We start from the raw sequence: 55,408 nt of genomic DNA on the forward strand, positions 1-55,408 counted from the left end.
CCGGGATACCGGCGGGCAGCCAGTCGAGGATGCCGGAGACGGCGGGCAGCGCGGTCTCGTCGCCGGAGATCAGCACCCAGTCGGTGCCGGACGGCGGCCGGAAGTCGACGCCGCCGTTGTCCTCGACGACCGGGCCCAGCAGGGTCACGCGGTCGCCGCTCTCGGCGCGCGCGGCCCAGCTGGCGGCCGGGCCGCCGTCCTCGTGCAGCGCGAAGTCGACGTCGATCTCGTCGGGTTCGCGGCGCTGCTCGCGCACGGTGTACGAGCGCATGATGCCGCGTACGGCCGGGTCCATCGTCCGCCAGGTGGCGAACCAGCCGTCGCCGTCCTCGACCGGCACGACCGGGGCGGGCTGGCCGGGGTGCGGCAGGAACAGTTTGAAGCGCTGGTCGCGACCGCCGGTGGTGAAGCCCCCGAGGGCGGCGCCGCCGAAGGTGATCCGGGACATGGACGGTCCGAGCGCCCGGGTCCGTACGACGTGTGCGTCGAAGAAGCGGAACGGTACGGCGGTGGAGGCGGGGCGGGTGGTGGTGGCTGCGGTGGTCATGGGAGCGACGTCTTCCCTTCGCTTGCCGTCGGTCAGCGCCGGTGAGTCGGTACCGGTGGGTCAGCACCGTGGCTGACCGGCGCTGGGTGGCTGGTCAGCCCGCGTCAGCTGACCTTCTTCGCGTCCTGGATGGCCTTGGTGAGGGACTCGATGAGCGGGGCCGCACCGGCGTAGGAGAAGCGCGGTTCGCTGCTCCAGGGGGTGATCTGACCCGCCTTGACCGCGGGCAGCTTCGACCAGGTCGGCTTGGACTTCAGGGCGTCCGGCTGGAGGGTCGCGGTGCGGTTGTCCAGGAACAGCACGTCCGCGTCGTACTTGTCGGCGTTCTCCCAGCTCAGGCTCTCGAAGTAGCCGCCCTTGTCGGGCTTCCGCGGCTGTACGAGCTCGACGCCCAGCTCCTGGAAGTAGATCAGGTCGGCGCTGATCTTCGGGTTGGAGACGTAGAAGAGGTCGGCGCTGGCGGAGCAGGCCATGACCCGGATCTTGTGCGACTTGACGGTTTTGCGCAGTTCCTCGGACGCCTTCTCGAAGCGGGCCTTGGCGTCGGTGACCTTCTTGGCCTTGAGGTCGGCGCCGAGCGCCTCGGCCAGCGCGGCGTAGCGCTTGATGGGCTCCAGCATGGAGACGCGGCCGGTGGTGATGGCGCAGCTGGGGGCCAGTTCGAGGATCTTCTTCTTGCTGTCGTCCGGGATGTAGAAGAGCGCGCCCGGGTCGAACATGTTGGTGATCAGCAGATCGGGGCTGAGCGAGGCGTACTTCTCGACGTTGAACTGGCCCCAGGTCTGGCCGAGGCTGGTGAGCCGGTCGACGTCGATGTCCCCGGCCTGCGGGTCGGGCTTGCCGTTCTTCAGCTTGGTCGGGCCGAAGACCCCGGTGATCTGCTTGTCGATGCCGAAGTCGTACAGCGCGGCCGCCGCGGCGACGTAGGCGACGATGTGCTGGGGAGCGCCGTCGTTGGTGATTTTCTTCTTGCGGTCGTCCGTGAACGACCAGGAGCCGCCGCCCTTTCCGTCGCCGGACCCCGAACCGCCCTTGCCGCCGCAGGCGGTGACGAGGGCTCCGAGACCGGTGGCGCCGCCCGCGGCGAGGAGACCGCGACGGGAGAGCGGAAGTTCTCTGACGTGGCGCATGGACCGCATGGTGGTGCCTTTTCTCAAGACGTACGGGGACGGTGCCCAGGGGACGGCACCCCGAAGGCGTACTTAGGTTAGCCTAACCAACCCGTTTGTCCAGTGGGCGGGGGCACCCGATCCCATTATTTGAGAGGCGTAAGCGGTCGTTCAGCGCCGTTTCGCAGGGGCGTTCACAGGTCCAGCACCAGCTTCGGGCCCCGGCAGCGTGAGACGCAGATCATCATCGTCTCGCCCGACGCGCGCTCCTCGTCGGTGAGTACGGAGTCGCGGTGCTCCACCTCGCCCTCGATGACATCCGTCTCGCACGTACCACACGTGCCCTCCTCGCAGGAGTACAAAACCGGCACCCCGCCTTCCTCCAGGGTGCGCAGCACGCTATGTCCGGGTTTGACGGTGAGGGAGCGCCCGGATCGGTCGAGGATCACTTCAAAACTGCCGGAATCCGCGTGCTCCGCACCGCCGTTGGGGTCGTTCTTCTCACTCTCGTCCGCCGGACGAGGCTGGAATCGCTCGATGCGCAGCGCGCCCGCGGGCCAGGCGCGGCACCGCTCCTCGGCGACCCGCAGCAGCGGCTCCGGGCCGCAGCAGTAGACCAGGGCGCCGGGGTCGGGCTCGGCGAGATGCGCGGCGAGGTCGAGCAGCCCCGCCTCGTCCTGCGGCACCAGGCGCACCTTCTCGCCGTACGCGTCGGCGAGTTGGTCCGCGAAGGCCATGGAGGCGCGGGTGCGCCCGCCGTACAGCAGCGTCCAGTCGGCGCCCGCGGCCTCGGCGGCGGCCGTCATCGGGAGGATCGGGGTGATGCCGATGCCGCCCGCGATGAACAGATACCGGGCGGCCGGGCGCAGCGCGAAGTGGTTGCGCGGCCCGCGCACCCGCACCCGCGCGCCCTCGGCGAGCGCGTCGTGGACCCGGGCGGAACCGCCGCGTCCGTCGGGTGCGCGCAGCACCGCGATCCGCCAGGACGTACGGTCCGCCGGGTCCCCGCACAGCGAGTACTGCCGGATCAGCACGTCCCCGAGGACGAGGTCGACATGGGCGCCGGGCTCCCAGCGGGGCAGCTCATGCCCCGCCGGATGACGGAGTGTGAGCGTCACCACGTCCGGCGCCGCGTCGGCTCTGGCGGCCACCAGCAGGGTGTCGTCGTACTCGTGGCCTTCGGTGACGCTGCTCACGCGGCGGTGCCTTTCTGTTCGGGCTGTTCGGGAGCGGGCGGCTGGTGTCCGTCCGGGTGCGCGAGCATCCACTGCCACAGCTCCACCGGGTCCTGCGCGGTGCGCTCCGCGCCGCAGTGGCAGACGCCGTGCAGCACGTCGGTGCCGGGCAGCCAGTCGATCCGGTAGACCTCGGCGCTGGGCGCGCCGCTCATGGCGCGGCCGTGGTCGCCGGGCCGGGCGCCGGGGCGGTGGCGCGCTGCTCGCCCTCGGCGGCGAGGCGGGCGAGGATGCGGCGCGCGGCCAGGCCGCCGGTGTCGATGTTGATGCTCAGCTCCTGATAGCCCTCGCGCTCGGTGTCCAGCGCCTTCTGGAGCAGGTTCAGCGCGTCCACGTCCTGCATCACCACGGTGTGGTTGAAGTCGCGCAGGAAGGAGGTGACTTCGTCGTCGTCCTGGGCGAAGTCCCGTGAGACGGCCCAGAAGTCGTAGACGGTCCCGTCGGTGGAGGGGGTGATGGCGTACGTGATCTCCACATGGAAGGCGTTCGGATCGGAGCCGTCGGCCTCCGGCAGCACCCCCGCCGGGGCGATGCGGCTGTGCAGCAGATACAGGCAGGGCGCGTGGTACTCGATGTCCTGCCAGCGGGTGATGCGGCCCTCGATGCCGGTGGAGCGGGCGTAGAAGGGAGGGCAGGCGGCGTCGTCCATGTGGCGGCTGACCCGCACGATGCCCGCGCCCTCGTCCACCTCGGTGGTGATCGGCGTCTCGGCGACCTCGGGGGTGCCGATGTAGCCGCCGTGGAGATACGTCTCGTGGGAGAGGTCCATCAGGTTGTCCACGAGCAGCCCGTAACCGGCGTTGATCGGCTCCATGTCGCCGACCGTCGTCCAGCGGGGATCGGCGAGCCAGGGGGCGCGCGGGATCGCGGCCGGATCGGCGAGCGCGGGATCGCCGATCCACACCCAGACCAGCGAGTCCTGCTCGACGACGGGGTACGAGGCGACCCGGGCGGTGCGCGGGACGCGCTTCTGGCCGGGCACGAACACGCAGGTGCCGGTGGTGTCGTAGGTGAAGCCGTGGTAGCCGCAGACGACGTTGTCGCCGTCGAGGCGGCTGGCCGAGAGCGGATAGCGGCGGTGCACACAGCGGTCGGCGAGCGCGACGACGGCGTTGTCGGATTCGGTGCGGTAGAAGGCGATGGGCTCGTTCAGGATGGTGCGCCCCAGCAGCTCGCGACCGACTTCCCGGCCGTAGGCGGCGACGTACCACTGGTTCCGTGCGAATGCGGTCATGCACAGCAGCGTGGTGACGGGGGTCACGCACGGGCAACGGCCCTTCCACTCAGTGGAAGGGCCGCTGCTTGAGGCGAGGGCTCCGGATCAGCTGCCGAACTGCCAGAAGACCGAGTGGTCCAGCGTCATCAGGACGACCAGCAGGGTCACGTCCGCGATGCCGAGCGCGATGCCCAGCAGCGCGCGGCCCCGGCGCTTCGTCTCGCGGGCGATCGCGAGCGCGCCGAGGACGATGGCGCAGGGCCCGAAGACCGCGTTGAAGAGAAGGGTGCCGATCAGGCCGAGCACGAAGGAGGCGACGGCCATGCCGTCGGCGTCCCGGCGCGCGCGGACCGGCGAGGTGCGGGTGGGTGCGGTGAGTGCCATGGGTCAGCTCTCCTTGTGTCCGGTGCGTTCACGGATGAAGAAGACGAGCAGCCATGCGCCGATGACGCCGGAAGCGGCGAGGAAGACCGGGAGCGGGGTATGTGCCGCCGCGCCCAGCAGAACCCCCATCAGGGCGAGAGCCGCGACGATGAAGAGCATGTGAGCCTCTCATGGTGGTGTCTCATGGTGGTGGATCCGGGATGCGGATACTCATTAAGTGAACAATTGGATTCACAACTGTTCACTGACATCTAGGCTACCCCCGCGTACGGCTGGCCAAGGTCGGCGAACACCTGTTTACTGGAATGATATGAGTCACACATGCGGGATCCGCGAGGCGCGGAAGCAGAAATCGCGCCGCGCACTGCTCGACGCGGCGCTGGGGCTGCTGGAGGAGCAGAGCCTCAGCAGCCTGGGTCTGCGGGAGCTGACCCGGGTGGTGGGCATGGCCCCGGCCGCCTTCTACCGGCACTTCCGGGACATGGCCGACCTGGGCGTGGCGCTGGTCGAGGAGTCCCTGGGCAGTCTGCAGGGCATGATCCGCGCGATCCTCGCCGAGCGGGACGGGGACGAGGAGCGGATCGACGCCGTGATGGAAGCGGTCGCCGAGCATGTGCGCCGCCACCCCACCCACATCCGCTTCATCGCGCGCGAACGGCACGGCGGCGTGCGGCCGGTGCGGGAGGCGATCGCCGCCGAACTGGGGCGGCTGGTCGACGAGGTCGCCGTGGCCTTCGCGCCCCGGCTCGACGCCGCGGGCTGGCCGCCGGAGGACGTCCGGATGCTGGCCGAGCTGTACGTCGACCGCATGGTGACCACGGCGACCGCGTTCATGGAGGCCCAGGCGGACGAGCGGGAGCACGAGCGGATCGCCGACACCGCCCGTAAGCAGCTGCTGCTGATCAGCCTCGGGCGCCGGCACTGGCGCGACGCGTGACCTCGACGCGGTAGGAGCCGTCCGCGTCCCGGCCGATGACGTGGACGCGTACGCGCATATCGCCCGCGTCCCCCTGGTACGTCTCGCCGGGGCCGAAGGCCGCGTCGCTGAGCCCGGGGTGGACGTTGCGCTCCTGGGTGCAGCCGTGGCCGCCGGGGGAGCTGTCCATGACGGTGACCGGGCCGCCGCCCGAGTCGATGCGGGTGTCCACCCAGGTCACCAGGACGCCGGGCTTGCACACCGCCTCGTCGTTGCCGCCCCCGGCGCGTGCCTCCAGGGCGTATCCGGCGGAGTCCGAGACCGGGACGAAGACGAGCTTGGTGCCCTCCGGCCGGTGCAGCGGGGACAGCGCGTGCACCGTGGTGCCGGGGCGGGCGGCGCAGTGGACCTGGCGGGTGCCGAGCCAGCCGAGCTTCCACTTGTGCCAGGCCAGCAGGTCGTTACCGGCTCCCCAGTCCTCGGACATCACGTCCCAGTGGCCGACGTTGTCGCCGCCGCCGCGGGTGTAGAGGTCGGGCAGGCCGAAGACATGGCCGTTCTCGTGCGGAAGGACTCGGAAGCCGGTCTTCCGGAGCGAACCGGAACCGTCGTCCTGGCGGCTGTAGACAAAGGAGACATTGGCCAGCGGAACCCCGTCCGCGGTCGGGGCGCGCTGGTTGTCGGCGTACGTCACGGAGAGCACCGCATGCGCGGCGGGCGGCCCGGCGTTGGGCGTGACCAGGACGTTCACCAGGTCGTAGCGGCGGAAGTCCACCTTCGGGTCGGCCGTCCTCGCTATGTCAGCGACCAGCTTGCGGTAGCCGGGCTCGAAGGGGCTGCCGCGCTTTATGCCGTACGAGCGGAACGAGTGCGGCATCCGCAGCCAGTGGCCGACCGGCATCGCGGGACGGTAGTCGAGCCGTCCGTAGGAACTGCGGGCGAACCACCGGGAGGTCTGCGGGAAGAACTCCTCGTAGCGTTCGCGGGCCGTGCCCTTGCCGCGCACATCGGGGAAGTCGATCATCAGGTTGAGGGCGTTGACCGTCCCCGTGCTGCGGCTGTAGCCGCGGCTGGTGGGGATGCCCTCGGACATCTGCAGCCCGGGCCCGGAGGCGAGGGAGCACGGTTCCAGCGACCCGGCCGCCGCCGTGGTCACCGGCGCCGGGGCCCGCTCGGCGGCGGCCGGTCTTCCCGGACGTGGCATCGCCGCCGGGGCCACCACCGCGACCGTGAGCACGGCGGCGGTGACGAACGCGCTGCCTCGGCGGAGCCTGCGTATTCGAGGGCGGAGGGCCTCGCGGGTCTGCTTCATTGCCGCCCACGGTGTGCCGGTGGGCGTCCGGGCGCCCGTGGGGTGCGTCCGGGCGGGGGAAGCTGCTGAGCCGGGCGGGGGAAACAGGCGCGAAAAGAGTGTGACGCAGGTCACCCGCGGACTGCGAAATTCCGGGGAGTGGTTCCCCGTTTAACCCGGTGACCGCAGAAACGGGGACTGGCTCCCCGGAAATGTTGAACCTCGAATCGTTCGATTCCAGGACGACCGGACACGGAAGGGGAAGCTGCCATGGCCGGAGCCACCGCCGCACAAGCCGCGGATCGCACACGGCACGCACCGCCCCGGCTGCGTGCCGACGCCCTGCGCAATCGGGAGCGGATCATCAGCGCCGCACGCGAAGTGCTCGTCGAGTACGGGGCCGAGGTCCCGCTCGATGAGATCGCCCGGCGGGCGGGAGTCGGCAATGCCACCCTCTACCGGCACTTCGCGGACCGCCGTGAACTGATCCACCACGTGACCCTGTCGGTGATGTCCCGCGTCGCCGAGCAAGCCGAATCGGCCCTGGCCGAGGAGCCCGACACCTTCCTGGCGCTCGGGCGCTTCGTCCACGCGGCGGCGGACGAGCGGATCGGCGCGCTGTGCCCGCTGCTCTCCGACGGCATCGACAAGGAACACCCTGACCACATCGCCGCCCACAGCCGTCTGGACGCCGGTATCGACGCCCTGATGAGGGCCGCCCGAGCGGCCGGTCGCCTGCGCGCCGACATCGGCGTCGGCGATCTGATGGTCGCGCTCACCCAGCTCACCCGGCCGCTGCCCGGCAGCGGCTGTGTGGACTTCGACGCCTTCGTGCACCGGCATCTACAGCTGTTCCTGGACGGTCTGTCGGCCCCGGCGCGCTCCGAACTTCCCGGCTCCGCCGTCACCTTGGAGGATCTGCAGCACCGGCCGTGACGTAGCTCGCACCCGGCCGTTCACCGCACACCGCTTATTTCTCGCGCGTCCACGGGTCTGCCCTGTGTGTGACGTCGCGCGGCGTCAGTATTCGCCTCTCCTGTCTCTCCTGCTTCTCTCCCCTGCCTCCCTTCTTTCGACCGCTTCACGTCCCTTTTGTCACTCTCCGCACCGCTAGGTAGGCCCACCCATGCCTGAAACGGCCCTGAACAAGGCTCCCTATGTCGATCCTCGGCGCTGGAACGCGCTGATATTCATCGCCCTCGCCCAGCTGATGGTCGTCCTCGACGCGACCATCGTGAACATCGCCCTGCCGTCGGCCCAGGCCGACCTGAACATCTCCGACGGCAACAAGCAGTGGGTCATCACCGCCTACGCCCTCGCCTTCGGTGGCCTGCTGCTGTTCGGCGGGCGGATCGCGGACCTGTGGGGCCGTAAGCAGACCTTCATCATCGGGCTGATCGGCTTCGCCGCGGCCTCGGCGCTCGGCGGTGCCGCGGTGGGCAGCGGCATGCTGCTCGGCGCCCGCGCGTTGCAGGGTCTCTTCGGCGCGCTGCTCGCGCCCTCCGCGCTGTCGCTGCTCGCCGTGATGTTCACCGACCCCAAGGAGCGGGCCAAGGCGTTCGGCGTGTTCGGCGCCATCGCGGGCGGCGGCGGTGCCGTGGGTCTGATCCTCGGCGGTGTCCTCACCGAATACCTGGACTGGCGCTGGACGTTCTTCGTCAACATCCCGTTCGCCATCGTCGCCGCGGTCGGTGCGGTCGCCGTGATCCGCGAGCCCACCGAGAGCCGTAACCCCTCGAAGCTGGACGTTCCCGGTGTGCTGCTGGCCACCTCGGGCCTGGTCGCGCTGGTCTACGCCTTCACCCGCGCCGAGTCCGACGGCTGGACCGCCGGTCCGACCGTCGCGCTGTACATCGCGGCCGCCGTGCTGCTGACCGCCTTCGTGATCGTCGAGTCCCGGGTGAAGGCGCCGCTGCTGCCGCTGCGCGTCGTCACCGACCGCAACCGCGGCGGGGTCTACGCCTCGCTGGGCCTGGCCGTTATCGCGATGTTCGGTCTGTTCCTCTTCCTCACCTACTACATGCAGATCGTGAAGGGGTTCAGCCCGGTCGAGACCGGTCTGGCCTTCCTGCCGATGGTCGCGGGCATGATCACCGGATCGACGCAGATCGGCGCCCGGCTGATGACCCGGGTTCCGCCGCGGCTGCTGATGGGCCCGGGTTTCCTGGTCGCCGCGTCCGGCATGCTGCTGCTGACCCAGATCGACCTCGACAGCTCGTACCCGGCGCTGATCCTGCCCGCGATCACCCTGCTCGGCCTCGGCATGGGTACGGCCTTCATGCCCGCGATGAGCCTGGCCACCCACGGTGTCCAGCCGCGTGACGCGGGCGTCGCCTCCGCGATGGTCAACACTTCGCAGCAGGTCGGCGGCGCGATCGGCACCGCGCTGCTCAACACCATCGCCGCCAGCGCCACCACGGCGTACGCCAAGGGCCACGTGGCCACGGCCTCTTCGCCCCAGCTGCTGAAGCTGCAGTCGATGGTGCACGGCTACACCGCGGCCATCGCCTGGGCGGTCGGCATCCTGCTGCTGTCCGCGGCGATCGCCACCACGATGATCAGCGCCGGGAGGCAGGACGGCGGCGGCGCGGTCGCCGGTTCTTCGGGCGACGGGGCGGTGGAGGACGCCGTTCCGGTCATGGCGCACTGACGACGCGTACGGCCGCGTACGGACGCTTCCGTACGCGTACGGAAGTGAAGGCCCCGCTCCCCGGTGTTCGCCGGTGGAGCGGGGCCTTCACGCGTGGTGCGGCTCAGCGGTAATGGCTCAGCGCAGCCAGGGCAGATCGGCGCCCTCGGGCTGGAGTCCGTCGGCGATGATCCGGCAGACGTCGCCGAACTGGGCCATCTGCTCCGGGGTGAGCAGGTCGAAGACGGCCGAGCGGACGGCGTCGACATGGCCGGGCGCGGTCTGTTGAAGGACGCCGAACCCCTTCTCGGTGAGGACGGCGTTCTGCCCGCGCTTGTCGGAGGGGCAGTCCTCGCGCCGTACCCAGCCGCTCTTCTCCATGCGGGCGATGGCGTGCGAGAGCCGGGAACGGGTGATCTTGGCGGCCTCGGCCAGTTCGGTCATGCGCATGCTGTGGCGGGGCGCCCAGGAAAGCTTCACCAGCAGTCCGTAGTAGACGTGCGGCATGCCCGCGTCGCGTTGCAGCTGGCGGTCGAGATGGTCGTCGAGCAACATGCTGGCCTGGATGTACGCCAGCCAGGTCCGCTGCTCGTCCTCGTTCAGCCAGCGGGGCGCGTCGGCGGCTGTCTCCGTGTCCGTGTCCGAGTCCGCGGCTGTGTGTGGGGCTGTGTCTGCGGGGGAGTTCATGGCGTCCACATCGTTCATTGTAAGTCTACTTCTTGAATTTTAAACAAGTGTGCGATACCTTTACTTGAAGCCACTGCTTGAGACTTCAAGTTTTATTGCGTTCGTCTGGTCGAGGAGCCGCCGCCGTGTCGCGCATGCCCGCCCTCTATCTGAGCCATGGTGCTCCGCCGCTCGCCGATGATCCGGTCTGGCCCGGACAGCTCGCCGCCTGGGCGGCCGACCTGCCCCGTCCCACTGCCATTCTGATGATCTCCGCGCACTGGGAGGAAGCCCCCCTCGCCCTCGGGGCCACCGAAACGGCGCCGCTGGTCTACGACTTCTGGGGATTTCCCCAGCATTACTACGAGGTCCGCTACGCCGCGCCCGGCGCCCCCGGACTGGCCGAGCGCGTCCGCAAGACGCTGCGCGCCGCGGGCACGCCGGTCCAGGACATCCCCGACCGGGGGCTCGATCACGGCGCCTACGTACCGCTCGTCGAGATGTACCCGGACGCCGATGTTCCGGTCCTCCAGGTCTCGATGCCGACCCTGGACCCGCGGAAGCTGATGGACATCGGCCGCAAGCTCGCCCCGCTGCGCGACGAGGGAGTGCTGATCGTCGGCAGCGGCTTCTTCACCCACAACCTGGCCGCGCTGCGCCACAGCGGCCCGACGCCGCCCGGCTGGTCGACCGAGTTCGACGACTGGGGGCAACGCGCGCTCGCCGGGCAGGACATCGACGCCCTGCTCGACTTCGAGCACGCCTCTCCGAGCGGCTCACTCGCCCATCCGCGCACCGAGCACTTCGCCCCGCTGTTCGTCACGATGGGCGCGGCGGAGTCGGAGCTGGGCAGCCAGCGGAGCGTGATCGACGGCTTCTGGATGGGGCTGGCGAAGCGGTCGGTGCAGTTCGGCTGAGGCGGTGCGCTTCGGCTGAGACGGTGCGGTTCGGCTGAGGCGGTACGGGGGAGGGGCTGCCGGGCTCAGTCCGACCGGGCGTGGAAGACGTAGAACGACACCGCTGCCATCGACAGCGCCACCCCCAGGCCCACGCCGGACGCCCGCCCCACCGCGGCCCCGCTCACGCAGTACAGGAAGCCGATCACGCAGCCGAGGAGCGCTCCGTACAGCCCCGCCCGGACCTCCGGCAGCAGCCGCCCCTGGATCCGCCCGACCAGATAGCAGGCCGCGCCGACGACGACCGCCGTCGCCAGGCCGAGGAGCGTGGCGGAGGGCAGCGTCGCGCCCTGGTTGTGGCCGATGAACATCGCGTAGCCGCCGGTGAGGACGCCCAGCACGACGGGGACCACCCAGGAGGCGGCGGCGTGGAGCGGCACGGCGGGGAGATGCGGCCGGTGGCGCCTGCGCGCCGGGGCCGAGACGGAACTGTTCATGGCAGAACCTCCTCCCTCCAGCGCACACCCGCTCCGGACCTCCGGCAAGCCCGGCCTGCGGTAACCGGTCCGTGGCCGGTGGCGATCCCTGCCAGTGGCAAGCCCTGCTCGGGCAACCAGAAGCCCATGGGATCCGTCTTGTGGAGTGGGAGGCGAGGTGGAAAGCGGGGGGGAAGGCGGCCGGTCCGGTGCGCAATGGAGCGCCGACTGACCTGCACTTTCTCGCTGCTGGCGCGCTGCGCTGAACCCCCTGTGGCGGCACAGGGTACTGCATGATCGTAAAAAGGTGGGCGCGGCTTGGGAATTCTGTCCGGATTCCAGTCGTTGTTTCCATCGGACGGGGCACCCGCCCAGGGAAGGTCCGTTCATAGTCCGCGCCCGATCCATCAGTAAGGGAGCACGCATGGCAACCCGTGCCGTCGCCCGCAATCAGGCCACCACAGGTGGCGCTGATGGGGCCAACAGTGTTCGCGCCACAGGCGGGGAGATCGCCGATCGCGACCTGGTCGGCATGTATCTCGACGAGATCGCTCGCACCCCGTTGCTGGACGCGGCGAAGGAGGTCGAGCTGTCCCAGGCTGTCGAGGCGGGTGTGTATGCCCAGCAGATCCTGGACGGGGAGGCCGAGGACACCGGAGTCGCGGGTGCGAGCCGAGAGGAGCTCGAGGCCATCGCCGCCGAGGGCGCCCGCGCCAAGGATGTCTTCATCCGCTCCAACCTTCGCCTGGTCGTGGCCGTGGCGCGCCGTTATCCGCGCAGTGGCCTGCCCTTGCTCGACCTGATCCAGGAGGGCAACGCGGGCTTGGTGCGCGCCGTGGAGAAGTTCGACTACACCAAGGGCTTCAAGTTTTCGACCTATGCCACGTGGTGGATCCGTCAGGCCATCACGCGCTCGATCGCGGACCAGTCCCGTACGATCCGGCTGCCCGTCCACCTGGTCGAGGAGCTGGGCCGGATCCGTCGGGTGCAGCGCGAGTTCAACCGTGAGTTCGGCCGCGAGCCGGAGCACGCGGAGATCGCCGAGGAGCTGAGCTCCACGCCGGAGCGGGTCTCGGACGTGCTGGACTGGGCGCGCGACCCGGTGAGCCTCAACATGTCGGTGGACGACGAGGGCGAAACCCAGTTCGGCGACCTGCTGGAGGACACCTCGGCCGTCTCGCCCGAGCAGTCGGTGATGACGCTGCTGCGCAGTGAGGAGCTGGAAGACCTCATCGGCCGCCTCGACGACCGGACCGCCTCCATCATCAAGGCGCGGTACGGCATCGATGACGGGCGGGAGCGCACGCTCACCGAGGTCGGCAAGCAGCACGGGCTCACGCGTGAGCGCATCCGTCAGATCGAGAAGCACGCGCTGCTGGAGCTGAAGAAGATGGCCCGCCAGACCGGCTTCGACGCCGCGGCCTGAGCCGCCGCGCCCGCATGGACCGACCGCACGCCACAGACCCCATAGACCGAGCCCCGGCGCACTCCCCCGAGCGCCGGGGCTCTTCCTCGGTGAGGGCCTCATGAGGGGGCGGGCGCCTCAGGCGGCTTCAGACGGCTTCAGGCGGTGTCAGGCGGTGTCAGGCGGGCTCAGGCGGCTTCAGGCGGCGAAGCCGCCGTCCACGGCGATCGACGCCCCGCTGATGTAGCGGCCGCTCTCGCCCGCGAGGTGGGCGACGGTCGCGGCCACCTCCGACGGCAGTCCGTAGCGGCCGAGCGCGGTGAAGCCGCTCTGCATGGCGGCGCTCTCGCCGTCGGCGGGGTTCATGTCGGTGTCGATCGGGCCGGGGTGGATCAGGTTGACGGTGATCCCGCGCGGGCCCAGCTCACGGGCGAGCGCCTTGGTCAGGCCGGTCAGCGCGGTCTTGCTGGTCGCGTAGAGGCTGCCGCCCGCGAAGGCGACGCGCTCGGCCATGCAGCTGCCGATGTTGATGATCCGCCCGCCGTCGGCCAGCCGCTCGACCGCTGCCTGGGCGGTCAGGAACGGCGCCCGGACGTTGATGTCCAGGCAGCGGTCGACGTCCTCCAGCGACAGCTCGGTGACCGGTCCGTGGGCCGCCACGCCCGCGTTGTTGACCACGATGTCCAGGCGCCCGAACTCGGCGGCGGCCCCGTCCACGGCCGCCCGCACCGCCTCCGGGTCCGCGCTGTCGGCCCGTACCGCCAGGGCCCGGCGGCCCAGCGCCTTGATCCGTTCGACGAGGTCCGCCGCACGGTCGGCCCGGTGGTGGTAGGTCAGGGCGATGTCGGCGCCGTCCTCGGCGAGCCGGGTGGCGATGGCCTCGCCGATGCCGCGACTGCCGCCGGTGATCAGGGCTGCCTTGCCGTCGAGTGTCATGTCCGCTCCCGGTTGCGAAGAATGCGATGAAGGTGAGGGATGCTCAGATGTGCTGTGATTCCCTCGGACATCACTGATTCTGTCGGGATGGTCCAGTTATGTCTGGCGGCATTCGGACATCGCTTTGAAGGTACTGCTCTGCCGCGTCTGTGGGGGCGAGCCGTTCTTAAGCTTTCGAAGAAGGCCCGGGTCTGCCCGGTCGAGTTTGTTTAGTGCCCGAGTCTGTTTACTTTCCGGAAGCAGCGACGTAATCTGGCCGCGAAATCACAGGTTCGGGCATGGAAGGGACGTAAACCCACATGTACGCACCGGAGCGTCAGCAGGAGATCCTCCGGCTCGCCCGCGACAGCGGACGGGTGGATGTCCTCTCCCTCGCCGAGGAGTTCCAGGTCACCGCCGAGACCGTGCGGCGCGATCTGCGGGCCCTCGACCGGGCCGGTCTGGTGCGCCGCGTGCACGGGGGCGCCATCCCGGCCGGACGGCTCGACTTCGAGCCCGACCTCGCCGAGCGCGAGGGCACCGCCGCCGATGAGAAGGACCGCATCGCACGCGCCGCCCTCGCCGAACTGCCCGCCGACGGCAGCGTGATCATCGACGCCGGGTCGACGGCGGCCCGGTTCGCCGCCGCCATCCCCCTGGAAGCCGGGCTCACCGTGGTCACCCACGCGCTGCCGATCGCCGCCCGCCTCGCCGACCACCCCGGCATCGCCCTGCACCTGGTCGGCGGCCGGGTCCGGCACCGCACCCGGGCCGCCGTCGACGCCTGGGCGCTGCGCGGCTACGGCGAGGTCAAGGCCGATGTGGTCTTCCTCGCCACCAACGGCTTCTCCCCGGACAGCGGGCTGACCACCCCCGACCTCGCGGAGGCCGCCGTCAAGCGCGCCATGATCAGCGCCGCCCGCCGGGTCGTGCTGCTCGCCGACTCCGGCAAGTTCGGCCAGGAGCACTTCGCCCGCTTCGGCGGCCTCGACCATGTCGACCTGCTCATCACGGACACCGGCCTCAGCCCACAGGACGCCCTCGCCATCGAAAAGCAGGGCACGGAAGTAGCACGCGCATGATCCTCACCGTCACCCCCAATCCCAGCCTGGACCGTACGTACGAGATTCCGGCGCTGGAGCGCGGCGCCGTGCTGCGGGCCACCACCGACCGGGTCGACCCCGGCGGCAAGGGCGTCAACGTCTCGCGTGCCGTGGCCGCTGCCGGGCACCGCACCGTGGCGGCGCTGCCGCTCGGCGGCCCCGAGGGCGCGCTGCTGGCACGGCTGCTCGAAGAGCTGGGCATCGAGGCGGCGGGCGTGCCGGTGCGTGGCTCGACCCGGGTCAACATCTCCGTCGCCGAGCCGGACGGCACCCTCACCAAGCTCAACGCGAGCGGCCCCGAGCTCAGCGACAGCGAGGCCGAGGCCCTGCTGGAGGCGGTACGGACCCGCGTCGCAGGCGCCGACTGGATCGCCTGCTGCGGCAGCCTCCCGCGCGGGCTCGCCCCCGAGTGGTACGCCGAGCTGGTCGCCCGGGCCCACTCCGCGGGGGCCAGGATCGCCCTGGACACCTCCGGCCCCTCCCTGACCGCGGCCCTGCGCGAGCGCCCTGATGTGGTGAAGCCCAACGCGGAGGAGCTCGCCCAGGCCGTCGGCCGCCCGATCGCCACGGTGGGCGAGGCGGTCAAGGCCGCCGAGGAGCTGCGCGGGCTGGGTGCCCGCGCCGTCCTGGCCAGCCTCGGCGCCGACGGCCAGCTGCTGGTCGACGGGACCGGTGCCTACTTCGGCACGGCCAAGGTCACGGCCGTCCGCAGTAATGTCGGTGCGGGCGATGCCTCGCTCGCCGGATTCCTGGCGGCGGGCGGCACCGGAGCCGCCGCGCTCGCCTCGGCCGTGGCCCACGGCGCGGCCGCCGTACAACTGCCGGGCAGCGCGATGCCGACCCCGGCCGACCTGAAGCCGTCCGCCGTCACCACGACGTCGGATGTCCCGCTGGATCGCGTGCTCAAGGAGCCCGCGTGACCGGCCCGACCCACTCCCACCCCCTAGTCCCCACCCCCTCCGACCGCCTGCCCCAGGGCGGTATCGCACCTAAGGGAGCCGCGAGATGAGTGAGCTGATCACCGCGGATCTGGTCGACCTTGACCTGTCCGCCGACACCAAGGAAGCCGCCGCCCGGTCGCTTGCCGAGCGCATGGTCGCGGTCGGCCGGGTCACCGATCTCGACGGCTTCCTCGCCGACGTGGCGGCCCGCGAGGAGCAGATGCCGACCGGCCTGGACGGCGGCATCGGCATACCCCACTGCCGCAGCGAGCACGTCACCGAGCCGACGCTGGCCTTCGGGCGCAGCACGGCCCGGATCGACTTCGGCGCGCCGGACGGACCGGCCGACCTGATCTTCCTGATCGCGGCCCCCGCGGGCGCGGACAGCGATCACCTGACGATTCTGTCCAGCCTCGCCCGGTCTCTGATGAACGCCGAGTTCACCGGCGCCCTGCGGGCCGCCGACGATCCGGCCCGGGCGGCCGCCCTGATCCGCGGTGACGAGGAACCGTCCGCCGCGACGGACGCCGCCACGGACAGCGCCGCGGAGGAGCCCGCTGCCGGGGAGCCCGCGACCGAGGAGCCGAAGGACGCGGCGAGCGGCCCGGCAGAGCCCGCCGGGACCTCCGAGCCCGCCGGAACCGCGCCCGCACCGGCGGCCGCGGCGGCGCCCTTCCGGATCGTCGCCGTCACCTCGTGTCCCACCGGCATCGCGCACACCTACATGGCCGCCGAGTCGCTGGAGAACGCCGCCCGTGAGGCCGGTGTCGAGCTGGTGGTGGAGACCCAGGGCTCGGCCGGGTTCGAGAAGCTGCCCGCCGCCACCATCGCCGCTGCCGACGCGGTGATCTTCGCGCATGACGTGGAGGTCCGTGACAAGGAGCGGTTCGCAGGGAAGCCGACGGTGGACGTCGGGGTCAAGGCGGGCATCAACCGCCCGGCCGAGCTGGTGGCCGAGGCGCGCGACAAGGCGGCGCGCGGCGAGACCAGCGCCCCGGCGGCGGCCGCCGACTCGGACGGCTCCGCCCCGATGGACGCGGGCGGCGACGGCTTCGGCACCCGGCTGCGCAAGTGGCTGATGACGGGCGTCAGCTACATGGTCCCGTTCGTCGCCGCGGGCGGTCTGCTCATCGCTCTCGCCTTCGCGATCGGCGGCTACGAGATCGCCAACGCCAAGTCCGTCGCGGACCACTTCGCGTGGGCCGAGAGCGCCAGCTGGGCTGCGCTGCTCTTCCAGATCGGCAGCGCGGCGTTCACCTTCCTGGTGCCCGTCCTGGCCGGGTACATCGCCTACGGCATGGCCGACCGGCCCGGGCTCGTGCCCGGCTTCGTCGGCGGCTTCATCGCGACCACGATCAAGGCCGGATTCCTCGGTGGTCTGGTCGCGGGCCTGATCGCGGGCGCGGTCGTCATGGGCATCCAGCGATTCAAGGTCCCGGCGGCACTGCGGGGCATCATGCCGGTCGTGGTGATCCCGCTGATCTCCTCGGTGATCGTCGGCTTCCTGATGTTCGTGGTGATCGGCAAGCCCATCGCCTCCGCCCAGGAGGCGATGACCGACTGGCTCAACGGGCTCTCCGGCGCCAACGCCATCGGCCTCGGCGTGATCCTCGGCCTGATGATGTGCTTCGACCTCGGCGGCCCGGTCAACAAGGTCGCGTACGCCTTCGCGACCGGCGGCATCGCGGTGTCCGACCCGAGCGACGGCAGCCTCAAGATCATGGCCACGGTGATGGCGGCCGGTATGGTCCCGCCGCTGGCGATGGCGCTGGCCACCACCGTGCGCGGGAAGCTGTTCACCAAGACCGAGCGGGAGAACGGCAAGGCCGCCTGGGTGCTGGGTGCCTCCTTCATCAGCGAGGGCGCCATTCCGTTCGCGGCCGCGGACCCGCTGCGGGTGATCCCCTCCTCGATGGTGGGCGGCGCGATCACCGGTGCGCTGTCGATGGCCTTCGGCTGCACGCTGCGCGCCCCGCACGGCGGCATCTTCGTGGTCCCGCTGATCGGCCAGCCGTTCCTCTACCTGCTGGCCATCCTGGCGGGCACGGTGGTGTCGGCCGGGCTGGTGATCTTCCTCAAGGGGATGCGGAAGAAGGCGGAGTCCGGCGCCACGGCCCCGGCCGGTGGCGACGCCTCCGCGAAGGGCGCCGCCGGCGACGAGGAGAAGGTGGCGGTCGCGGTCTGACCCCATCTCAGCCACCCCCCAACCCGTCCGTGGCGAGGCCGCGCGCAGCGTAGTAGGCGCTGAGCGCGGCCTCGCCGCCTGAGCCCATCGCGGTCGCGATCCGCTGGAAGCGGGCGGAGCGCAGATCACCGGCGGTACGGATCCTCGGATGCTGGCGGCCGGGCGGACAGTAACCGGACCCGCCGGTGACGACGGCCCCGCCGGGCGGCGCCGGGGCGCTGCCCAGATTCAGGAACGCCTGGTCGGCCGTGAGTTCACGCCGCTCGCCCGCGACGGTCAGCGCCTCGGCCCGCAGCGGCTCCGACGGCGGCCCCAACTCCAGCCGCTCCACGGCCACCAGCTCCACCCGGGCGTCCTGCCCGATCTCCTCGGTCTTGTACACGTCGCCGGGCGGATGGGCGACCAGGAGCCGGGCCCGTAGCCCCGGATGGGCGCGGAGGAGGGTGCCCAGGGGGCGGTCCGCACCGAGGACCAGAAGCGTGCGGTCGGTGATCGCCGCGGCATCCGCCTCCCACAGCTGGGGCAGCTCCCGGCCCTCCGCTCCCGCAAGCCACCCGGCGGTCGCGGGCGCCAGCGGCCCAACCCCCGTGGCGACGACGGCATACGGCGCGGTCAGGCGCGCACCGGAGGCCCTCGGCCCGTCGACCGTCACCTCCACCCGGTCCTCGAACGCGTCGATCCGCGTGGCCTGCCGCCCCAGTTCGACCCGGCAGAGGTCACACCTCGCCACGTCGGCCTCGACCGCCGCCGCCAGCCCGGGACCGGTGGCGAAGCCCAGGACATTGCTCACCACCGGGATGCGCCGCAGCGCACCGCACAGCACGTCGTCCGACTCGACGAGGACGGACCGCAGCCCGACGCTCGCCGCCATCACGGCGGCCGAACAGCCCGCCGGACCGCCGCCGACAACCAGCAGATCCGCATCCATGGTGATCCCCCTCGCTCTGGTCCCTCTCGGTCCCTCTGGGCCCCTGCGGGCCCATGCGGAGCCGTCCGCTCAGAACGGTCCGCCGTACAGATCCCGGTACGCGGGGAAGACCCCGCCCGGGCCGTCCACGCCCTCCGCCGCCAGCACCGCCTTGACCACGGCCCGGGTCAGCGCGTCCGCCCCCGCCGCCAGCACCTCGTTCAGCACCCCGGCCTCCCGGTGCACCCCGAACGCCGGATCCTCCGCACCGTCCCCGCTCTCCTCCGGTACCAGCGGGCGATCACCGGTGGCCAGGGCGAAGACCGTGTCGCCGTCGGACATCAGATGCACCGGCCGGATCGCCCGGGCCAGACCGTCGTGCGCGGTGCCCGCGAGCTTGTGCGCCTGGGCCCGGGTGAGCGCGGCGTCGGTGGCGACAACGGCCAGGGTCGTGTTCAGCGGAGGCCGCACCGACGCGGCCTGGCGCCGCTCCGACTCGGCCCGCGCCGCGGCCAGGCGGCGCACCGCCTCCGCATGCTCCTCCTCACCGGGGCGGTAGGGCCCGCCATCGCCGGACGGCTCGTACGACTGCCCGTACAGCGCGCCGGTCCGCGGGTCGGTGACCGATCCGAGCGCGTTGACCGCCACCAGTGCGGCCACCGTGATGCCGGACGGCAGCACCAGCGACGCCGAGCCCACGCCGCCCTTCAGCCCACCGGCCACCGCGCCCGTGCCCGCCCCCGCATTGCCCTGTCCGACCGGCGCGCCCGGCTCCGCACCGGCCGCCGCCTCGGCGGCCTCCCGGCCCAGGGCCGCGCCCGGCCGGGCCCGCCAGTCGCCGCCCCGGCCGAGGTCGAAGAGGGCGGCCGTCGGGACGACCGGGACGACCTGCGCCGGATCGGGGCCGACCCGGAAGCCGCGGCCGTGCTCCTCCAGCCAGGCGGCCACCCCAGAGGCGCTGTCCAGGCCGAACGCGCTGCCGCCGGTCAGCACGACGGCGTCCACGCGCTGGACGAGATTGCGCGGATCGAGGGCGTCGGTCTCCCGGGTGCCCGGGCCACCGCCGCGCACATCGACGGCGGCGACCGCGCCGCCCTCGGGAGCCAGCACGACGGTTGTCCCGGTCTGCCATCCGCCTCCGGTGCGCTGCGCATGGCCGACTCGCAGCCCGGGGACGTCCGTCAGCGCGTCGGCCCGGCCGGTTCGCGGGGAGTCATGGGTGGTTCGTTCGGTATCCATGAGTGCTATGCGTAGCACGGCGACTCGTGTCATGGTCGTACGACGAGGCATGCCCGGCCCCGGTGCGAGGGTCCTCGCGAACACCTCCGGACGGCGCGCGCCGGGCCATCGACGCCTCATATAGCGGACGTTCATCAGACGTTGATGACGTGACAGCAGGCTGTGCGGTATGCCGTTCGTCGCCGTCCCAAGGAAAACCGCCGTGCCCCGTACCTCCCGCATGGAGGAGCTCCCGACGCTGGCCGCCGCCACGCGGCAGACCTCCCGGGTGGCCCTCCGGTGGATCAGCGAACCCGACTGCACCGAGGAGCTGACCCACGCCGAACTGCTCGACCAGGCCGCCAGGACCGCCGCCGCCCTCACCCGGCTCGGGGTCCGGGCCGGTGACCGCGTGGCCGTCCATCTGCCGCTGGTGCCCGAATCCGTGATCGCCACGCTCGCCTGCGGCCGACTCGACGTCGTACGCGGCAGCCTGCCGGTGGGACTGCGCCCGCATGAACTCCGTGACCGGATCAGGGAGATGGACGCCAAGATCGTCATCACCGCGGACGGGGAACAGCGCTGCGGGGAGCAGCACCCGCTCAAGCAGCTCGTCGACCGGGCGCTCACCGGCTGCCCCGGTGTGCGGAACGTGCTGGTCGTGCACCGCCTCGGCCGCCCGGTGTCCTGGAAGCCCGGCCGGGACCTGTGGTGGCACGACGAGCTGGGCCGGTACACCGAACCGCTGCCGCGGTCGTACTCTTGAGCCATGAGCACCGCCCCCACCCCTGGACCGCGCGATCCGGCCGCCGCGCTGATCTTCGACGATCCTCTGGCGCGGCCGTCCTCGGACGATACGGACCGCGGGTGGGGTGAGCGGGCCCCCGGCGGCCACGGCACCGAGGGCGCCGACAGCGCCGCGGACCTGGCCAGGTTCCTCGACGAGAAGCCGCCCCACCACCTCTGATGGCGAAGGGCCCCACGCCGGAAGCCCTGACGGCGCGCGATGCCGAGCAGGCGCTCGACTAGGTGCTGGGGCCGCCTTCGCGCCGGGCCACCAGCTCGTCCCGGATCTCGCGGAGCAGCCTGATCTCCTCGGCCTCCGTCTCGGCCAGCTCCTCCTCGGCCAGCTGCTCCTTGGCGGCCTTGCGCGCCAGATAGCGCGACATCGGCAGCACCATCAGGAAGTACACCACCGCCGCGGTGATGAGGAACGTCAGCACGGCGGACAGCACGCTTCCCCAGAGGATCGGGATGCCCTTCACCACCTCGCCCGCCGCGTTCGTCTCGCAGGGCGCCTCGAGGCAGGAGCGGTACTTTTCCAGATCCTTCGTGCCGAAGGCGCCGACTATCGGATTGATGAGGCCCTTCACTATGGAGTTCACGACGGCGGTGAAGGCGGCCCCGATGACGACCGCGACCGCGAGGTCGATCACATTGCCGCGCATCAGGAAGGCCTTGAAGCCTTCCAGGACGCTCTGCTTCTCCTCGGGCACCTTCTCTGTGCTCAACCCACTGCCTTTCTCTCGCCGCCACGGTGCAGGAGCGGACGGTTCCGCAACCTACACCGGCGTCGATCCTGGCCAGGAGGCGAGGCATGCCTGTCAGGAACGGCACAGTGTCACCGCCAGACGTGAGGTGACCCCGGCCCCGGCGAGTGCGGCGGCGGCCGCGCGCGGCACCCTGAGCACCACCAGCGCCCCGCCGTTCGCCGGGCCGCCGCCGTCGAGCGCCCCGGCGTCCGGCTCGCCCGCCCCCGGAGAGCCTCCGGCCCCCGGCGGCCCGTCGTCCCCGAGGCCGGGGACGGAGGCCACCCGGACCCCGCGCGCGACCACCCGCGCCGGGTCACCGGACCCGCGGCGCCGGACGGCGTCGGGCGAGGGCGTGGCCAGCACGTCCACCCGGTCGCCGGGGTGCAGCAGCCGCACCGCCGCGGCGTCGGCGATCCGGACCGGTGCGGACACCATGACGGCTCGCGGCGGCTCGTACGGGCCGTCGGCCGCGGTGGCGGGGGAGGGGCCCGGGCGCGCGGATCCCTGACCGGACGGTGCCGCGGCGACGAGCGCGGCAGCCGTCAGCGCCAGCCCGGCCGCCATCGAGCGCCGTCGTCGCCGCACGGACGCCGCGCCGGGTGAACGCCGCAGCCGGTATCTGCCCTCGCGCGCCACCCGTACCGGACCGAAGCGAGGCACCGCGCGGGCCGGGGGAGTGGCGCGGGCGGACGGAGAAGGCGCGGGGGAGGGGGATGCGGGGAACGGGGCCGCGGAGAACGGATGGGACATGGCACAACACCGCCTGCCGTGAGGAGCCGAGGAGCTTCTGGCCCCATCACCATGCCCGGCTCCGCCCGATCCCGCCGGGGCCTGTGGACGGCCGACGTCTTGTGGACAACTTGGTCCCCCACAGGAGTGCACACCCGTACCGCCGCCGCCCACACAGGCGGCCCCACACCGGCGCCGCCCAGGCCCGCGGCCCGCCGGCGCGCCCGCTACGGCAGCTCTATCCCCAGGTCCCAGCCGTCGTGCCCGTGCGCGCACAGGCAGTCCCGGTCGGCGTTGTCGGGAAGGCCGCTCACCGCGTCGAAGAGCACCTCGCGCAGCCGCCCGACGTTCTCGCCGAACACCTTCAGCACCTCGGCGTGCGAGACGCCCTCACCGGTCTCCACTCCCGCGTCCAGATCGGTGACCAGCGTCAACGACGTGTAGCACAGCTCCAGTTCACGGGCGAGCACCGCTTCCGGATGTCCCGTCATCCCGACCACCGACCAGCCCTGCGCGGCGTGCCAGCGCGATTCCGCCCGGGTGGAGAAGCGCGGCCCTTCGACCACGCACACCGTTCCGCCGTCGACCGGTTCCCAGTCGCGCCCGCGTGCCGCCGTCACCGCTGCCTGCCGCCCCACCGGGCAGTACGGGTCCGCGAAGGTCGTGTGCACCACGTTCGGCACCCGCCCGTCCGGGAGCGGCTCACCGTCGAAGTAGGTCTGCGTACGTCCCTTGGTGCGGTCCACCAGCTGGTCCGGCACCAGCAGCGTCCCCGGTCCGTATTCCGGCCGCAGTCCGCCCACCGCGCACGGCCCGAACACCTGGCGCACCCCGACCGCGCGCAGGGCCCACAGATTGGCGCGGTAGTTGATCCGGTGCGGCGGCAGATGGTGCTTGCGGCCGTGCCGGGGCAGGAAGGCGACTCGCCGTCCCGCGATGTCGCCGAGGAAGAGCGAATCGCTCGGAGGCCCGTAGGGAGTCTCCACGGTGATCTCGGTCACATCGTCGAGGAAGGCGTAGAGCCCCGACCCTCCGATGACCCCTATGTCTGCTTGGGTGCTGCTCGTCTCGGCCATGTGATCACCCTAGCCAGCCCCGCCCGGCAGTGCCCGGACACCGGCCACGCCCGACGGCGCCCGGACGCAGCGCGCCCCCGCGGCTTCCCGGGAGGAAGCGGCGGGGGCGCGCTGCGTACGGGGTCAGGCGGCCGAGCTGGTGCTGCTCGACGACGACGTGGTCGACGAGGAAGACGTCGACGACGAAGATGACGAGGACGACCCCGAGGAGGTGTCCGAGGAGGAGGACGACGAAGACGACGAGGTCTTGTCCGCCGACTTGTCCGACGACGAGCCGCTGTCGCTCTTCGCCGCGGACTTCGAGCCGCTGCCCGAGCTGCTGGACGAGGAGCGGCTGTCGTTCCGGTAGAAGCCGGAGCCCTTGAAGACGATGCCGACCGCGGAGAACACCTTCTTCAGGCGTCCCTGGCACTGGGGGCATTCGGTGAGCGCGTCGTCGGTGAACTTCTGCACCGCCTCGAGGCCCTCGCCGCACTCGGTGCACTGGTACTGGTAGGTCGGCACGTACTTCCTCCTGGCACTCTCACTCGTTGAGTGCTAACGACGCTCCATAGTGCAGCATTCCAGCCTGCCAGTCCACCGCAGTACGGCACACGGTGACCTACGCCACGCTGTCAGCCGCCGCCGGTGCCCAGCCAGCCCGCCAGCTTGCCGCCCCGGCCGACCGCCCGCAGCCGCTGTTCGGCCGCGTCCCGCACCGGGTCGGTGGCCACCACCAGGAGTTCGTCGCCCCGCCGCAGCACGGTCGAGGGCAGGGGGACGAAGCTGGAGCCGCCCCGGACGACGAGGGTGACCGCGGCGCCGGGCGGCAGCCGCAGCTCGGCGACCTCCACCCCGTGCATCCGGGAGTCCTTGGGGATCGAAACCGACAGCAGATGGCCGCGCAGCCGTTCCAGCGGCGCCGATTCGATGCCCAGGTCCGCGGTGCCCTCCGTTTCCTCCAGCCGCAGCCGGGTGGCGAGCCACGGCAGTGTCGGTCCCTGGACCAGGGTGTAGATGATCACGAGGACGAAGACGATGTTGAAGATCCGGCGGCTGTCGGGCACCTCCCCGACCATGGGGATCGTCGCGAGCACAATCGGCACCGCGCCGCGCAGCCCGGCCCAGGACAGCAGGATCTTCTCCCGCCAGGCCACCCGGAACGGCGTCGTGCTCACCAGCACCGACACGGGCCGGGCAACCATGGTCAGCACCAGCCCGACGACGACGGCCGGCAAGATGTCGTCGGCCAGTTCGTGCGGCGTCACCAGCAGCCCGAGCAGGACGAACATGCCGATCTGGGCGAGCCAGCCGAGCCCCTCGGCGAAACCGCGGGTGGCCGGCCAGTGGGGCAGCTTCGCGTTGCCCATGACGAGCGAGGCGAGGTAGACGGCGAGGAAGCCGGAGCCGTGTGCCAGCGCGCCGCCCGCGTACGCGACGACCGCGATGGCCATCACCGCGATCGGGTACAGACCCGAGGCGGGCAGGGCCACCCGGCGCAGGCCGTACGAGCCGAGCCAGCCGATCGCGAGACCGATGGCGGCGCCGATCGCCAGCTCCAGCGCGATCTCGCCGATCATGAGGTACCAGGAGTCGATCGGGCCCTGGCTGGAGAAGGCGACGACCAGGATCACCACCGGGGCGTCGTTGAAGCCCGATTCGGCCTCCAGGGTGCCGGTGAGCCGCTTGGGCAGCGGCACCTTGCGCAGCACGGAGAAGACCGCCGCCGCGTCCGTGGACGACACCACCGCGCCGATGATCAGTGCCTGCCGCCAGTCCAGCCCCACCACATAGTGCGCCGCCGCCGCGGTGACTCCCACGCTCACCGCGACGCCCACGGTCGACAGCGCGGCGGCCGTCGGCAGCGCGGGTTTGATTTCGCGCCACTTGGTGCCCAGGCCGCCCTCGGCAAGGATCACGACCAGCGCGGCGTAGCCGATGACCTGCGTCAGTTCGGCGTTGTTGAAGGTGACGCCGAGCCCGTCCGTGCCCAGGGCGACGCCCATCCCGAGGTACAGAAGCAGGGTGGGCAGCCCGCTGCGGGAGGAGATCCTTACGGCCGCCACCGCGACGAGCAGGACGAGGGAGCAGACCAGCAGCAGTTCATTGAGGTGGTGGACAGTCAGGGGCCGAACCTTTCTCACGTGAGCGGCGGGATCTTCGGGGACGATGTGAACGGATCCCAGCCGACCGGAACTTCATTGCCTTACCTAACATTTTACGGGTTCTTGACGCGGGCCTTCCACACGGGCCGCACACGGGCCGCCCGCGGAGGTGTGGGAGAGGGTCGGCGGACCCGGTCCGATGGCCGGTGGACGGCGTCAGTCATGACTCCGCGTAGGGGCGGCGACAGCGCTGCGCCTATGGTTGCTCCAGCACTCCAGGATCACCCTGCCCCTCGAAGGACAGCGATGCCCGCCAACAAAACCGGCTCTTCTCCCAAGAAGAAGAGCCGACGTCTCCGCCTGCTCGTGATCGCAGTCGTGCTGCTGCTCGTGGGGGGTCTCGGCTTCGGCACGTACTGGAGTATCAGTACCGTGCGGGCCTCCTTCCCGGAGACCACGGGGTCGCTCCAGGTCAAGGGGCTTTCCGATCCCGTACAGGTCAAGCGCGACGGCAACGGCATACCCCAGATCTACGGCAATTCGCCGGAGGACCTCTTCCGCGCCCAGGGCTTCGTCCAGGCCCAGGACCGCTTCTGGGAGATGGACGTCCGCCGTCATATGACGGCCGGTCGGCTCTCGGAGATGTTCGGTCCCGGCCAGGTGGAGACCGACGCGTTCCTGCGCACCATGGGCTGGCGCCGGGTGGCGCAGCAGGAATACGACACCAAGCTGTCGCCGTCGACCAAGAGGTATCTGCGGGCCTACTCCGACGGGGTCAACGCCTACCTCAAGGACCACGAGGGCAAGGCGCTGTCGGTCGAATACGCGGCACTGGGCTTCGAGAACGACGGCTACAAGCCCGAGAAGTGGACCCCGGTCGACTCGGTCGCCTGGCTCAAGGCCATGGCCTGGGACCTGCGCGGCAACATGCAGGACGAGGTGGACCGCGCCCTGGCGTCGAGCCGGCTGAGCGCCAAGCAGATAGAAGAGCTGTACCCGTCGTATCCGTACAGCCGGAACAAGCCGATCGTCCAGGGCGGCGCGCTCAACGAGGCTACCGACGAGTTCGACCCCAAGGCGACGTCGACGGGCGCCACGGGCAGTGCGGGGTCCACCGACGCCGCGAGCGGGGTGGGCGGAGCCACCCAGGGCCTGCAGGGCCGTCTCGACTCCCTGTCCAAGACCCTGGAGAAGGTCCCGTCGCTGCTCGGCCCCAACGGAAGCGGCATCGGCTCCAACTCGTGGGTCGTCTCCGGCAAGTACACGACCACCGGCAAGCCACTGCTCGCCAACGACCCGCATCTGGCGCCCCAGCTGCCGTCCGTCTGGTACCAGATGGGCCTGCACTGCAACCAGGTCAGCAGCAAGTGCCCGTTCGACACGGCGGGCTACACCTTCTCCGGGATGCCCGGCGTGGTCATAGGTCACAACCAGGACATCAGCTGGGGAATGACCAATCTGGGCGCCGACGTCAGTGACCTCTATCTGGAGAAGGTCACCGCGACGCACTACCTCTACGACGGCAAGCAGGTCCCGTTCCGCAGCCGTGAGGAGACCATCAAGGTCGCGGGCGGCAAGAACCGCACGATCACGGTACGCAGCACCAACAACGGGCCGATCGTCTCCGACCGGGACGACGAGCTGACGAACGTCGGCAAGAGCGCACCGGTCGGCAGCGGCGCCGACGATGTGGCCCCCGACCGCGGCGACGGTTACGCGGTCTCCCTGAAGTGGACCGCGCTGTCCCCGTCGAACAGCATGGACGCGGTCTTCGGGCTCAACTCCGCCCGGAACTTCGACGACTTCCGCAAGGCGGCCAGTGACTTCGCGGTCCCCGCGCAGAACCTCATCTACGCCGACACCAAGGGCAACATCGGTTACCAGGCGCCGGGCCGGATCCCGGTGCGCAACGAGGGCGACGGCCGTTACCCGGCGCCGGGCTGGGACTCGCGCTACCGGTGGTCGAAGTTCATCCCGCAGTCGGCGCTGCCCTGGGAGTACAACCCCGACCGCGGCTACATCGTCACCGCCAACCAGGCCGTCATAGACAAGAAGAAGTACCCGTACCTGCTGACCGACGACTGGGGATACGGCGCGCGCAGCCAGCGCATCACCGACCTGATCGAATCCAAGGTCAAGGACGGCGGGAAGATCTCCACGGACGACATGCAGACCCTGCAGACGGACAACAGCAGTGAGATCGCCAAGGTGCTGACGCCCTATCTGCTGAAGATCAACGTCAAGGACCCGTTCGTCCGCGAGGCCCAGAAGCTCCTGGAGGGCTGGGACTACACCCAGGACGCCGACTCGGCGGCCGCCGCGTACTTCAACTCCGTCTGGCGCAACACCCTGATGCTCGCCTTCGGCGACAAGATGCCCAAGGAGCTGCGGGTCAAGGGGCAGTGCCTGCGGGTGCGCCCGGCCGAGGACTCCGGTCCGCTCGAGGACCTGGACGGCAACACCCGGCTGGTGCGCGAATGCGGTACGCGCGACGCCGACACGGCCCAGCCCGACGGCGGCGACCGCTGGTACGAGGTCGTACGGAAGATCATCAAGGAGCCGGGCAACGACTGGTGGAAGACCGCCGGTACCCGCAACCACCCGGGCGCGGCCGACCGTGACGAGCTCCTCGCCCAGGCCATGAAGAACGCGCGCTCCGAGCTGACCGCCAAGCTGGGCAAGAACATCAACACCTGGAGCTGGGGGCGGCTGCACCGGCTGACGCTGAAGAACCAGACGCTGGGCACCGAGGGCCCGGGTGTCGTCCAGTGGATGCTGAACCGCGGCCCGTGGGACCTCGCGGGCGGCGAGGCGGCGGTCAACGCGACCGGCTGGAACGCGGCGGGCGGCTACGACGTCACTTGGGTGCCGTCGATGCGGATGGTCGTCAACCTCGCCAACTTCGACAAGTCGCGGTGGATCAACCTCACCGGCGCCTCCGGCCACGCCTACAACGCGCACTACACGGACCAGACCGAGAAGTGGGCGAAGGGCGAGCTGCTGCCCTGGGCGTTCAGCAAGACCGCGGTGGACAAGTCCACCGACGATCAGCTGGCCCTCACCCCCTGAGGCCGCACACGGCCCTCTGCGGGCCTCTCCCGCCCCCGTCCCGGGGCGGGAGCCCGCGAACCTCCCGGCCCCGCCGGAGACGCCTTCGGGCGCTTCCGGCGGGGCCGGAAGCGTTGACGGGCGGGTCTCAGGTGAAGCGGTGCGCCCCCGAGGGCGTCACCGCCGCGTGCACCGGGCGGTCGTGGGGCTCCTCCGGGACCGCGTCCAGCAGTTCGCCGTCGTACAGCAGCACCACCAGCGCGGGATCGGCTCCGGCCCGCGCCAGCCGGGCCAGCACCCGGTCGTACGAACCGCCGCCGCGCCCCAGCCGCATGCCGCGCCGGTCCACCGCGAGCCCCGGCAGCAGGACCGCGTCCGCCCGGGTGACCGCCTCCGGGCCCAGCCGCGGCCCGCCGGGCTCCAGCAGCCCCCGGCCGGCGCGCACCAGCCCGTCCGGGCCCTCGTCCGCGCCCCAGTCGAGATCGTTGTCCGGCAGCAGGACGGGGAGCAGCACCTGTACCCCCCGCGCGCGGAGCGCGTCCCGCAGCGCGCGCGTACCCGGTTCGCGCCCTACGGAGACATAGGCCGCCACGGTGTCGGCCCGGGCCAGTTCCGGCAGCTCCAGCGCGCGACACGCCAGTGAAGCCCCGGCTGCCTGGATGTCATCTGCCGTCAACCCGGACCTCATCGTCAGGAGACGTCTCCGCAACGCGGGCTTACTAGCGTCGGTGGGGCTCACTGAGTGCACAAACTTCCTGTCTCATGTCATATTCACCGTATCCTCATCAATCGCCTGAAAGGCACCGGATAAGGTTCGGGACATGACTCAATCGCGTACTCGGATCAGCAAGGCTGTCATCCCTGCCGCGGGCCTCGGAACCCGCTTCCTCCCGGCCACCAAGGCCACCCCGAAGGAGATGCTGCCGGTCGTCGACAAGCCGGCGATCCAGTACGTCGTCGAGGAAGCCGTCACCGCCGGCCTGTCCGACGTTCTTATGATCACCGGTCGCAACAAGCGGCCCCTGGAAGACCACTTCGACCGCAACTACGAGCTCGAAGAGGCTCTGACGCGCAAGGGCGACGAAACCCGCCTCGCGCGCGTCCAGGAGTCCAGCGACCTGGCGACCATGCACTACGTCCGGCAGGGCGATCCCAGGGGCCTCGGCCACGCCGTGCTGTGTGCCGCCCCGCACGTAGGTGACCAGCCTTTTGCCGTCCTCCTCGGCGACGACCTCATCGATGCCCGTGACCCGCTTCTGGCCCGGATGGTCGAGGTGCAGGAGCAGCACGGCGGCAGCGTCATCGCCCTGATGGAGGTGGATCCCGCGCAGATCCACCTCTATGGCTGCGCCGCCGTGAAGCCCACCCTGGACGAGGGCGTCGTCCAGGTCACCGGACTGGTCGAGAAGCCCGACCGGGCCGACGCGCCCAGCTCGTACGCGGTTATCGGCCGCTACGTGCTGGATCCGGCCGTCTTCGACGTGCTGCGCCGCACCGAGCCCGGCCGCGGCGGCGAGATCCAGCTGACCGACGCGCTCCAGGCGCTCGCCTCGGATCCGGACCTCGGAGGCCCGGTTCACGGCGTCGTCTTCAAGGGACGGCGGTACGACACAGGCGACCGTGGCGACTATCTGCGTGCCATTGTCAGACTCGCGTGCGAACGTGAAGACCTGGGCCCGGACTTCCGGGAATGGCTTCGCAGTTACGTCACCGAGGAGATGTAGCACTTTGAGCAGCACCGCGGCACGGGCCGCCGATCAGGGCACGGGCGAGGGCCGGGAGCGTCACCGGGTCTGGTCGGTGGCCGAGCATCTCGACGACATCCTCGGGCACATCCACCCGCTGGACCCCATCGAGCTGCAGCTGCTGGACGCCCAGGGCTGCGTCCTGGTCGAGGACGTCACCGTGCCCGCCGCCCTCCCGCCCTTCGACAACAGCGCCATGGACGGCTATGCCGTCCGCACGGCCGATGTCGGGGCGGCGACGGGCGAGCATCCCGCGGTGCTGACGGTCGTCGGGGACATCGCGGCGGGCAGCGGCGAGCTGCCCGCCGTCGGTCCCGGCGAGGCCGCCCGGATCATGACCGGCGCCCCGCTGCCGCCCGGCGGCCAGGCCGTCGTCCCGGTCGAGTGGACCGACGGCGGCCTGGACAACGGGCCGGTCAGCGGCATGCCCGCCCGCAGTACGGATCCGCACGGCGGCAGCGGCCTGGTGCGGGTCTTCCGGCCGGTCCGGGACGGGCAGCATGTGCGCACCCGGGGCAGCGACGCGGGGACGGGGGAGCTGGCGCTGAGCGCCGGTACGGTCCTCGGGGCGGCGCAGATCGGGTTGCTGGCCGCCATCGGCCGCGCCACGGTCAAGGTCCGCCCGCGGCCCCGCGTCGTCGTGCTGTCCACCGGCAGCGAGCTGGTCCAGCCCGGTGAGGAGACGGGGCCCGGCCGTATCTACGACTCCAACAGCTACCAGCTCACGGCCGCCGCGCAGGAGGCCGGGGCGATCGCCTACCGGGTGGGCGCGGTCGCCGACGACGCCGGGACGCTGCGCTCCACCGTCGAGGACCAGCTGAGCCGCGCCGACATCGTCGTCACCAGCGGCGGAGTCAGCGTCGGCGCGTACGACGTGGTCAAGGAGGCGATGCACGAGGTCGAGTTCCGGACGCTGGCCATGCAGCCCGGCAAGCCCCAGGGCTTCGGGCGGGTCGGCCCGGACCGGACCCCGCTGCTCGCCCTCCCCGGCAACCCGGTCAGTTCGTACGTCTCCTTCGAGCTGTTCGTACGGCCGGTGATCCGCACCATGCTCGGCGCGGGTCTGGTCCACCGCACCACCGTGCGGGCGTTCTGCCCGGACGGGATCGCGTCCTCGCCGGAGGGACGGCGCCAGTTCCTGCGGGGCTGGTACGAGCCGTCGGCGCCGGGCGAGCCGGGCACGGTCGCCCCGGTGGGCGGCGCCGGGTCGCATCTGATCAAGGCCCTCGCCCGGGCCAACGCGCTGATCGTGATCCCCGAGGAGGTGTCCGAGGTCGCCCCCGGGACCGAGGTGGACGTGGTCCTTCTCGCCTAGCGGGGGCCTACGGCGGGTACGGTGTCGTCGCACAGAGCCACCTGGCCCGGACCGGGAGAACGATGAGCAGCGCCCAGGACCATCTCACCCATCTCGACCCGACGGGCGCAGCGCGCATGGTCGACGTCTCGGCCAAGGACGTCACCGCGCGCGTCGCCCGCGCGAGCGGCCGTGTGCTGGTCGCGCCGCGCGTGGTCGAACTGCTCCGCGGCGAGGGCGTCCCCAAGGGCGACGCCCTCGCGACGGCCCGGATCGCGGGCATCATGGGCGCCAAACGCACCCCGGACCTGATCCCGCTGTGCCATCCGCTCGCCGTGTCGGGCGTGAAGGTCGACCTCGCGGTCGCCGACGACGCGGTCGAGATCACCGCCACCGTGAAGACCACCGACCGTACGGGCGTCGAGATGGAGGCCCTGACGGCGGTATCGGTCGCCGCCCTGACGGTGATCGACATGGTCAAGGCCGTCGACAAGGGCGCGGTCATCACCGACGTACGGGTGGAGGAGAAGTCCGGCGGGAAGTCCGGCGACTGGAGCCGGGAATGACCGCCCCCACCGCCCCCAGCTCCCCGGACCCCGACTCCCCGGACCTCAGCTCCCCAGACCCCAGCTCCCCGGACGGCGCACCGCGGTACCGCGCCCTGGTCGTCACGGCCTCCAACCGTGCCGCCGCCGGGGTCTACCCGGACAAGGGCGGCCCGCTGATCGCCGAGGGGCTGACCGCGCTCGGCTTCGCGGTCGACGGCCCGCGCGTGGTGCCCGACGGCGACCCGGTGGAGGCCGCGCTGCGGGACGCCGTGGCCGCCTCGTACGACGTCGTCGTGTCCACCGGCGGCACCGGACTCACCCCGATGGACCGCACCCCCGAGGCCACCCGCCGGGTTCTCGACTACGAGATCCCCGGCATCGCGGAGGCCATCCGCGCCGAAGGGCTCGCGAAGGTGCCCACCGCGGCGCTCTCCCGGGGGCTGGCCGGGGTCGCCGGAACGACCCTGATCGTCAACCTGCCCGGCTCGACCGGAGGCGTCCGTGACGGCCTCGCGGTGCTCGGGCGGCTCCTGGCGCACGCGGTCGACCAGATCCACGGCGGCGACCACCCCCGGCCCGCCGGTCCCACCGGTGCGGCCGATGCCGCCGGTCCCGCCGGTCCCCCGCCCGGGAGCGCGAGCTGAACGCGCCCTGGCCCGTCGTGCTGGCGGACGGTGACACGATCCTGCGCCCCATAAAGCTGCGCGACCAGCGCGTCTGGCGCGAGGTCAACCAGCGCAACCGGGAGTGGCTGCGGCCCTGGGAGGCGACCATTCCGCCGGCCGCGCCCGGCGGCCCCGTCACCCAGCGGCCCACCTACCGGCAGATGGTGCGTCATCTGCGCGCCGAGGCGCACTCCGGGCGGATGCTGCCGTTCGTCATCGAGCACCAGGGGCGGCTGGCCGGGCAGTTGACGGTCGCCGGGATCACCTGGGGCTCGATGTGCTCGGGCCATATCGGCTACTGGGTCGACCAGGCGGTGGCCGGTCGCGGCGTCATGCCGACCGCGGTCGCACTCGCCGCCGACCACTGCTTCCGCACCGTCGGACTGCACCGCATCGAGGTGTGCATCCGGCCGGAGAACCTGCCGAGCCGCCGGGTGGTGGAAAAACTCGGATTCCGCGAGGAGGGGCTGCGGCCGCGCTATCTGCACATCGACGGCGCATGGCGCGACCATCTGGTCTTCGCGCTCACCGTGGAGGAGCTGTCGGAGGGGCTGCTCGCCCGATGGCACCGGACCCGACCAGGGGCATCGCAGAAATAAAAACTCTGTTCGATTACATTCGACACATTCCCAGCCTGGTCATCCCATCAATCACAAAAAACTTTCGAGATATCAGCCAGATCGTGCGACACACCGCGCCAATTGGCAGATGGCCTCATGCGGACCCCTCTACCGTGTGAGCGTGAGCAGCAGTGGCCTCATCTACGCAGTCATCGTCGGGGCCTGGGCCGCCTATTTGGTGCCGATGTGGCTCCGTAGGCAGGACGAGCTCAATGAGGCCCGTCCGACGGAACGCTTCAGCACCGCCATCCGGCTGCTGTCCGGACGGGCGGGCATGGAGCGCCGTTACGCCAAGGGGCTAGAGGACCGAGAGCGCCCGGGGACCCCGGACGACCCGGCGGCACCTACCGCCCAGGACGCGGACGCCCCCGACGCCGGGGGTCGCTCCGGCGACCCGGAGCGCTTCTCCGCCGATCCGGAAGCCGTCACCGACGCGGTCGACGTCCGGGCCTTCGCCGAGCCCGTGACCTTGCTCGCGCCCGCTCCCGGCGGTCCGGACGGGCCGCCGGCGGGCGACGGGCCCTCGGTCGCGGCCGCCCCGACCGGCGGCAGCGCGCTGGAGCGCGGGTCGCGCGCGCGGGTGCTCGCGCGCCGTCGCCGCACCACCGTGATTCTCTTCGTCGCCTTCACCCTCGGCGCGATCGTCGCCGCGGTCGGCGGCCTCGCCTTCCTGTGGGCCCCGGCCCTTCCGGCCATACTGCTCAGCGCGTACATCGCCTATCTGCGCGCCCAGGAGCGCCGCCGCTTCACCTTCACCATGGACCAGCGCCGCGCCGAGCAGGCCGCGCAGCGGCTGCGGGAGCGCCGCCCGCGCAGCCATCCGGCCGTCGACGGCCCCGCCGCGAGCGACGGCCCCGGCGAGCAGTCCGTCCCCGCCGGGGCCGAGCCCGCCGCTGTCCCGTCCGTCTCCGCGCACGCGGCCGGGCGCCGCGCCCTGGTCGAACAGACCGACCACGCGGAGTGGGTGGACCAGGAGCGCGAGCGCGAGCGCGGCCCGGCCGCCGGGGACGGCTGGGAGCCGGTGCCGGTGCCGCTGCCGACGTACGTCACGGCGCCCGTCGCCCCCCGCGCGACCGGCAGCGTCGACCTGGCCGCCCCCGACGCCTGGAGCTCCGCCCGCTCCAGCACCGTCGACCCCGCCCCGGACCCGGCGCCGCCCGCCGAGCCCGACGCCAGGCAGGGCTCCGCGGCCCAGCCCCGGGCCCCCCGGGAGCGCGGCCGCACCCCCCTCTTCGACCAGTACGCGGACGAGGACCGGCCCCGCGCGGCCAACGAGTGACGCGCACTCCATTGACCAGCGGGGAACGGATTTCCAAGCACCCCGCAGGGGATGCTAGAGTTTCACTCGTTGCAAGGGCCTGTGGCGCAGACTGGTAGCGCACCTCGTTCGCATCGAGGGGGTCAGGGGTTCAAATCCCCTCAGGTCCACAGCAGCTCAAAGCCCCCGCCGGGGAAACCCGGCGGGGGCTTTTTGGTGCCGTACAGCAGCGAAGTACAGCAACTACTTCCGATCTTGCTTACCCAGGTGCTTGCCGAGCCTCCGCAGCGCCTTACGGGTGGCCTCGGACGGGACGTGCGTGTAGATCTCCATGGTCACCGCGATCTTGCTGTGCCGGAGGATCTGCATCGCGATGCGCGGGTGCACGTCGAGTGCGGCGAGCAGCGACCCACAGGTGTGACGCGTGTCATGCAGCCGGATCCGGCGGATGCCTGCCTTGGAGGACCGGTCGGCGAACGAGCGGTTGAAGTTGCGCGGCTCGATCGGGGTTCCGTAGCGGGTGGTGAACACGGAGTCCGACTCCGTCCACAGCTCTCCGGCCGTTTGCTTGGCCGCTTCCTGCTCCTTCCTGCGCACCCGGAGAGCGGCGACACAGATATCGGGAAGCGGCAGGGTGGCCGTTGAGGCTTCGGTCCAGTGGGAGACGACGGCCGAGGGGCATCCGATGCGGAGACGGACCCGGCCAACGCGGAAGCCGCCGGGAACATCGCCCACGCACTCCTAGCCGTCCGGGACCAGCTCCGTACGCGGAGGTTCAGACCCTCAAGCAGGGAGTCGCCGAGCTGAAGGCGCGGCAGGACTTGTAGAGCGTCGTTGGCGGGCTGCACCAGACAGCGCGGGAATCCGGGCTGCTCTCGGTCCACCAGGGATCCAGTCGTCTCCGCTATCACTGGTGGCGTCCAGTCCATGCCACTCCTCGGAGCCGCCATGAAGTTCCCTCGTTGGGCCTTAGCTGTCACCACCGTGCTGTCGGTGGGCTTCCTTACTGGCATGCAGGCCCCGACCGCCACGGCCGCCACATTCACTGCGGAACTGGTGGCCCGCAACAGCCAGAAGTGCGTGTCGGTCGAAGGCGCGAGTAACCAGAACGGCGCCGCCGCTGTTCAGTGGGACTGCGTGAACGGCCCGAACCAGCAGTGGAAGCTGGTGGCCACCAGCGCTGGTTACTACACGGTGAGCGCTGTGAACAGTGGCAAGTGTCTGTCGGTCACCGGCGCGAGTGTCCAGAACGGCGCCACGGCGGTCCAGTGGGACTGCGTGAATGGCACCAACCAGGAATGGAGACTCGTCCAAAAGGACAGCGGCTACTTCTCTATCGAAGCCCGGCACAGCGGTAAGTGCCTGTCAGTCAACGGTGCGAGCACCCAAAACGGTGCCGCGCTGGTTCAGTGGGACTGCGTGGAGGGGGCCAACCAGCACTTCCGACTCGGCTGAGCCAAGGCCCCCAGGTGGTTTCACGTGTGCCCGTCGCCGGGCACACGTGACTCAGTCGATGGCCTGGACGCCTTCATGCGAGGCGCGCAGAGCCGAGCCGCCCACTCACACGAACAGGGAAGTTCGACCGGTCTCTGAACTTGACCACTGGTCGTTTCGTCTCATCACTGAAGTCTGACCGCCTGGGTGAGGGCTGTATCTGGCCACCCAGCGGCTGTCACGGCGGGGGCTGGTGTGTCAACTGCTCGGCGCCTGTCCTGAAGCTGACATCCTGAGGCGCCGGGTTGACTACCGTGCCGATATGAATCAGCGGAGCGACACGCGCGCGTCTGCCGCGAGCCCTGTCGAGATCAGGCAGGCCATCGACGACGACCTTCCCCAGATCGTTGACATCGTGAACTACACGGCGATGAACTCAATCGCCAGCTTCGCCACCAGGCCGACCAGTGTGGCCGAGCGTCGCGATTGGTTTGGGCAGTTTTCCGCGACCGGTCCCTTTCGTGTGCTCGTTGCCCGACGTGGCGACCAGGTGCTGGGCTATGCCTGCAGCCAGCGATACCGAGACCACGAAGCCTTCCGGGCGACGGTTGAGGCGAGTGTCGCGCTGCGCGTCGGCTGCCGGGGTCAGGGCATCGGCACCTTGCTCTATCGGGCCCTGTTCGAGCGCCTTGCCGACGAGCCGGTTCACGTCGTTCTCGCAGGCATAGCGATGCCCAATGACGCATCCGTTGCGTTGCATCGAAAGTTCGACTTCACGGAGGTCGGAGTGTTTCGGGAGTATGCCGTCAAGAACGGGCAGTACATCAGCTCGCTGTGGATGCAGCGCATTTCCTCGCGCTGGCCTCCTTCGTGACCGGGATCGCTCGGGGGCCGTGCCGGAGAAGGCCGACCGAACGGTGGGGTGGGCCTGGCTCCGCCGTAGCCCCGCCCCCTCGCAAGCCCAACTGTCGCAAACGTAGAGCAGCAGCCGGTCCAACTTCAGTGAGGACGGTCAAAGTTCACTGAGACGAGTCAAAAAAAGGGCAGGTCGAGTGGGGTCTTAGATCTATCTGGACTCGTGTAGCCCAAAGGCGATCACTGTTATTTTTGGACAGCAGTGAAGGCGAGTCCCGCACGGCCCTGCATCACCGATGAGACGTCCCACTCATCCGGCTGGTGACTACTCGAAGGCGAAAAACAGATGTACCTGGAGCAGTTAGAAGCACCCGGCGGCCATCAAGGGGAGTATCCGCGCTGCCATGCCACGCCAAATCCAGCGCGTTATTCTTCTGTGCGGGCATGGCTCGTGGCGATCTCGCCGTTGGTTGGTTCTCTCGCCGCTTTGATCGCGGCGATCAGGAGCTAGCAAGCTCATGGCCCATGCCGCGCGCCGCACAAGGGGCATGATCCGGATGTGGTCAGCAAGTGCTGTACAGCAGCGGAGTACAGCAACCAACGCGACCACGATCGACCCTCAGCCAGTCCAGGCAGCCGACTGACCAGCCGGGCAGACCTCAGCGGCTCAAAGCCCCCGCCGGGGAAACTTCCGTTCTAGTGGTCGTCGCAACACCCCAGTTCAGGGGATGCGATGGACTTCAAGATCCGGAAGAGCCGCAAGGAGCAAGGGCCCCGCAAGCTGCAACGGGAGCGGGAGGAATACTTCCGGCTCATGCAGCTGGGGTTCGGCAATCTTGAGGCGTGCAGACGCATAGGGGTCAACCCTCGGACCGGTCGTGAGTGGCGTAACGGTCGGCCCGAGGGGCGTAAGAAGCCTCCGAGGCCACCCGCGGATGCCGTGCGGGTGGCCTCGGGGCCGTCCCGGTACCTGACGGAAGACGAGCGGATCCACATCGCCGACCGGTTCCGGGAGAAGGCGACAGCCCGTGCCATCGCCGCCGAGCTGGGACGCAGTCCGTCCACGGTCAGCCGGGAGATACGCCGCAACGGCATGCCCCTGCGCGGCGACCGCTCCCGCTGGGTCTACCGGCCGCATGCCGCCCAGCGTAAAGACCACCGCTCGGCCATCGCCACACTGGTGGAGCGCAGCACGCGCTACCTCATGCTGGTACACCTGCCCCACGGCAGCAGCGCGGCCGCCGTCCGCGACGCCCTTGTGACCACTGTCCAGACCTTGCCGGAGCACTTGAAGAGGTCCCTGACGTGGGACCAGGGCTCCGAGATGGCCGGCCACCACACGTTCAGCGTCACCACCGGCATCCCGGTCTACTTCTGCAATCCCGGCAGCCCCTGGCAGCGTGGGTCGAACGAGAACACGAATGGCCTGCTGCGGCAGTACTTCCCCAAGGGCACCGACCTCTCCCGGCACACCCGTGAGCACCTCGACACAGTTGCTGCCGAACTCAACAGCCGCCCACGCAAGACGCTCGGCTGGGAAACCCCAGCCGAGCGCCTGTCTAAACTGCTCGCCACCACACGTCAGTGATCACGTGTTGCAACGACCACTGGAATCCGCCAAATCCGGCGGGGGTTTTGCTTGTGCTGGATTAGCCTGCGGGCATGTTCACCTCAGCTCTTGCCTTCGCTGGCGTCGCCGCGCTCATCAATGTCACTCCGGGGTTGGACACCCTGCTCGTGCTGCGTACCTCGGTGTCCCATGGACGGGACGCCGGGCTGGCGGCGTCGCTCGGGATTCTCGCCGGTTGTCTGGTGTGGGGGTTCGCGACGGCGGTGGGGCTGACGGCGCTGCTCACGGCTTCGAGGGTGGCGTACGACACGCTGCGGGTCGCCGGGGCGGCGTATCTGGTGTGGCTGGGGGCATCGGCGCTGTGGCGGTCGCGGCGGGCGGCGGCGGAGCCGGAGGCGGCCGATCCGGGGCCGGTGGGCGGAGCGGAGCAGGGCGGGCGGCTTGCGGCGTTCCGCGCGGGGGTGGGGACCAATCTGCTCAACCCCAAGGCGGGGGTCTTCTACATGAGCCTGATTCCCCAGTTCGCCCCGCACGGTGTTTCGGTGTTCACCTCGACCCTGGTGTTCACCGCGATCGACATCGTCGAGCTGGCGCTCTGGTACTGGGTGGTCTCCGGTGCCGCGTCCGCGCTGAGCGAGCGGATCCGGCGGCCTGCGTTCCGGCGCCGGATGGATCAGGTGAGCGGGGTGGCGTTCTTCGGCTTCGCGGCGAATCTTCTCGCGGAGGGCGGGCGCAAGACGGCGTGACGCGGCCGCCGGTGGTGCTGTCCTGACGGGGCATCCGATGTCAGGGAATCGTGCTGACACCGTTCTTGTTGTGTGCGGGCCGTGAGACAGGTGATGGCCGTGGCGAGGGGCCCGGGCATAGTGGGTGCGTCCTGTATGGGACATGGCGCGAAAGCGCCGTCGCATGAACTTCGCACAGCAGAACAACAGCACCACAGGGGGATAGGGCGCCATGCCACTCATACGCCGTTCCACCGCGGCGGCCGCCGCGGTGACCGCGCTGCTCATGGTCACCGTCTCGGCCTGCGCGTCGGGTGACGACAAGGCCGGTTCCGAGTCGAAGTCGCCGGCCGCGTCCGGTCAGCAGGGCGACAACGGGATCAAGTTGCCGGAGGGTGTTCCGACGAGTCTGGACGACCTCAAGAAGTGGAAGGAGGGCGGCTGGAAGGACTGGGACACCTGGGCGCGCGACGCGTCCGATTTCGCCAATCCCGTCATCAAGAACTTCTGGCAGCCGTCCCGGATGTCCAAGGCGAAGGACTCGCCCAACACGCTCTCCACGCAGAGCGCGGGCGAGGGCCAGGCCGCGACCGACCCGGAGCCGCCCGCCGTACCGGCCAAGCAGGTCTCGCGCCCGTACCACCAGAACATGGCGCCGGTCGGGAAGGTGTTCTTCGACAGCCCCGACGGGCCGATGGTCTGCTCGGGCACGGTCGTCGAGGACCCGGCGCACCCGGGGAAGTCGAACCTGGTGTGGACCGCGGGCCACTGTGTGCACTCCGGCAAGAAGGGCGGCTGGATGCGCAACATCGTGTTCGTGCCGTCGTACAACGACGACGGGCTGCCCGCCGCCAAGGCGGAGACCGCCGCCCAGAGCGAGGTCACCCCGTACGGCGTGTGGTGGGCGAACTGGTCGCAGACCTCGTCGCAGTGGATCGACACGGGCGGCAAGACCGGCAACGTGGGCTCCGCGTACGACTTCGCGGTGCTGCACGTGAAGCCGGAGAACGGCAACGGCAAGTCGCTGCAGGAGACGGTGGGGGCCGCCGTGCCGGTGTGGTTCGGGGCGCCGTCGGCGGACGAGGTCAGCTCGATCGGGGCGTACGGCTACCCAGCCGCACCGCCCTATGACGGCGCGAAGATGTTCAACTGCACCAGCAGGCCGGGCCGGTTGTCCTTCGCGCCCACCACGCCGACCATGTACCGCATCGGCTGCTCGATGACCGGCGGCACCTCCGGCGGCGGCTGGTTCGTCAACCGCGGTGGCAAGACGGCGCTGGTGTCCAACAGCTCGATCAGTTCGAACGAGCACACCTGGCTCGCCGGTCCGCATCTGGGGGCCGAGGCGAAGGGCGTGTTCAACGCGATGAGCAAGAAGTTCGCCGCCAAGGGATGAGGCGGCCGACGGATGAGGGGACCCGCTCCGGGGACGGGGCGGGTTCCGCCGTGCGGGCGGTGCGGCCGCATCACATCGCCGCGTTCGGCTTCACGCTGAGCGGCGCGGCGCTGTACGAGCGGCTGCGCGGCGGGCGGGTCTACGTCCTGTGCGACGAGTCGCCCCTCCTCGGCCGCCTCACCACCGTGGCCCTCTGCCTGGTACTGGCGGCCGCGGCGATGGCCGTGGTGGGCGCCTGGGTGACGCAGGAGAAGGCGCCGCGCCACCGCGCGGTCCCCTGGGTCTTCCTCGCCGTGATCGCCGCCCTGATCGTGGCGGCGGACGGGGTCGACGCCCGCGGGGAGCGCGAGGCGGCCGTGATCGCCGCTCAGGACGGTTTCGACGGCGTCGGCCGGTGTGACGAGGCGACGCGGATCTACGAGGCGACGCCCGGCTGGTTCTTCTGGTGAACGGCGGCCTCGTCCGGGAGGGCCAGCGGCTTGCCGAAGCAGCGGCTCAGCTCGTCGAAGCGGTACAGACCGAACTTCTTCACCGGCTCATAGCCCGATGAGGTGTACAGCGCGATCGCCTCGGGCTGCTTGACGCCGGTCTCCAGCACCATCCGGGTGCGCCCCGCCGCCCGGGCGCTGTCCTCCAGCGCCGTGAGGATCAGGCGGGCCAGGCCGCGTCCGCGCGCCTCGTGTATGACGTACATCCGCTTCAGCTCGGCGTCCCCGTCCTCGTACCCCTCGTCGTTCCGCTCCTGGCTGCGCCAGCCACCGGTCGCCACCGGGCGGCCGGTGTCGTCGTAGGCGATCAGGTAGAGGCCGTGGGGCGGGTCGAATTGGGTCGCGTCCAGGGGTGTCATGTCCCCCTCGTCGTCGTAGCGCTCGGCGTACTCCGCCTGCACCTCGTCGTTGAGCCGGACGGCGTCGGGGTGGTCGAAGCGGACCGTTCGGATGTTCACGCGGGGGATCGTACTTCCATGCGATCGGGGCGGCATCGGATTTTCCATGTCGTATCGTGCCGTAGTGCTCTCCGTGACGACCGTAAATGTGAACGGGCTGCGTGCCGCCGCCAAGAAGGGCTTCGTGCCCTGGCTGGACGGTACCGCGGCCGATGTGGTGTGCCTCCAGGAAGTGCGCGCCGAGCCGCGCGAACTGCCCGAGGCCGTGCGCGAGCCGGACGGCTGGCACGTGGTGCACGCCCCGGCGGCGGCCAAGGGCCGGGCGGGGGTGTCGGTGTACGCGCGGCGCGAGCTGGAGGCCGTACGGGTCGGCTTCGGCTCCTCCGAGTTCGACGGCAGCGGCCGCTATGTGGAGGTCGATCTGCCGGGGGTGACGGTCGGCAGCCTGTATCTGCCCTCCGGTGAGGTCGGCACCGAGCGGCAGGACGAGAAGGAGCGCTTCATGGCGGAGTTCCTTCCGTACCTCAAGGAGCTGCGCGAGCGGGCGGCGGCCGACGGGCGCGAGGCGCTGGTGTGCGGCGACTGGAACATCGCCCACCGGGAGGCCGACCTGAAGAACTGGAAGGCCAACCGGAAGAAGTCCGGATTCCTGCCGGAAGAGCGTGCCTGGCTGTCGCGTGTCTTCGAGGAGGCGGGGTACGTGGACGTGGTGCGCGCGCTGCACCCGGACGTCGAGGGCCCGTACTCCTGGTGGTCGTACCGGGGAAGGGCCTTCGACAACGACGCGGGCTGGCGCATCGACTATCAGGTCGCCACTCCCGGGCTCGCCGGGCGGGCGCTGAAGGCGGTCGTGGAGCGGGCCCCGGCGTACGACCAGCGGTGGAGCGACCACGCGCCGGTGTCGGTCACGTACGGCGCCGCTCACTGATCCGGTGGCGGTCGCGTGCGGGGCCGGTCACTGGTCCGGTGAGGGCCACGTACGGCGCCACTGGTCCGGCGGCGGAGGTGTAGGGGCCGCTCACTGATCCGGTGGCGGGCGCCCGGCGTCCTCCGTGCGCCCGCCCGTCCGTTCCTCCAGACCGGCCCGCAGCCGGCGGTCCACGGCCATCGACAGCTCGGCGTCCACGACGCTCTTCGCGAGCGGCCGCAGCCGCTCCAGGGTCTCGCCGATCTCCTCGCCGCGCTCCCGGGCGTCCGTCAGCACGTGGTTGATCAGCAGTGTGGCGAAGGTCTCGGCGATGGCGTCCACATGCTCCCGGACCTCGCGCCCGGCCGCGAGGACGGCCGACAGCGGGATGCCCTGGCCGACCAGGGCGCGCGAGGTGTCCAGCAGTCGGCGGCTGATGTGCACGATGTCGTCGCCGTCGACCGCGAGATAGCCGATGTCGAGTGAGACGGTGAGGTTCTCCGCGGTGACCTCGTCGTCGAAGTAGTCGGCGAGCTCCTGCGGGGTGAGCCGGACCGGGGTCTCCTCGGACCAGGACGGAAGGGCGCCGTCCAGCCCCAGCAGTTCGCCGACGTCCCGCTGCCCGCTCTCGAACGCGGCCATCAACTCGGCTATCCCGCCCAGAGTGTGACCGCGCTCCAGCAGGGCGGTGATGGTCCGCAGCCGGGCCAGGTGGTGGTCGTCGTACCAGGCGATACGGCCCTCCCGGCGGGGCGGCGGGATCAGCTTGCGCTCCCGGTAGAAGCGCAGGGTGCGCACGGTGATCCCGGCCTTCTCGGCCAGTTCCGTGATCCGGTACTCGCGTACTCGGTCCGCTTCGCTCTTCGCCACAGCAGCAGCCTATGCCGACGGCGGTTGTGGATAACCGTCGGTAACTTGGTTATCCACAGCCCCTACCGCTCGCCGGATCCCTGTCCTACGCTCCCATCGTGCCAGTAAATGCTGGCATGGTTCCGGGCAGTTCAAGTGATGCAAGGCAGTTCGAGCGGCGGGAGGCGGCGGCATGGCGGCTGGGCTGACGCGTGAGCATGTGCGGGTGGCGGTGATCGGATCCGGATTCGGAGGGCTGGGCGCGGCGGTGAGGCTGCGCCGCGCGGGCGTCACCGACTTCGTGGTCCTGGAGCGGGCCGGTGCGGTCGGCGGGACCTGGCGGGACAACAGCTATCCGGGCTGTGCCTGCGATATCCCGTCCCATCTCTACTCCTTCTCCTTCGCCCCCAACCCCGACTGGCCGCGCGCCTTCTCCGGGCGACGGCACATCCGCGCCTATCTGGAGCGGGTCGCCGACACCTTCGGGCTGCGGCCGCATCTGCGCTTCGACGCCGAGGTGCTCGCCCTGCGCTGGGACGGCGCGGCGCTGCACTGGGAGGTGGAGACCGCGCGCGGGCCGCTGACCGCCGATGTCGTGGTGAGCGCGACCGGCCCGCTCTCCGATCCGAAGATCCCGGACATCCCCGGGCTGGACGGCTTCCCCGGCAAGGTCTTCCACTCCGCGCGCTGGGACCACGGCTACGACCTGCGCGGCAAGCGGGTCGCGATGGTCGGCACCGGCGCCTCGGCCATCCAGATCGTGCCCGAGATCCAGAAGGAGGTGCGCAGGCTCACCCTCTTCCAGCGCACCCCGCCCTGGGTGCTGCCGCGCATGGACCGCCGGATCACCGGCGCCGAGCGCTGGCTGCACAGCAGGCTGCCGGTGTCCGGGGCGCTGCGCCGCGGGCTGCTGTGGGGGATCCGGGAGTTGCAGGTCGGGGCGTTCACCAAGCGCCCGGCAGAGCTGAAATTCGTGGAGCGGCTGGCCGGGGCGCATATGCGGCGGGCGATCAAGGACCCGGTGCTGCAGACCAGGCTTACCCCGCGCTATCGCATCGGCTGCAAGCGGATCCTGCTGTCGAACGACTACTACCCGGCGCTCGCCCGGCCGCATGTGGACGTGGTCGGCGGGCTCAAGGAGATCCGCGGCAGCACGCTGGTCGGCTCCGACGGCACCGAGACCAAGGCCGACGCGATCATCTTCGGGACGGGCTTCCATGTCACCGACATCCCCATCGCCCAGCGCGTGACCGGAGCGGGGGGCACCACGCTCGCGGAGGAGTGGAAGGGCGGCATGGAGGCGCTGCGCGGGGCCAGCGTGGCGGGCTTCCCCAACTTCCTGACGGTCATCGGGCCCAATACCGGGCTCGGCAACAGCTCGATGATCCTCATCATCGAGGCCCAGCTCAATTACCTGACCGACTATCTGCGGCAGCTGGACGCCCTCGGCGGCAAGGTCGCGCTGGACGCCCGGCCGGGGGCGGTTCGCGCCTACAACTGCATGATCCAGGAGAGGATGAAGCGCACGGTGTGGAACGCGGGCGGCTGCGACAGCTGGTATCTGGACAACGGCCGCAACACGACCCTGTGGCCGGGCTCGACCGCCGAGTTCAAACGGGTCACCCAGCGGGTGCGTCTCGCGGAGTACCAGGTGCTGCGGCAGCGGACCGGTGCAGATCAGGGCGCGGAGCCCGCCGCGGGGAGGGGATCGCGGTGAGGCGCACCCCTTACGTCACCTCCGGGCCGTACGCCCCGCCCGGCGGCGCGCGCGAGCTGACCGTCACCTCGGCGGACGGCGCCCGGCTGCACGTGGAGCTGCACGGGCCCGAGGACCCCGGTGCTCCGGCCGTCGTCCTGGTGCACGGCTGGACCTGCTCGACCGCCTTCTGGGCGCCGGTCCTGCGCGAACTGGCCGCCGACCACCGGGTGATCCTGTACGACCAGCGCGGCCATGGCCGCAGCGCCGCCCCCGGCCCCGAGGGGTACAGCACCGAGGCGCTCGCCGACGACCTGGAGGCGGTGCTGGAGCAGACCCTGGAGCCGGGCCGCCGGGCCGTGGTCGTGGGCCACTCCATGGGCGGGATGACGGTGATGGCCGCCGCCGGTCGCCCGGCGCTTCGCGAGCGCGCCGCCGCCGTGCTGCTGTGCAGCACCGGCGCCTCCCGGCTGATCGAGCGGGCGCGCGTGGTGCCGCTGCGCTCCGAGCGGCTGCGGGCCCGGATCCACCGTGCGATCCTCGGCGCGCGCCTCCCCATGGGGCCGGTCACGCCCGTCAGCAAGCGGCTGCTGCGGTACGGGACGATGGGCCCGGGCGCCGCGCCCGCCATGGTGGAGGCGTGCGCGCGGATCGTGCACGCCTGCCCCCGCGCGGTGCGGTCCGCCTGGGCGCATGTCATGGTCGACCTCGATGTGGACGCCCGCGTCGGCCTGCTGACCATGCCCGCCGCCGTCATCGTCGGCAGCGCCGACCGGTTGACCCCGCCCGAGCGCTCCCACGCCATAGCGGCGGCGCTGCCGCGGTGCACCGGCCTCACCGAGCTGCCCGGCCTCGGCCATATGACCCCCGTGGAGAACCCCGGGGCGGTGAGCGGCGTGATACGACGCCTCGTCGCGGACCACGGGGACGCACCGCGGGCCGCCCTGACCGACGACGGCCCCCACGCGGTCGAGGAGCGGACGACATGAGCGCGCGCAGGAGTCTGGAGGGCCGGGTCGCGGTGGTGACCGGCGCGGCGCGGGGAGTCGGCGAGCTGCTGGCCCGCAAGCTGTCCGCGCGCGGCGCCAGGGTGGCGCTGGTGGGCCTGGAACCGGAGGAGCTGAAGCGGGTGTCGGGGCGGCTGCCCACCGACTCCGACCACTGGCACGCCGATGTCACCGACCCGGAGGCGATGGCCCGGGTCGCGGAGGAAGTGGTGGCGCGCTTCGGCGCGGTGGACATCGTCTGTGCCAACGCCGGGGTGGCCGCCGGCGGTCCGTTCCTCGACACCGACGAGACGGCCTGGCGGCGGGTTGTCGAGGTCAATCTGCTGGGCAGCGTCACCACGGCCCGGGCCTTCCTGCCCGCGCTGATCGCCAGCCGCGGCTATCTGCTGCAGATCGCCTCGCTCGCCGCGATCGCGCCCGCGCCGATGATGACCGCGTACTGCGCGTCCAAGGCCGGGGTCGAGGCGTTCGCGCACTGTCTGCGTGCCGAGGTGAGCCACCGGGGGGTTCGGGTCGGCATCGGCTATCTCAGCTGGACCGATACGGACATGGTGCGCGGCGCCGACCGGGACGAGGTGATGCGGGAGTTGCGGGCGCGGATGCCGTGGCCCGCGGGGCGTACGTATCCGGCGGGCCCGGCCGTGGACCGGCTCGTCGCCGGGATAGAGCGCCGCTCGGCCCATGTGTACGCGCAGTGGTGGCTGCGTGGAATGCAGCCGGTGCGCGGCAGTCTGCCCGCGTTGATCGGGGCGGTGGGGCGGCGTGAGATGCGCCGGATCGAACCCCGGCTGGTGGCCACCCGTGGGCAGCGCGGCCATCTCGTGGGCGAGGGCGGCGCGGCGGACGAGCGGGCGCGCGCCGCCCGTACGCAGCGTGACCGGTAACCCTGTGTCAACCGTCCTGACCTGCGGATTCGATGGGTGAGGTCGATCGAAATGCGGAGTATGTCCCTGCGTGTAACTCTGGTCGGGCCCGATCCCTTTCACCCGATGAGGAGTGACGCAGATGGGGAAGGACGAGTTCAGCGAGAAGGCCCAGCAGGCCAAGCGCAAGGCGCAGGGCCAGCAGGGCCAGCAGGGCCAGCAGAGCCAGCAGACCCAGCGGGGTCAGCAGGGTCAGCAGGGCCAACGCGGCCAGCAGACGCAGCAGGACCAGCGAGGCCAGCGAGAGCAGCGAGGCCAGCGGGGCCAGGAGCCGCGCCGCGACCAGGACCGGCCCGAAAGCCGTGAGCAGGCCGAGCGCATGGGCCGGGAGCGCCGTCAGCAGGGCATGGGCGACGAGACGCGGGATCAGGAGCCGTTCGAAGAGATGTAGGTCGTCTCGTCGAAGGGCTCGTGAAGAGTGTGCGCGAGGGGGCGCATCCGTCAGGGGATGCGCCCCCGGCACGCACGTACGGAATCAGCACGCGATCAGCGCTCAGCCGTCGCTCCGCGGGGGGAGTTTCGGGCGGCGCCGGTCCGGGACCTGGCCATAGCCCGGCGGGGCCGCGGCGGGATGCCGCTCCAGCAGATCCAGCGCCGTACGCACCGCGACCCCCAACTGCGGATAGCGGCCCTCCGCCCAGTCCAGCGGGGAACGGGGCGCCGGAATGTCCGGCTCCACGCCATGGTTCTCGACCCCCCACCCATAGGCGTCGAACCAGGCGGCGTTCATCGGCACCGTGATCGCCGAACCGTCGCCGAGCGGATGGCGGCCGGTCATGCCGACCACGCCGCCCCAGGTCCGCAGTCCCACCACCGGGCCGATTCCCTGGATCTTGAAGGCCGCGGTGATCATGTCGCCGTCGGAGGAGGTCGCCTCGTCCGCGACCGCGACGATCGGCCCGCGCGGCGCGTTGCTGGTGTACGACACCGGCTGGGCGTTGCGCGTGAGGTCCCAGCCCATCACGGTGCGGGTCAGCTTCTCGACCACCAGCTCGCTGATGTTGCCGCCCGCGTTTCCCCGGACGTCCACGATCAGCGCGGGGTACGACACCTCCCGGCGCAGATCCCGGTTGAACTGCGCCCAGCCGGAGCCGCCCATGTCGGGGATGTGCAGATAGCCGCACCGCCCGTCGCTCAACTCCCGTACCACCGCCCGCCGCCTGGCCACCCAGTCCTGGTAGCGCAGCGGCCGCTCGTCGATCAGCGGGACGACCGCGACCCGGCGCGGCGGGCCCTCGCCGTCCGGGGAGGCGAAGGTCAGCTCGACCGTGGTGCCGCCCGCGGCGGTCAGCAGCGGATAGGGACCGGCCACCGGATCCACCGGGCGGCCGTCGACATGGGTGAGCCGGGCGCCTTCGCGGATGCCGGAGCCCGCGAGCGGTGAGCGCGCCCGGGAGTCGGAGGATTCGCCGGGCAGGATGCGGGAGACCCGCCACTCCCCGTCCTCGGTGCACGTGAAGTCGGCGCCGAGCAGCCCGATGGGGCGCTGGTAGTGGGCCGGGCCCTCGTTGCGGCGCGCGGCCTGGACGTACGCGTGCGAGGTGCCCAGCTCGCCCAGGACCTCGCGCAGCAGATCGGCGAACTCGTCGGGGGAGGCGACCCGTTCGACCAGCGGCCGGTACTGGTCGAGCACCCCGTCCCAGTCGACGCCGCACATGCCCGGCTCCCAGAAGTAGGCGCGGGTGATGCGGCCCGCCTCCTCGTACGCCTGCCGCCACTCGGCCGCCGGGTCGACGGTGTGCTGGATGCGCCGCATGTCGATCTGGACCGAGGAGTCGCTGTCGCCCGGCTCGGTGGCGGGCGCCGCCCGCAGATCGCCCTCGTCGTTGACGACGATCCGGGAGCCGTCGCCGCTGACCCGGAACCAGTCCAGCTCGCTGGTGAGTTCGGTGCGCTTGGCCTTGGCCAGGTCGAAGTGTTCGAGGGTGGGGCGGTCGGAGGTGTCGGCCGGGTTGGCGAACGTCTCGCCGAGTGCACCGGAGATCGGCCAGCGCAGCCACACCAGGCCGCCGCCGCTGACCGGCCACAGCGAGGAGTACTTGGAGGCGGCCACCGGGAAGACGGTGACCCGGCTGGCCAGCCCCTCCACCTCGACGGTCACCGTGCCGTCGCCCTCCCCGCCCCCGGCGCCGTCGTCCGGGTCGGCGCCGCCCGCCGCCGGCCGGCCCTCGGGGGAGAGCGCGAAGGGCGAGGGCGTGGCGGAGGACAGCGGTACGAGGTAGGGGCGGCAGCCGAGCGGGAAGGAGAGGTCGCCGGTGTGCACGTCGTAGACGGGGTCGAAGCCGCGCCAGGACAGAAAGGCGAGATAGCGGCCGTCGCTGGTGAAGACCGGTTCCTCGTCCTCGAATCGCCCGCTGGTCACGTCCACTATGGTCCGGTCCGTCAGCCGCGCGATCTTGATGGAGCGCAGGGTGCGCCCGATGCCCGGATGGGACCAGGCCAGCCAGGCCGAGTCGGGCGAGAAGGCGAGGTCGGCGACCGGGCCGTTGAGCGACCGGACCAGCTCGGTCACCTCGCCGTCCCCGTCCGCGGAGGTGTCCACGAGGAGCAGCCGTCCGTCGCCCGCGACGACGGCGAGCCGGTCGCCGTCGGGGGAGGGCTCCAGCTCGTGGACCCGGCCCAGCCGCCCCGCGGCCAGCCGCCGGGGCTCGCCCGTCTCGCTCGCCCGCGGCAGGTAGGCGATCTCGATCGCGTCCTCGCCCTCCGCGTCCGTCACATAGGCGACCCGCCCGCTGGAGCCCAGGATCTCGGGCATCCGCACCCGGACGCCCGGGGTGTCGGCGAGGGTGCGGGCGGGGCCGTCGCGGTGGGTGAGCCAGTACAGGCTGCCGCGTACGCACACCGCGCTGGCCCGGCCGGTGGCGTCCACGGACAGCGAGTCGACATGGGCGGCGGCCGGGATCTGGTAGGGCCGCCGCCCGGCCCGCGCCCCGCCGAGCCGGACCCGCAGCCGGCGGGGTTCGGCGTCCGGGCCGAGGTCGTCCACCAGCCACAGCTCCCCGGCGCACTGGTAGACGACGCGGCTGCCGTCGGTCGAGGCGTGGCGGGCGTAGAAGTCGTCGTGGTCGGTGTGGCGGCGCAGGTCGGAGCCGTCGGGCAGACAGGAGTAGAGGTTGCCGACGCCCTCGTGGTCGGACAGGAAGGCGATCCGCCCGCCGACCGCCATGACCGAGTCCAGATGGCCGTCCAGTTCGGGCAGCAGCCGGGTGCCGCCCAGCCACAGCCGACCGGTCGCGCCGCCCCGGTAGCGCTTCCAGGTGGCGGGCTCGTGCGGCGGCTTGCCGGTGAGCAGCAGGGTGCGCGGCTCGCGCACCAGGCCGTCGGCGGCGCCATGGGCATCGGTGGCGGCATGGGTATCGGCATCGGCATCGACGTCAGCGGCGGCATCGACGTCGGCGGCCGTGACGGCGATGTCGGCCACCGGCCCCCAGGGCAGCCGCTCGCCGGGGCTGCCGTCGGTGGGCAGGCTGTAGGCCCAGGAGAAGTGCGAGAACGGCTGGCCGTGCGAGGACACGGCCAGGACGCGGGAGGCGCCGTCCCGGTCGGGCGGCGTCCAGCCGCAGACCCGGGCGTCCTCGCTGCCCCAGTAGGTCAGCCGCCGGACCGGGCCGCCGTCCACGGGGGCGAGGTGGATCTCGGGGTCGAGGCTGCGCCAGTTCGTGTACGCGATATGGGAGCCGTCGGGGGAGAAGCGGGGGTGGCCCACCCGGGTTCGGTCCACGGTCAGCCGCCACGCCCGCCCGGGGGGTTCGCCCAGGGCGGTCAGGGGGGCGACCCAGAGATCGTCCTCGGCGGCGAAGCACAGCAAGTCGCCGTGCAGATGCGGAAATCGCAGATACGCGCGGTCGGTGTCGCTGGTGTCCCTCACCTCATCCATGGTTTCGGGCCCGGTCCGGCAAAGCAACTCGGTTCTGTGATGCACACCACGAGCGAAACGACATGGTTTCGCTATCGGGGCGGCCGGGGCGGTCGTATCCTTGAACGAGTACGAAACCGTTTCGTTCGAAAGGGGGGTATGCCATGCCGACGGCCCAGCCCGCCGACCAGCCGGTCGAGGACCGGCCCACGGCCCGGGTGCGCCGCAGCAGGCTGTCCCCCGAGCGGGAGGGTGAGCTGTACGAGGCCGTGGTCGAGCTTCTCGGGGAGGTCGGTTACGACGCGCTGACCATGGACGCCGTCGCCGCACGCACACACTCCAGCAAGGCCACGCTCTACCGTCAGTGGAAGGGCAAGCCGCAGCTGGTGGCCTCCGCGCTGCGGCACACCAAGCCCGTTTCGCTCCATGAGATCGACACCGGAACGCTGCGCGGCGATCTGCACGAGATCGTGCGGTGCACCGACAGCGCCCGGGAGCGGGACGCGGCCCTGATGAGGGGGCTGGCCCAGGCCGTCCACACCAATCCGGACCTCCACCAGGCCCTCCGGGAGCTGCTGTTCCATCCCGAGCTGGACGCCTTGCAGGCACTGCTGCGGCGTGCCGTCGACCGGGGGGAAGTGGCTCCGGACAGACCCGCTCTGGGTTACGTCGTGCACATGATGTGCGGCGCCCTCGTCGCCCGGTCGCTGATCGATGGCGAAGAGCCGGATGCCGCCTACCTCAGCGCATACATCGACGCCGTGGTCCTCCCCGCCCTCGGTCTCTGAACCCTCCCCACCCCCGGACAAACCCCATATGGACCCAGCCGGCGCGCCGCTCTCGTCGCCGGTCAGGTCGCGCACACCTGCCAGCAGTGACAACGACTCGACGGGAGCACCTCTCCTCGTGGCCACGTTCCTCTACAAACTCGGTCGATTCGCCTTCCGGCGACGCCGGTTCGTCGCCCTCATATGGGTGGCGCTCCTGGCCGTCGCCGGTGTCGGCGCCGCGACCGCCTCGCCCCCCGCCAACGACAGCTTCTCCATCCCGGGCACCGAGGCCCAGAAGGCCTTCGACCTCCTGGAGAAGCGTTTCCCCGGCGGTAACGCCGACGGCGCCACCGCCCGGGTGGTCTTCCGCGCCCCCCAGGGCGAGAAGATGACCGACCCGGACAACAAGGCCGTGGTCACGAAGGCCGTCGCCGACCTCAAGGCCAGCTCTCCGCAGGTCGCCTCGGTCGCCGACCCGTTCCAGGCCCGGGCCGTCTCCAAGGACGGCTCCAGTGCGTACATCCTGACCAGCTACAAGGTCAACGCGATGGAGCTGGAGGACACCGCCAAGGACGGCCTGAAGGAGGCCGGGGAGAAGGCGCAGAAGTCGGATCTCACGGTGGCGATCGGCGGTGACGCGCTCCAGGAGATGCCCGAGACCGGATCCACCGAGGTCATCGGCATCGTGATCTCCGCGATCGTCCTCGCCATCACCTTCGGCTCGCTGGTGGCCGCCGGGCTGCCGCTGCTGACCGCGCTCATCGGCGTCGGCATCGGCATCTCCGGGATCACCGCCCTCGCCACCACCCTCGGGCTGTCCACAACGACCTCGACGCTGGCGATGATGATCGGCCTCGCGGTCGGCATCGACTACGCGCTCTTCATCGTCTCCCGCTACCGCGCCGAACTGGCCGAGGGCCGGGAGCACGAGGAGGCCGCCGGGCGGGCCGTGGGCACCGCGGGCTCCGCGGTCGTCTTCGCCGGTCTCACCGTCGTCATCGCGCTGGTCGGCCTCGCGGTCGTCAATATCCCGATGCTGTCCAAGATGGGCTTCGCGGCGGCCGGCACGGTGGTTATCGCCGTCCTCATCGCGATCAGCCTCATCCCCGCGCTGCTGGGCTTCGCGGGCAAGCGGGTCTACGGGCGCAAGGCGCGCAAGCGGATGGCGGAGGCGGCCGCCGCCGCCGAGGAGGGCTCGCGGGCGGAGGAGAAGCCCAACATGGGCACCCGCTGGGCCCGGTTCGTGCTGCGCCGCCCGGTGGCGGTGCTGCTGCTCGGCGTACTCGGCCTCGGCGCCGCCGCGGTGCCCGCGCTCAGCCTGGAGCTGGGGCTGCCGGACGACGGTTCGCAGCCGGTCAGCAGCCAGAAGCGGCAGGCGTACGACATGATCTCCGACGGCTTCGGCCCGGGCTTCAACGGTCCGCTGATGGTGGTCGCCGACACCAAGGGCAGCGACGACCCCAAGGCCGCGGTCAACAAGGTCAGCAAGAGCATCGCCGGTATCGACGGCGTCGCGGCCGTCACCCCGGCGACGTTCAACAAGTCCGGCGACGCCGCGATGCTCACCGTGGTGCCGAAGTACAAGCCGAGCAGCGTCGACACCGAGAAGGTCGTCGCCGACATCCGGGACGAGGCGGGCTCCTTCAAGTCCGACACCGGCGCCGAGGTGCTGGTGACCGGTCAGACCGCGATGAACATCGACATCTCGCAGAAGCTGAACGACGCGCTGATGCCGTACCTGGCACTGGTCGTCGGGCTGGCCTTCCTGCTGCTGATGATCGTCTTCCGCTCCATTCTGGTCCCGCTCAAGGCGGCGCTCGGCTTCCTGCTGTCCGTCGTCGCGGCGCTCGGCGCGGTGGTCGCGGTCTTCCAGTGGGGCTGGGCGGCGGACCTGTTCGGTGTCGAGGAGACCGGCCCGATCATGAGCATGATGCCGATCTTCATGATCGGTGTGGTGTTCGGTCTCGCCATGGACTACGAGGTCTTCCTGGTGACCCGGATGCGGGAGGCGTACATCCACGGCGAGCGCCCCGGCCAGGCCGTCGTCACCGGCTTCCGGCACGGCGCCCGGGTGGTCACCGCGGCCGCCGTCATCATGATCAGCGTCTTCGCCGGGTTCATCGGCTCGTCCGAGGCGATGGTGAAGATGATCGGCTTCGGTCTGGCCACCGCGGTCCTCTTCGACGCCTTCGTGGTCCGCATGGCCATCGTCCCGGCGGTGCTGGCGCTGCTCGGCAAGTCGGCGTGGTGGCTGCCGCGCTGGCTCGACAAGGCACTGCCGAACGTGGACGTCGAGGGCGAGGGGCTGCGCAAGCAGCTCGGAACGGACGCCTCAGCGGGACATGGCACGGACGCCAAGAGCGCCGACAAGGCCGACAAGGATGCCGACAAGGATCCGGAGCTGACCCGGGTCTGAGTGGGGCAACGCAACGCCAGGCGGCGGCTCTTCCCTGACGGGAGGGCCGCCGTCGGTGCTTTCGCGGGGCAGGCGCTCTTGCGAACGATATGCAGGTAGGCCACCATCGAGCGGATACCCGCAGCTCAGGAGCGGAGCCCTGCATGCATGTCCCCGATGGATTCATCGACGCCCCGGTGTCGGTGGCGACCGGTGCTGTCGCCGCCGCCGCGGTCGCGGTCAGCCTGCGCGGTGCGCGGCGCGAACTCGACGAGCAGGCGGCGCCGCTGGCCGGGCTGGTCGCGGCGTTCATCTTCGCCGTCCAGATGCTGAACTTCCCCGTGGCCGCGGGCACCAGCGGGCATCTGCTCGGCGGCGCGCTGGCGGCGATCCTCGTCGGCCCCTATACGGGCGTGCTGTGCGTCTCCGTGGTGCTGCTCATGCAGGGCGTCCTCTTCGCGGACGGCGGCCTCACCGCGCTCGGCGTCAACATCACGGACATGGCGGTGGTCACCACGGTCGTGGCGTACGGGATCTTCCGCGCCGTGCTGAAGCTCGCCCCGAACCGGCGCCGCACGGTCACCGTCGCCTCCTTCGCCGCCGCCCTGGTCTCCGTCCCGGCCGCCGCCGTCGCCTTCACGGGGATCTACGCGCTGGGCGGGACGACCGACGTCGCGATCGGCAAGGTCTTCACCGCGATGGTCGGCGTGCATGTGCTGATCGGCATCGGCGAGGCGGCGATCACGGCCCTGACGGTCGGCGCCGTGATGGCCGTACGGCCGGATCTCGTCCACGGCGCGCGCGGAGCGACCGCGCGCCGCCTGGAACTCCGTACCGGCGCCCCCGTGCGCACCCCGGGTGCGGCGCCATTCGACGGGACCGCCGCGCCCACCACGCCCGCCGCCCCCGCCGGATCCGCCGCCCCCGCCACCGCTCGTACGGTCACGGCCGCGCCCGCCGCCGAAGACGCCGGAAGCCGGACCGACAGCGCCGCCGGCGCACCGCGCCGCTCCGCGCGCCGGGTGTGGGCGGTGGGGCTCGGGGCCGCGCTGCTGTGCGCGGGCGTCGTCAGCTTCTACGCCTCCGCCAGCCCCGACGGGCTGGAGAAGGTCGCCCACGACAAGGGCATCGACCAGAAGACCGAGGACCACGCGGCCAAGGAGTCCCCGTTCGCCGACTACGGCGTCAAGGACATCTCCGACGCCCGGCTCTCCGGCGGCCTCGCCGGGGTGATCGGGGTCGGGGCGACGCTCGCCGTGGGGACCGGGGTCTTCGTCGTCGTACGGCGGCGCCGGGCCGACGCGGACGCCGACGCCGAGGCGCGCTGAGATGGGCGCGGGACACGCGCATACGCTCTACCGCGCGGGCCGTTCGCCGGTCCACTCCCTTCCCCCGCACTGCAAGATCGCCGCCGTGTTCTGCTTCGTCCTGGTCGTCGTCGCGACGCCCCGCGAGGCGCTCTGGGCGTTCGGCCTGTACGCCGTGCTGCTCGCCGCGGTGG

54 protein-coding genes, 1 tRNA gene and 2 pseudogenes (2 of these 57 cut by a window edge) are annotated in these 55,408 nt (G+C 71.1%); 34 read left to right on the forward strand and 23 right to left on the reverse strand.

Annotation, left to right across the window (positions count from 1 at the left end; translation table 11 throughout):
* From ACZ59A_RS09490 to ACZ59A_RS09520, 7 genes are all read right to left on the reverse strand, one after another.
* Positions 1–547, reverse strand: the 5' portion of a protein-coding gene (locus ACZ59A_RS09490; RefSeq protein ID WP_470955726.1) for a siderophore-interacting protein. The gene continues 344 nt to the left of window position 1, outside the view; 547 of the gene's 891 nt are visible here — the first part of the coding sequence; its start codon is at positions 545–547; its stop codon lies off the left edge, out of view.
* Between the two features lie 104 nt (positions 548–651).
* Complete coding sequence (locus ACZ59A_RS09495; RefSeq protein ID WP_470955729.1) at positions 652–1,677, reverse strand: ABC transporter substrate-binding protein; 1,026 nt, start codon at positions 1,675–1,677, stop codon at positions 652–654.
* Positions 1,678–1,850: 173 nt separating this feature from the next.
* On the reverse strand, positions 1,851–2,852 hold the full coding sequence (locus tag ACZ59A_RS09500; RefSeq protein ID WP_470955732.1) for a PDR/VanB family oxidoreductase: 1,002 nt from the start codon (positions 2,850–2,852) through the stop codon (positions 1,851–1,853).
* Entirely contained in the window at positions 2,849–3,046 is a 198-nt protein-coding gene (locus ACZ59A_RS09505) for a hypothetical protein (RefSeq protein ID WP_470955734.1), read from the reverse strand. The genes ACZ59A_RS09500 and ACZ59A_RS09505 overlap by 4 nt, the downstream gene beginning before the upstream one ends.
* Positions 3,043–4,125, reverse strand: coding sequence for an aromatic ring-hydroxylating dioxygenase subunit alpha (locus ACZ59A_RS09510; protein WP_470955737.1), 1,083 nt, complete (start codon positions 4,123–4,125; stop codon positions 3,043–3,045). The genes ACZ59A_RS09505 and ACZ59A_RS09510 overlap by 4 nt, the downstream gene beginning before the upstream one ends.
* 87 nt (positions 4,126–4,212) lie before the next feature.
* A complete protein-coding gene (locus ACZ59A_RS09515) occupies positions 4,213–4,491 on the reverse strand; it encodes a DUF4190 domain-containing protein (RefSeq protein WP_470955739.1) in 279 nt (92 codons plus the stop codon).
* Between the two features lie 3 nt (positions 4,492–4,494).
* A complete protein-coding gene (locus ACZ59A_RS09520; protein ID WP_468053917.1) occupies positions 4,495–4,650 on the reverse strand; it encodes a hypothetical protein in 156 nt (51 codons plus the stop codon).
* Positions 4,651–4,801: 151 nt separating this feature from the next.
* Here ACZ59A_RS09520 and ACZ59A_RS09525 point away from each other — a divergent pair, with 151 nt between their 5' ends.
* A complete protein-coding gene (locus ACZ59A_RS09525) occupies positions 4,802–5,428 on the forward strand; it encodes a TetR family transcriptional regulator (RefSeq protein WP_470955742.1) in 627 nt (208 codons plus the stop codon).
* Here ACZ59A_RS09525 and ACZ59A_RS09530 read toward each other — a convergent pair.
* Positions 5,394–6,719 (reverse strand): M6 family metalloprotease domain-containing protein, encoded by a 1,326-nt coding sequence (locus ACZ59A_RS09530; RefSeq protein ID WP_470955745.1) that lies wholly within the window; start codon positions 6,717–6,719, stop codon positions 5,394–5,396. The two genes, ACZ59A_RS09525 and ACZ59A_RS09530, sit on opposite strands and share 35 nt — an antisense overlap.
* 249 nt (positions 6,720–6,968) lie before the next feature.
* On the opposite strand from ACZ59A_RS09530, the gene ACZ59A_RS09535 reads away from it, so the two are divergent.
* Positions 6,969–7,634, forward strand: coding sequence for a TetR/AcrR family transcriptional regulator (locus ACZ59A_RS09535; protein ID WP_470955748.1), 666 nt, complete (start codon positions 6,969–6,971; stop codon positions 7,632–7,634).
* Positions 7,635–7,824: 190 nt separating this feature from the next.
* Entirely contained in the window at positions 7,825–9,348 is a 1,524-nt protein-coding gene (locus ACZ59A_RS09540) for an MFS transporter (protein ID WP_470955751.1), read from the forward strand.
* A 117-nt stretch (positions 9,349–9,465) separates the two neighbouring features.
* Here the strand turns inward: ACZ59A_RS09540 and ACZ59A_RS09545 are convergent, their stop codons facing one another.
* Positions 9,466–10,014: a MarR family winged helix-turn-helix transcriptional regulator gene (locus ACZ59A_RS09545; RefSeq protein WP_470957840.1), complete on the reverse strand. Its 549-nt coding sequence runs from the start codon at positions 10,012–10,014 to the stop codon at positions 9,466–9,468.
* Between the two features lie 134 nt (positions 10,015–10,148).
* On the opposite strand from ACZ59A_RS09545, the gene ACZ59A_RS09550 reads away from it, so the two are divergent.
* A complete protein-coding gene (locus tag ACZ59A_RS09550) occupies positions 10,149–10,910 on the forward strand; it encodes a dioxygenase family protein (protein ID WP_470957842.1) in 762 nt (253 codons plus the stop codon).
* Between the two features lie 65 nt (positions 10,911–10,975).
* Here the strand turns inward: ACZ59A_RS09550 and ACZ59A_RS09555 are convergent, their stop codons facing one another.
* Entirely contained in the window at positions 10,976–11,386 is a 411-nt protein-coding gene (locus ACZ59A_RS09555; protein ID WP_470955753.1) for a hypothetical protein, read from the reverse strand.
* Positions 11,387–11,789: 403 nt separating this feature from the next.
* Here ACZ59A_RS09555 and ACZ59A_RS09560 point away from each other — a divergent pair, with 403 nt between their 5' ends.
* The gene (locus ACZ59A_RS09560) at positions 11,790–12,791 is read left to right on the forward strand and encodes a sigma-70 family RNA polymerase sigma factor (RefSeq protein WP_470955756.1); all 1,002 of its coding nucleotides are present in this window, start codon (positions 11,790–11,792) and stop codon (positions 12,789–12,791) included.
* A 177-nt stretch (positions 12,792–12,968) separates the two neighbouring features.
* Here ACZ59A_RS09560 and ACZ59A_RS09565 read toward each other — a convergent pair whose 3' ends face one another.
* Positions 12,969–13,706 carry a 3-oxoacyl-ACP reductase family protein gene (locus tag ACZ59A_RS09565; RefSeq protein WP_470955759.1) on the reverse strand — a complete coding sequence of 246 codons (738 nt, stop codon included), beginning with the start codon at positions 13,704–13,706 and terminating at the stop codon, positions 12,969–12,971.
* A gap of 299 nt (positions 13,707–14,005) precedes the next feature.
* Here ACZ59A_RS09565 and ACZ59A_RS09570 point away from each other — a divergent pair, with 299 nt between their 5' ends.
* The 3 genes from ACZ59A_RS09570 (at position 14,006) to ACZ59A_RS09580 (ending at position 17,914) form a co-directional block, all read left to right on the forward strand.
* Entirely contained in the window at positions 14,006–14,767 is a 762-nt protein-coding gene (locus ACZ59A_RS09570; RefSeq protein WP_470955762.1) for a DeoR/GlpR family DNA-binding transcription regulator, read from the forward strand.
* A complete protein-coding gene (gene pfkB, locus ACZ59A_RS09575; protein ID WP_468053898.1) occupies positions 14,764–15,708 on the forward strand; it encodes a 1-phosphofructokinase in 945 nt (314 codons plus the stop codon). Before ACZ59A_RS09570 ends, pfkB begins: the two co-directional genes overlap by 4 nt.
* Before the next feature lie 85 nt (positions 15,709–15,793).
* Positions 15,794–17,914 (forward strand): PTS fructose transporter subunit IIABC, encoded by a 2,121-nt coding sequence (locus tag ACZ59A_RS09580; RefSeq protein WP_470955766.1) that lies wholly within the window; start codon positions 15,794–15,796, stop codon positions 17,912–17,914.
* 7 nt (positions 17,915–17,921) lie between these two features.
* On the opposite strand, the gene ACZ59A_RS09585 is transcribed toward ACZ59A_RS09580, so the two are convergent.
* Both ACZ59A_RS09585 and ACZ59A_RS09590 read right to left on the reverse strand, forming a co-directional pair.
* On the reverse strand, positions 17,922–18,842 hold the full coding sequence (locus ACZ59A_RS09585) for an FAD-dependent oxidoreductase (protein ID WP_470955769.1): 921 nt from the start codon (positions 18,840–18,842) through the stop codon (positions 17,922–17,924).
* Between the two features lie 69 nt (positions 18,843–18,911).
* Entirely contained in the window at positions 18,912–20,060 is a 1,149-nt protein-coding gene (locus tag ACZ59A_RS09590; RefSeq protein WP_470955772.1) for a P1 family peptidase, read from the reverse strand.
* A gap of 202 nt (positions 20,061–20,262) precedes the next feature.
* Here ACZ59A_RS09590 and ACZ59A_RS09595 point away from each other — a divergent pair, with 202 nt between their 5' ends.
* Positions 20,263–20,805, forward strand: coding sequence for an AMP-binding protein (locus ACZ59A_RS09595; protein WP_468053890.1), 543 nt, complete (start codon positions 20,263–20,265; stop codon positions 20,803–20,805).
* A 3-nt stretch (positions 20,806–20,808) separates the two neighbouring features.
* Positions 20,809–21,006 (forward strand): hypothetical protein, encoded by a 198-nt coding sequence (locus ACZ59A_RS09600; protein ID WP_470955776.1) that lies wholly within the window; start codon positions 20,809–20,811, stop codon positions 21,004–21,006.
* A 58-nt stretch (positions 21,007–21,064) separates the two neighbouring features.
* Here ACZ59A_RS09600 and mscL read toward each other — a convergent pair whose 3' ends face one another.
* From mscL to ACZ59A_RS09625, 5 genes are all read right to left on the reverse strand, one after another.
* A complete protein-coding gene (gene mscL / locus ACZ59A_RS09605) occupies positions 21,065–21,550 on the reverse strand; it encodes a large conductance mechanosensitive channel protein MscL (RefSeq protein WP_470955779.1) in 486 nt (161 codons plus the stop codon).
* A 93-nt stretch (positions 21,551–21,643) separates the two neighbouring features.
* The gene (locus tag ACZ59A_RS09610) at positions 21,644–22,321 is read right to left on the reverse strand and encodes an RcpC/CpaB family pilus assembly protein (RefSeq protein WP_470955783.1); all 678 of its coding nucleotides are present in this window, start codon (positions 22,319–22,321) and stop codon (positions 21,644–21,646) included.
* A 206-nt stretch (positions 22,322–22,527) separates the two neighbouring features.
* Positions 22,528–23,376: an S-methyl-5'-thioadenosine phosphorylase gene (locus ACZ59A_RS09615; RefSeq protein ID WP_470955786.1), complete on the reverse strand. Its 849-nt coding sequence runs from the start codon at positions 23,374–23,376 to the stop codon at positions 22,528–22,530.
* A gap of 123 nt (positions 23,377–23,499) precedes the next feature.
* Positions 23,500–23,880, reverse strand: a complete 381-nt coding sequence (locus ACZ59A_RS09620; protein ID WP_468053880.1) for an FmdB family zinc ribbon protein — start codon at positions 23,878–23,880, stop codon at positions 23,500–23,502.
* Positions 23,881–23,990: 110 nt separating this feature from the next.
* The gene (locus ACZ59A_RS09625) at positions 23,991–25,499 is read right to left on the reverse strand and encodes a potassium/proton antiporter (RefSeq protein WP_470955789.1); all 1,509 of its coding nucleotides are present in this window, start codon (positions 25,497–25,499) and stop codon (positions 23,991–23,993) included.
* A 267-nt stretch (positions 25,500–25,766) separates the two neighbouring features.
* Here ACZ59A_RS09625 and ACZ59A_RS09630 point away from each other — a divergent pair, with 267 nt between their 5' ends.
* Positions 25,767–28,529 carry a penicillin acylase family protein gene (locus ACZ59A_RS09630; protein WP_470955791.1) on the forward strand — a complete coding sequence of 921 codons (2,763 nt, stop codon included), beginning with the start codon at positions 25,767–25,769 and terminating at the stop codon, positions 28,527–28,529.
* Between the two features lie 127 nt (positions 28,530–28,656).
* On the opposite strand, the gene ACZ59A_RS09635 is transcribed toward ACZ59A_RS09630, so the two are convergent.
* Positions 28,657–29,256, reverse strand: coding sequence for a 5-formyltetrahydrofolate cyclo-ligase (locus ACZ59A_RS09635; protein ID WP_470955795.1), 600 nt, complete (start codon positions 29,254–29,256; stop codon positions 28,657–28,659).
* A gap of 73 nt (positions 29,257–29,329) precedes the next feature.
* Between ACZ59A_RS09635 and galU the strand changes: the two genes are divergently transcribed.
* The 7 genes from galU to ACZ59A_RS09670 all read left to right on the forward strand — a co-directional run bounded on the left by galU (position 29,330) and on the right by ACZ59A_RS09670 (position 34,808).
* Positions 29,330–30,232, forward strand: a complete 903-nt coding sequence (galU, locus tag ACZ59A_RS09640) for a UTP--glucose-1-phosphate uridylyltransferase GalU (protein ID WP_468053873.1) — start codon at positions 29,330–29,332, stop codon at positions 30,230–30,232.
* A 4-nt stretch (positions 30,233–30,236) separates the two neighbouring features.
* Complete coding sequence (gene glp, locus ACZ59A_RS09645) at positions 30,237–31,568, forward strand: molybdotransferase-like divisome protein Glp (protein ID WP_470955798.1); 1,332 nt, start codon at positions 30,237–30,239, stop codon at positions 31,566–31,568.
* A 62-nt stretch (positions 31,569–31,630) separates the two neighbouring features.
* Entirely contained in the window at positions 31,631–32,113 is a 483-nt protein-coding gene (moaC, locus tag ACZ59A_RS09650) for a cyclic pyranopterin monophosphate synthase MoaC (RefSeq protein ID WP_470955801.1), read from the forward strand.
* Entirely contained in the window at positions 32,110–32,739 is a 630-nt protein-coding gene (locus ACZ59A_RS09655) for a MogA/MoaB family molybdenum cofactor biosynthesis protein (protein WP_470955804.1), read from the forward strand. Before moaC ends, ACZ59A_RS09655 begins: the two co-directional genes overlap by 4 nt.
* Positions 32,736–33,359: a GNAT family N-acetyltransferase gene (locus tag ACZ59A_RS09660; protein WP_470957845.1), complete on the forward strand. Its 624-nt coding sequence runs from the start codon at positions 32,736–32,738 to the stop codon at positions 33,357–33,359. The genes ACZ59A_RS09655 and ACZ59A_RS09660 overlap by 4 nt, the downstream gene beginning before the upstream one ends.
* Positions 33,360–33,501: 142 nt before the next feature.
* Positions 33,502–34,659 (forward strand): divisome protein SepX/GlpR, encoded by a 1,158-nt coding sequence (sepX, locus tag ACZ59A_RS09665; RefSeq protein WP_470955807.1) that lies wholly within the window; start codon positions 33,502–33,504, stop codon positions 34,657–34,659.
* 75 nt (positions 34,660–34,734) lie between these two features.
* Positions 34,735–34,808 (forward strand) — tRNA-Ala (locus ACZ59A_RS09670).
* 73 nt (positions 34,809–34,881) lie between these two features.
* Here the strand turns inward: ACZ59A_RS09670 and ACZ59A_RS09675 are convergent.
* The gene (locus ACZ59A_RS09675; RefSeq protein WP_470955809.1) at positions 34,882–35,373 is read right to left on the reverse strand and encodes a tyrosine-type recombinase/integrase; all 492 of its coding nucleotides are present in this window, start codon (positions 35,371–35,373) and stop codon (positions 34,882–34,884) included.
* A 213-nt stretch (positions 35,374–35,586) separates the two neighbouring features.
* On the opposite strand from ACZ59A_RS09675, the gene ACZ59A_RS09680 reads away from it, so the two are divergent.
* The 7 genes and pseudogenes from ACZ59A_RS09680 (at position 35,587) to ACZ59A_RS09710 (ending at position 41,067) form a co-directional block, all read left to right on the forward strand.
* On the forward strand, positions 35,587–36,093 hold the full coding sequence (locus tag ACZ59A_RS09680) for an RICIN domain-containing protein (RefSeq protein WP_470955812.1): 507 nt from the start codon (positions 35,587–35,589) through the stop codon (positions 36,091–36,093).
* Between the two features lie 301 nt (positions 36,094–36,394).
* Complete coding sequence (locus ACZ59A_RS09685; RefSeq protein ID WP_470955815.1) at positions 36,395–36,946, forward strand: GNAT family N-acetyltransferase; 552 nt, start codon at positions 36,395–36,397, stop codon at positions 36,944–36,946.
* Between the two features lie 795 nt (positions 36,947–37,741).
* Positions 37,742–38,005 (forward strand): annotated as a pseudogene (locus ACZ59A_RS09690) (helix-turn-helix domain-containing protein); the annotation flags it as partial.
* An 81-nt stretch (positions 38,006–38,086) separates the two neighbouring features.
* Positions 38,087–38,515 (forward strand): annotated as a pseudogene (locus ACZ59A_RS09695) (IS30 family transposase); the annotation flags it as partial.
* Between the two features lie 74 nt (positions 38,516–38,589).
* Positions 38,590–39,243, forward strand: a complete 654-nt coding sequence (locus ACZ59A_RS09700) for a LysE family translocator (RefSeq protein WP_470955818.1) — start codon at positions 38,590–38,592, stop codon at positions 39,241–39,243.
* Positions 39,244–39,454: 211 nt separating this feature from the next.
* Positions 39,455–40,618, forward strand: coding sequence for a trypsin-like serine peptidase (locus tag ACZ59A_RS09705; RefSeq protein WP_470955821.1), 1,164 nt, complete (start codon positions 39,455–39,457; stop codon positions 40,616–40,618).
* Positions 40,615–41,067, forward strand: a complete 453-nt coding sequence (locus ACZ59A_RS09710) for a hypothetical protein (protein WP_470955824.1) — start codon at positions 40,615–40,617, stop codon at positions 41,065–41,067. Before ACZ59A_RS09705 ends, ACZ59A_RS09710 begins: the two co-directional genes overlap by 4 nt.
* On the opposite strand, the gene ACZ59A_RS09715 is transcribed toward ACZ59A_RS09710, so the two are convergent.
* Positions 41,034–41,564, reverse strand: coding sequence for a GNAT family N-acetyltransferase (locus ACZ59A_RS09715; RefSeq protein WP_468053855.1), 531 nt, complete (start codon positions 41,562–41,564; stop codon positions 41,034–41,036). The two genes, ACZ59A_RS09710 and ACZ59A_RS09715, sit on opposite strands and share 34 nt — an antisense overlap.
* Positions 41,565–41,628: 64 nt before the next feature.
* Between ACZ59A_RS09715 and ACZ59A_RS09720 the strand changes: the two genes are divergently transcribed.
* Positions 41,629–42,432: an exodeoxyribonuclease III gene (locus tag ACZ59A_RS09720; RefSeq protein WP_470955827.1), complete on the forward strand. Its 804-nt coding sequence runs from the start codon at positions 41,629–41,631 to the stop codon at positions 42,430–42,432.
* Positions 42,433–42,522: 90 nt separating this feature from the next.
* Here ACZ59A_RS09720 and ACZ59A_RS09725 read toward each other — a convergent pair whose 3' ends face one another.
* Positions 42,523–43,281, reverse strand: coding sequence for a MerR family transcriptional regulator (locus ACZ59A_RS09725; RefSeq protein ID WP_470955830.1), 759 nt, complete (start codon positions 43,279–43,281; stop codon positions 42,523–42,525).
* A 172-nt stretch (positions 43,282–43,453) separates the two neighbouring features.
* Between ACZ59A_RS09725 and ACZ59A_RS09730 the strand changes: the two genes are divergently transcribed.
* From ACZ59A_RS09730 to ACZ59A_RS09745, 4 genes are all read left to right on the forward strand, one after another.
* The gene (locus tag ACZ59A_RS09730) at positions 43,454–44,977 is read left to right on the forward strand and encodes a flavin-containing monooxygenase (protein WP_470955833.1); all 1,524 of its coding nucleotides are present in this window, start codon (positions 43,454–43,456) and stop codon (positions 44,975–44,977) included.
* Positions 44,974–45,945, forward strand: coding sequence for an alpha/beta fold hydrolase (locus ACZ59A_RS09735; protein WP_470955835.1), 972 nt, complete (start codon positions 44,974–44,976; stop codon positions 45,943–45,945). The genes ACZ59A_RS09730 and ACZ59A_RS09735 overlap by 4 nt, the downstream gene beginning before the upstream one ends.
* Positions 45,942–46,847, forward strand: coding sequence for an SDR family oxidoreductase (locus tag ACZ59A_RS09740; protein WP_470955838.1), 906 nt, complete (start codon positions 45,942–45,944; stop codon positions 46,845–46,847). Before ACZ59A_RS09735 ends, ACZ59A_RS09740 begins: the two co-directional genes overlap by 4 nt.
* A 121-nt stretch (positions 46,848–46,968) precedes the next feature.
* Positions 46,969–47,277: a hypothetical protein gene (locus tag ACZ59A_RS09745; protein ID WP_470955840.1), complete on the forward strand. Its 309-nt coding sequence runs from the start codon at positions 46,969–46,971 to the stop codon at positions 47,275–47,277.
* A 102-nt stretch (positions 47,278–47,379) separates the two neighbouring features.
* On the opposite strand, the gene ACZ59A_RS09750 is transcribed toward ACZ59A_RS09745, so the two are convergent.
* The gene (locus ACZ59A_RS09750) at positions 47,380–50,763 is read right to left on the reverse strand and encodes a S41 family peptidase (RefSeq protein ID WP_470955843.1); all 3,384 of its coding nucleotides are present in this window, start codon (positions 50,761–50,763) and stop codon (positions 47,380–47,382) included.
* A gap of 143 nt (positions 50,764–50,906) precedes the next feature.
* On the opposite strand from ACZ59A_RS09750, the gene ACZ59A_RS09755 reads away from it, so the two are divergent.
* The 4 genes from ACZ59A_RS09755 to cbiQ all read left to right on the forward strand — a co-directional run.
* Positions 50,907–51,530, forward strand: coding sequence for a TetR/AcrR family transcriptional regulator (locus tag ACZ59A_RS09755; RefSeq protein WP_470955846.1), 624 nt, complete (start codon positions 50,907–50,909; stop codon positions 51,528–51,530).
* A gap of 118 nt (positions 51,531–51,648) precedes the next feature.
* On the forward strand, positions 51,649–53,928 hold the full coding sequence (locus tag ACZ59A_RS09760; protein WP_470955849.1) for an MMPL family transporter: 2,280 nt from the start codon (positions 51,649–51,651) through the stop codon (positions 53,926–53,928).
* 143 nt (positions 53,929–54,071) lie between these two features.
* Positions 54,072–55,235 (forward strand): energy-coupling factor ABC transporter permease, encoded by a 1,164-nt coding sequence (locus tag ACZ59A_RS09765; protein ID WP_470955852.1) that lies wholly within the window; start codon positions 54,072–54,074, stop codon positions 55,233–55,235.
* Position 55,236: 1 nt separating this feature from the next.
* Positions 55,237–55,408, forward strand: the start of a protein-coding gene (gene cbiQ, locus ACZ59A_RS09770) for a cobalt ECF transporter T component CbiQ (protein WP_470955855.1). The gene runs 593 nt beyond the window's last position; 172 of the gene's 765 nt are visible here — the first part of the coding sequence; it begins with the start codon at positions 55,237–55,239; its stop codon lies off the right edge, out of view.

It is taken from the genome of Streptomyces sp. NPDC040405 (genome assembly GCF_055595765.1).

What these genes read in the sequence shown, in the direction of transcription:
- ACZ59A_RS09495 (WP_470955729.1), bottom strand. Translation starts at nt 1,677, where the DNA reads ATGCGCCACGTCAGAGAACTTCCGCTCTCCCGTCGCGGTCTCCTCGCC.
- ACZ59A_RS09505 (WP_470955734.1), bottom strand. Translation starts at nt 3,046, where the DNA reads ATGAGCGGCGCGCCCAGCGCCGAGGTCTACCGGATCGACTGGCTGCCC.
- ACZ59A_RS09510 (WP_470955737.1), bottom strand. Translation starts at nt 4,125, where the DNA reads ATGACCGCATTCGCACGGAACCAGTGGTACGTCGCCGCCTACGGCCGG.
- ACZ59A_RS09515 (WP_470955739.1), bottom strand. Translation starts at nt 4,491, where the DNA reads ATGGCACTCACCGCACCCACCCGCACCTCGCCGGTCCGCGCGCGCCGG.
- ACZ59A_RS09520 (WP_468053917.1), bottom strand. Translation starts at nt 4,650, where the DNA reads ATGCTCTTCATCGTCGCGGCTCTCGCCCTGATGGGGGTTCTGCTGGGC.
- ACZ59A_RS09525 (WP_470955742.1), top strand. Translation starts at nt 4,802, where the DNA reads ATGAGTCACACATGCGGGATCCGCGAGGCGCGGAAGCAGAAATCGCGC.
- ACZ59A_RS09530 (WP_470955745.1), bottom strand. Translation starts at nt 6,719, where the DNA reads ATGAAGCAGACCCGCGAGGCCCTCCGCCCTCGAATACGCAGGCTCCGC.
- ACZ59A_RS09535 (WP_470955748.1), top strand. Translation starts at nt 6,969, where the DNA reads ATGGCCGGAGCCACCGCCGCACAAGCCGCGGATCGCACACGGCACGCA.
- ACZ59A_RS09540 (WP_470955751.1), top strand. Translation starts at nt 7,825, where the DNA reads ATGCCTGAAACGGCCCTGAACAAGGCTCCCTATGTCGATCCTCGGCGC.
- ACZ59A_RS09545 (WP_470957840.1), bottom strand. Translation starts at nt 10,014, where the DNA reads ATGAACTCCCCCGCAGACACAGCCCCACACACAGCCGCGGACTCGGAC.
- ACZ59A_RS09550 (WP_470957842.1), top strand. Translation starts at nt 10,149, where the DNA reads ATGCCCGCCCTCTATCTGAGCCATGGTGCTCCGCCGCTCGCCGATGAT.
- ACZ59A_RS09555 (WP_470955753.1), bottom strand. Translation starts at nt 11,386, where the DNA reads ATGAACAGTTCCGTCTCGGCCCCGGCGCGCAGGCGCCACCGGCCGCAT.
- ACZ59A_RS09560 (WP_470955756.1), top strand. Translation starts at nt 11,790, where the DNA reads ATGGCAACCCGTGCCGTCGCCCGCAATCAGGCCACCACAGGTGGCGCT.
- ACZ59A_RS09565 (WP_470955759.1), bottom strand. Translation starts at nt 13,706, where the DNA reads ATGACACTCGACGGCAAGGCAGCCCTGATCACCGGCGGCAGTCGCGGC.
- ACZ59A_RS09570 (WP_470955762.1), top strand. Translation starts at nt 14,006, where the DNA reads ATGTACGCACCGGAGCGTCAGCAGGAGATCCTCCGGCTCGCCCGCGAC.
- pfkB (WP_468053898.1), top strand. Translation starts at nt 14,764, where the DNA reads ATGATCCTCACCGTCACCCCCAATCCCAGCCTGGACCGTACGTACGAG.
- ACZ59A_RS09580 (WP_470955766.1), top strand. Translation starts at nt 15,794, where the DNA reads ATGAGTGAGCTGATCACCGCGGATCTGGTCGACCTTGACCTGTCCGCC.
- ACZ59A_RS09585 (WP_470955769.1), bottom strand. Translation starts at nt 18,842, where the DNA reads ATGGATGCGGATCTGCTGGTTGTCGGCGGCGGTCCGGCGGGCTGTTCG.
- ACZ59A_RS09590 (WP_470955772.1), bottom strand. Translation starts at nt 20,060, where the DNA reads ATGGATACCGAACGAACCACCCATGACTCCCCGCGAACCGGCCGGGCC.
- ACZ59A_RS09600 (WP_470955776.1), top strand. Translation starts at nt 20,809, where the DNA reads ATGAGCACCGCCCCCACCCCTGGACCGCGCGATCCGGCCGCCGCGCTG.
- ACZ59A_RS09610 (WP_470955783.1), bottom strand. Translation starts at nt 22,321, where the DNA reads ATGTCCCATCCGTTCTCCGCGGCCCCGTTCCCCGCATCCCCCTCCCCC.
- ACZ59A_RS09615 (WP_470955786.1), bottom strand. Translation starts at nt 23,376, where the DNA reads ATGGCCGAGACGAGCAGCACCCAAGCAGACATAGGGGTCATCGGAGGG.
- ACZ59A_RS09630 (WP_470955791.1), top strand. Translation starts at nt 25,767, where the DNA reads ATGCCCGCCAACAAAACCGGCTCTTCTCCCAAGAAGAAGAGCCGACGT.
- galU (WP_468053873.1), top strand. Translation starts at nt 29,330, where the DNA reads ATGACTCAATCGCGTACTCGGATCAGCAAGGCTGTCATCCCTGCCGCG.
- moaC (WP_470955801.1), top strand. Translation starts at nt 31,631, where the DNA reads ATGAGCAGCGCCCAGGACCATCTCACCCATCTCGACCCGACGGGCGCA.
- ACZ59A_RS09655 (WP_470955804.1), top strand. Translation starts at nt 32,110, where the DNA reads ATGACCGCCCCCACCGCCCCCAGCTCCCCGGACCCCGACTCCCCGGAC.
- ACZ59A_RS09680 (WP_470955812.1), top strand. Translation starts at nt 35,587, where the DNA reads ATGAAGTTCCCTCGTTGGGCCTTAGCTGTCACCACCGTGCTGTCGGTG.
- ACZ59A_RS09685 (WP_470955815.1), top strand. Translation starts at nt 36,395, where the DNA reads ATGAATCAGCGGAGCGACACGCGCGCGTCTGCCGCGAGCCCTGTCGAG.
- ACZ59A_RS09700 (WP_470955818.1), top strand. Translation starts at nt 38,590, where the DNA reads ATGTTCACCTCAGCTCTTGCCTTCGCTGGCGTCGCCGCGCTCATCAAT.
- ACZ59A_RS09705 (WP_470955821.1), top strand. Translation starts at nt 39,455, where the DNA reads ATGCCACTCATACGCCGTTCCACCGCGGCGGCCGCCGCGGTGACCGCG.
- ACZ59A_RS09710 (WP_470955824.1), top strand. Translation starts at nt 40,615, where the DNA reads ATGAGGCGGCCGACGGATGAGGGGACCCGCTCCGGGGACGGGGCGGGT.
- ACZ59A_RS09730 (WP_470955833.1), top strand. Translation starts at nt 43,454, where the DNA reads ATGGCGGCTGGGCTGACGCGTGAGCATGTGCGGGTGGCGGTGATCGGA.
- ACZ59A_RS09740 (WP_470955838.1), top strand. Translation starts at nt 45,942, where the DNA reads ATGAGCGCGCGCAGGAGTCTGGAGGGCCGGGTCGCGGTGGTGACCGGC.
- ACZ59A_RS09745 (WP_470955840.1), top strand. Translation starts at nt 46,969, where the DNA reads ATGGGGAAGGACGAGTTCAGCGAGAAGGCCCAGCAGGCCAAGCGCAAG.
- ACZ59A_RS09750 (WP_470955843.1), bottom strand. Translation starts at nt 50,763, where the DNA reads ATGGATGAGGTGAGGGACACCAGCGACACCGACCGCGCGTATCTGCGA.
- ACZ59A_RS09755 (WP_470955846.1), top strand. Translation starts at nt 50,907, where the DNA reads ATGCCGACGGCCCAGCCCGCCGACCAGCCGGTCGAGGACCGGCCCACG.
- ACZ59A_RS09765 (WP_470955852.1), top strand. Translation starts at nt 54,072, where the DNA reads ATGCATGTCCCCGATGGATTCATCGACGCCCCGGTGTCGGTGGCGACC.